Origin of the sequence: Mixta mediterraneensis, assembly GCF_014946725.1 — a bacterium.
In the GTDB taxonomy this organism is placed as follows: domain Bacteria; phylum Pseudomonadota; class Gammaproteobacteria; order Enterobacterales; family Enterobacteriaceae; genus Pantoea; species Pantoea mediterraneensis.
This window is the reverse complement of record NZ_JACFXY010000014.1, coordinates 57672-103580: the sequence shown is the minus strand read 5'-3', so window position 1 is coordinate 103580 and position 45909 is coordinate 57672. Positions and strand designations below refer to the sequence as shown.

Here is a 45909-nt window from a genome sequence, read left to right as displayed (position 1 = left end):
CGTACGCCAATGGCCACGTTACTTGATGGAAAACGGGTCTGGGCAGAAAAGAATCTGAACCAGATTTAATCTGACAGACACCTGTATAAATAACCGGTAACTGTCAGATCAGGTCTGAGCTAGTACAGCTAATATGCTGTCAGCCCTTTCTCTTTCATCATCGCCTTTGCTTTTTCTGACGATAAATAGCTGATAAATTCGCTCGCTGCTTTTTGCTGCTTCGTAGAACGCGTCACCACTGCGCCATACAGCGTGTCCTGCTGCGCTGCCTGCGGGATCAATCCCACAAGCGTTATTCCCTTCACCGCTTTCAACTCACTGTTTTGCTGAAAACCAATGCTTGCCTTACCCTGCGCAACCGCTTCACCAACAGGTGTTGCTGGCACGGTAAATATCTTATTCGCTGTTTTCTGGCCCAGACTGAGCTTTTTCAACATTGCGGTACGAATATAACGACCGCTGGCGCTGTCCGAGACCGCAATGGAAGGTGCTTCGGTCAATACCTGTTTAAACTTCGCCACAGTGCTAATATCAGGTGGCGTCACGCCTTGCTTAACTGCCATGGCAATCCATGAATGCGCCAGGATTTTATGCGTTTCAGTCTGAACCCACTTCTTTTGCTCAAGGGGTTTGATGGCGTAATCGACCATAACCAATACATCCGCATCATCATGCCGCGCCAGCCTGTTCGGGATCGCCTGCGCCGTGTCTCCCATTGAAGGGGCAGCTTCCAGCGCGATCTGATTACCGCTTTGCTGTTGATAGTCAGTCTTTAATGCCTGGATAACCGGAAACATACCGCCCGAACAAAACACTTTTAGCGTTGCCGCCCAGCCGGAATTAACCGTTAATAACGTCATAATCAATAACGTAAAGTACTTCATTTTTTATCCTCGCCTTTGTCATAAAACACCGGTTTAACTGGGATTGTAAATAACGACAATTGCTACCGGTTGTTAAGCTGAGGTGTCTCACGTTTTAGCTGTTTTTTATCTGTAACATTTCATGAAGTTGTCGATACGCCTCGACTATTTCTTCCAGTGAAGCACGATTTAATCCGCTCGGATTGGGCAACACCCAAACCTGCGTTTTACCCATAAAAATCGGTTGCGCTCCCCACTCCACTTTATTTTTTCGAAACGCGCGTTTAAAAGCATCTTTACCCAGAATAGCTAAGGCCGCAGGCTGATATTGCAGCACTTTTGCCATTAGGCGTTCGCCACCATCCTGTAATTCAATTAACGATAATTCGTTTGCCTGTATGGTTGGGCGCTCTACTAACATCGTGATACCACAGCCGGTTTCCAGTAAACGCTGCTCTTCTTCTGGTTTGAGTTGTAAATGAGTAAAACCCGCCAGATAAATGACTTTCCAGAATCGATTGCCGGGATGGGCAAAATGGAAGCCAGTATGCGCAGTCGACCGTCCAGGATTGATACCGCAAAACAACACGTTAAGATCAGGCGCAATAATATCGGTAATTGTATGTTCGCTCATTATTTCTCCAGTCTGGCATACCCTTTCAACGTATGATGGCTTAGGCCAGCATTACATTGGCTGTCGCGCACTATACATGCGGCTTCATGTCAATACCGATCGAATTCTGACCCACCCTGCCAAAGTAAAACTGACCCACCCCCTTTGAATCATTCGAGCGTTGTTGCTTTCGTTTTCTTCTGGAGTTGACCGCTTTTCAGCTTATCTTTCAGTCGATAGCTTTGGCCGCTGATTTGGGCGATATGCGCATGGTGAAGCAGCCGATCCAGCATCGCTGCCGTCAGTGTCTCGTCATCACCAAACGTTCCGGACCACTGCGTAAACGGCAGGTTGCTGGTCAGGATCACGCTGCCTGACTCATACCGTTTAGCGACTACCTGGAAGAACAGGTTCGCCTCCATTTTACCGAACGGCAGATATCCCACTTCGTCGATGATCAACAGCTTAGGTTTACCTACGACGCGGTTCAGGTAGCCCTTCAGGTCACCCTGACGATGTGCCGCCATCAGTTGCAGCATCATGTCGGCGGCGGTAATGACCCGAATGCTTAAACCCGCCATCGCGGCCTTATAGCCAATGGCGGTCGCCAGGTGCGTTTTGCCGACGCCAGAAGGCCCGAGCAGGACAACGTTCTCCTGACGTTCGATAAATGTCAGACCCGCCAACTCCTGGATCTGACTTCGTGGAACGCCACTGGCATAGGCGTAATCGAACTGCTCCAGTGTTTTTATCACCGGCAGGCCTGATAACCGCAAAATGGTCTGGCGACGCCGTTCGTTCTGGCCATCATGCTGGAGCTGCAAAACGGCTTCCAGGAAGTCGGCATGCGTGCCGCTGTTGTCGATGGTCGCCTGTGCCACACCCGGCCACTCTGCCGGCAGGCGGTCGAGCTTGAGTTGCTCGCAGAGCGCGGCAATACGATCATGTTGAAGGTTCATGCTGGCACCTCGAGCAAGGCCTGGTACGTTGCCAGAGGATGTTGCAGGCTCTCGGTCGGCACCGGACGCTGGCTGAGCGCTGGGACAGGTGCAGGCAATGCCAACGTGACCTTCGGTAACGGCAATAGCGCAGCACGCTCGCGCGGCATGCGCTGCTCAGGCGGTACGCCTGTGGTGCCATGCACTCGTGTGTTCGCGACGGTGACCAGCCACTCGCCGATGCGTGTGTTGGCAGCAGGTACATCCAGTACCAGCCCGGCCTGCCGGAAGGTCGCGGTAAGAGGCACGATAAAGCTGTTCTTGAGGTAATGGTTAAACCGCTCAACCTTACCCTTGGTCTTGGCGCGATAGGGTCGGCAGACCTTGGGAGTAAAGGCATACTTCTCGGCGACGTGCATCAACTGCGGGTTCCAGCGATGCTTACCGGGGCCGTAGACATCGCGCTCAATGATGATGGCCTTGGCGTTGTCGAACAGCAGCTGATGCGGCGTCCCGCCGAAGAACCTGAGCGCAGACTCAATGCCGTCACACCAGGCAGCGGAGTCCTGGTTGCTGTAAAACTTGACGAAAGTCGCGCGGCTCCAGCCCAGCGTGGCGACAAAGGCCAGCAATGGGTTATGACCGAGTCTGATGATGGTGAAATCAACTTGCATCTGAAAGCCAGGCTCGGTCTCGAAGCGTGTTACCTCTTCAGTGACGGGCTGCTTAATGGGGTGCAGGAAAGCGGTCAGCATGCTGTAACCACCCTCGTAACCACGCTGACGGATCTCGCGCAGCAGCACACTGGCGGGTATCCAGAGGGGCCTGGCAGCGGCCACGCGCTCAAGGATATAGGTCTTGAACGGGTCAAGCTTGCAGGGTCTGGGTGCGCGAGGCTTGTAGCGCATATCCGCTACGGGCAGCGGGCTACGAATATATCTGCGAACGGTCTCACGAGAGCATGAAAGCTGGCGCGCGATGGCGCGTATCGACATGCCCTGACGGTGTAAAACACTAATCTCCACTCTGGTCTCCAATGTCATCATTGGCAGTGCCTTAAAACTGCCATTTTTACCCTAGGTGGGTCAGATTTACATCGGCAGGTGGGCCAGTTTTACATCGGTAGCGACAGCTTCATCATGAATGTGTGGGCAGTATGCGCTTGATGTTTTTGTTTTTCATATCTTCTTCAGCTATCAGCGTATTAGTTACCCTTTCGGCGCTGGCTTGATGAAAAACAGGCTAACCGTCACATCCCACTCAATAATGCCTGTCACCTTGTCAACGATATCGCTTCAGGCTTTGCTTTTCTCATCGCTATAACAGTGCCTGAAGATATTAGCTGTAGCCGGGCATCAACAGCTTTAGCCGGAACACATAAGCTAAACCGGGTGTTAATCAGGGCAGAAGACGAGCAACTATTCAGGGGCAAACCGGGATAATGATTAAAGACTCACAGCAAAAACCGTATTCGGTTGCAACTTTTTCAATGGCCTCGCTGATTTACTTTGTAAATCAGCCACTCAGGAACTGATGCTAATTTCAGCAACCAGCCGCTGAATGCTGGATCGCCCCGAGCAGATACTTTATAATCCCCGCTCCGCTGGCCCCTTAGCTCAGTGGTTAGAGCAGGCGACTCATAATCGCTTGGTCGCTGGTTCAAACCCAGCAGGGGCCACCAAATTTTAGCTTTAAAATCAAGTGATTAAGCCACTATACTGAGTGGCTTTTTTGTTATCCCATCTATGAGTGTCGCAAAAATGTCGCACGAGAAGTCAAGCATGGGTCGATAACAGATGGATCAGACTTTGCCTTTGGTTGGAAGTTAAAGACCGAATGAACCCTACCATGCCCCGGCTATCTATTTTTTTCTCTAAGTAATGCGAAAAAGTAATATCAGATTTAAATTGCTGGTCAGGGCAATCCAGTCGATCACAGCGCGCGATAATTTCAACTCGATGACGCGTTAGATAGTTTGTGCCAATAACAACCGCTGGCTTTCGGCAACAGGGGCACAGCACTGCCACTCGCTCTTTAGCTGGTAGCCTACTTCTCACAACCTCCTGATCCAGAATGTCTAATACCCACCGGCGAAATTCTTTAGCAATCGGCGTTCTGGCAAACATGGCCAGTAGGTGAGCGCCGCGCAGTGAGAAAATACGCACCTTTTTTCGCAGATTCCCCGAGGTCACCGATTCGATGACCTCGGACATCATTGGTGAAAATTCATCGGCATATTCGTTGAAAAGATTCGTGATTGATTTTGCATTGGCGTATTGCAGCGCATTAGCCAGATCGGAAGCTGTAAACCATATCTGTTTACGACGGTTGACTGGAGTAAGACCTACATTTCGGAAAGTAAGTTGGCGTGGCATGGTTTTATGTCCTTTCGAATATTTTGATTTACCCCTTTTGATGGGGTGACCGGGCGCTCAAAACCGTCGAAAGTCGGCGGGCATATTCCCATTACTGGTATTGTATTAGCCGCACGCCCGGTCATAAACCAAGAAATCTGGACATAAAAAAACCACATGGCTGTCGGGTGTGGTAACCGCTTTCGAGGTGTTTTGAGCACCAGACAATAATATATGACGATTGACAACTCAGATCAACAGCAGGAAGGGTGCTCATGGATCCCGGCTCAAACAACCAACAGGCGGGGACATGCCCCGCCGTTGGGTTGCCTTACCTTACAGATTCGTAAGCCATGAAGGCCGCAACCTCTGTATCACCGTTCCTGATATGGATTTCACACAGTGATTTCCGCGTCAGCCAGGTAAACACCAGTAGTGTTACACAGATAACTATCAGGGCAGTTACTGCCAGTTTTTGCGGCATCATGGCCTCATCTCCTTGCCTTTCGGCGGGTAAGAGGCTAACCTGATGTTGTTCAAGCATACAGACGGGCCTCGGGTTGATTAATATCGATTCGGGGCCTTTCTCTTTTCTGTCCTTTGCTCAATGCTCCGGTCAGAAACGATCCAGAGCACCCGTCACGCAGTGTACACAAATTTCAGTTTTCCAAAAAGCAGTAAACGCGCTGTAACCTGTGCCATATCTGGCTTTGCGGTTATTTTTTACGGGCCGCACTCACAACCGTAGATCCTCCCCACATCACGTAAAATTAACTTCCTCCTTATTTTTCAAGTAGTTAAATTTTTTATCAGATCCTTTGCAGATCCTTAAAACTGAAAAAAACTGAAATTCTTTTCACTCTTTTCAGTTGGCGGACTCCGGCAGAACCCCAGCACTGGCGCGGTCTGACCATGCCCTTTGTAAAAAAATAAAACTGAAAAATTTTTAAGATCCAAAACCTGCAGGCGGGTGCGGTGTAGCGCCGATTTTGTCTGCGCAGCGATTATTTTGCCGGGGCTGACGCGCAGCCAGTGCCACGCTCTGCGGATGATCTGTCGGAGGTAATTGTGCGTGATGGTCGCGCCTGCGCGTGGCGCAGCGTGCGTCTGAGGCGTTCTGGTGACGGGCAATAAAAAACCCGCTGTGATAGCGGGTCCGTTTGCTGGCTTACTTGCCGATGACGGGGGAGTATTTCTTACTGAGTGCGGCGGCCTGCTGGCTACTCTGTGCGATGGCGCTGCTGTTCGTGGGCTGACCGGTTGACGGGTGCGTATGGCTGGCCAGCTGGTCAGCCAGCTGCTGCACCAGCGCCACGGTATCGAGCATCAGCTGGGCCACGTTAATCTTCTCTGAACCAATCCACACCACCGGCGCGATGATTTCCTGACGTGTACCGGCAATGCTCTGGCGCAGCTGGCCGATTTTCTCAGTCAGCGCCTGGCCGACTTTTATCGCCGCATTGCCGGTAACGTCCGTTTCGGCATTACCGCCCACTGTAATCAGCTGGCTCTGCTGTGCGGCCACGCTGTAACTGCCGGTAGTGACATGCTGAATGGCTCCGGCCATCAGTGACGCAGTGCCGATCACCGTGGTCCTGTCCGTGGCTTTCACTGTCGTTTCCCTGCTGACCAGCTCACGCTTTTCAGTATCGGCTTTAACTTCCCGGTTCATGGACGTTTCACGGATGACCTGATCGGTCTGGCGCTCCCAGTCTCCGGCCTGCGTTACGCGCTGTGAGACTTCCGCGCGCTGCTGCTGCAGCTGTTCGCCCGGCTTCACGTCCGGCAGGCTGGTCCCTTCCGGCATGGTCTGGCGCACAAACGGCTTGTCCGGGCGTCCGCCGGTAAAACCAACCTCTACCAGCGTACCCTCTGGCGGGAACTGAAACATTCCGGAATCATTACCGGCCATTGGCACGGGCAGCGGTACGGCAGGATAAACCGGCGTGGTGCCGTCAGGCTTGCCGTCGGCGTCCAGCAGTTGAAGATCAACGGCGTAGCGCGGCCTGAACGGGTCGGCAAAGTTACCACTTTTCACTGCTTCGCTGGGTGCCACTACGCGCGCAAACTTTGGCAGATGCAGCCCGCTGGCCAGCTCCGGGTACTGACTTTCAATCTGACGCTGAATGGGCGTCTTCTGCAGCGCCCGCCCGGTGACGCGGTTGCGCGGTGTCCAGGTGATCGTCATGGTCTCGTTATTCAGCTGCACTTTCGTCACGCGCTGGCCGTTCAGCTCAACGCCGGGCCTGACGCTCTGGATTAACGGCACAATCATCGAATTGCAGCCCGCCGCGCCCTGGCTGAACTCCGCCGGAACGTTTACCGGCTTGCCAGCAAACAGCGACTTTTCCGCCCCGCCGACGTATACGCCGCCGTCCGGCAGCTGATACCAGACGTAATCGTTAATACCGAAGGCTTTGCCCAGATTGCCAAGCAGCTGGAAGCCGGTGCCGCTGTGCGTAAAGTGTGGGATGGGCTTGTCGCTGTAAGCGGCATCCGGCACGCTGAAAGTGAGTCCGCTGTTTTCTTCCAGCCAGGCGGCAATCTGGCGCAGCGTTGGATGCTGAAAAGAGCACGGCCAGTTGCGATCAAACACGCCGCACACCTCACGCACAAACAGGCGCTGAAAGCCGCTTTCCGCTGGCTGCGAGCGCTCGACGTAGCCGGTAAACCAGCGCAGAACCAGCGACGGGTAGCCCACGTCGATGCGCACCATTTTTCCGGTGTAATCGGTCTGGGTCTGCGCAGTAATAAAGCCCCGGCCACAGCTGTTAAGCTCCAGTACCAGACTGGCATCGGCCAGATGTACCTCATCGGTTGAGAGATAGAGACGGGTTAAAGGTTTCATCGTTATTCCAGTGCATCGTTGACCGGCTTAAGCACCCTACGCTCAAACCACGTCATTTTCTCTTCGCTTTCGCCAGCTGCCTTCCCACCGCCAGCGCCCGCACCGCCGGTCTGCTTGGTGGCCGTTTTTCCGCTGACCCGCGCTTCCCGCTTTTCCTGCACACTAACGTGCTCGGTGAGCGTGAACGTCACCAGCCATGCCATTTTGCCTTCCTGCTGCGGCGCATCGACGTTGCCGGTAAACGTCGCTTCACGAAAGCTCACGGCGCGCGCGACCTCATGCGCAACGCGGTATTTCTGCCTTTGCCCTTTGGCATCCGTTGCCGACGCCAGCTCAAAAATACGCTTAAGCAATCCAGTATTACTGAAGCCGATTTCGCCCGAAATGCGCAGCTCCTTGCCCTTGACACCCTGCTCTGCCTTCGTCGTAGTACTGGTCTGCCCGGACTGGTCTTTGTCCTGAATCTGCATGGATACCGTTACCCGCATATTTTTAAGCGGGATGCCTTCGCCGTTAAGCGCCAGCGTCGGGTTTGAACTCATGGATCATGCTCCTTATTCCCTCAAGATCGTCCCCTGCCAGCATCATGGCCGCCGTATAAACGGCAGAAGGCTGCGGGATGTCCTGAACCAGCCGCAATAACGTGCTGGCCATGCTGCCCTGCGCGGTAAACACCCACGCGCGCGCGCTTTTTCCCTGGAGGTCGCCAAGTCCGGCGGCGATGTCAGCCAGCACGGCGTCACGCTTTTGCGCGAATGATTCCAGCTGCTGTTTAAGTTGCGCCATTCCCGCCGTGGCTCCGGCTTCCTCCTGCGCCTTGTGGATTGCAGCCGCTGCCAGTGCTGTGCGGCTGCTTTGCACCGAAAGCGGCACCGATGGCGGCAGTGCTCCGGCCATGCGCGCGGGGATCTGCATTTTTTCCTGTGCCAGCGCGGCGGAAGACTCAGCGAGCCGCTTCACCTGCGTAAATGCCGGTGCGGGAAAAACATCAGCCAGCTTGCCCAGTCCCGACATGAAATTTTTATGCGTGTCGCCGGTGACCATAAAAATGGCCACCTCCGCGCTACCCCCCGACCCCGCAAGCTTCTCTGCCAGCCAGGTGATGGCATTTACCGGACTCAGATAAGCGCCGTTTTCAGTTTGCTGACCCAGTCCGTATACCCACGGATGCGCGGCGACAACGGAACATGAAACTGCGGCCACGTCGTCAGTGAAGCGTATCGTTGCCTCACGCCACATCGAGCAGCACCGGCCAGGCAATCGCATCCGGATCGGAAATATCCAGCTCAATCAGGTCAAGGCGGTAATTCTTCAGAGCCAGCAGCCGCGCGGCCTGTTCTGTCGTTGCCCTGCCAAGCTCAACCGCATCAAGTAAGGGGGACATCTTTGCCACGGCATCGGTGATGAGCGATACGCGCTTTTTATCTGCCTGCTCAACCCGTTCCGCATCTGAATACGTGCGTGGCACAACCGCCGCACCATCAAAAACCCACTTTCCGTCGATCGCTATCGCACTGGGTACTGCCTTTTTCGCGACTTCTGCAACCGAAAGCCCCACCGGCCAGAGCTTATCTGCATCGCCGTTGAACGCCATGATTACGCCCTGTTTATCAAAGCAAACTTTCATGGTGTCTGGCTTAAATCGCTGCAATGCGTAATACCAGTCATTACCCATATCGTCCTGCAGGAAAATCACGTCGCTCATTTCGTCCAGCACGTAATCAGGTTTGTACTCTGTTAAATTATTAATACGCACCATAATTAATTCCCTCCAATGGTGTACCAGCCGCTGTTTACTAACTTCTGAACGGCTGAATATTCGCCGTAACCATTATTAGCGCCAAAGTCGCCAATAGCCGTGAAGACGCAGCCAGTAGGAGCCTGGATTAATCCGCCCCAGCCACCGATAGAAGTGCGCCCAGCCAGACGAATATCCTGCACTCGGTTAACCTGCGCATCCTGCGCTTTATTCCAGGCGTCATTTGCTCTGTTGTTAGCCGCATCCGCGTGACTGGTTATGGCGTGCAGTGCGCCATTGAGATCTGTAGTATTCCAGTAACCGTTAAAAATGGTTGTACCGCCGCGCTGCACAATATTTCCGTCTTCCTGATAACTAACGGTGCGGCCGCCTCCGGTTACCCTCAATCCGCATCCCAGTGAGACCAGTCCATTGGAATAGTTCACCATGATGGGGCGCAGGTCGTTATAGCTGCCAAGCGGGTCTTTATCTCTGGTAAGCATGAGATAATAATTATTGCCATCAAAACGCCAGAATACGCCCCTGTCCGACTGGGTCATTCGGTAGCTGTTGGCTGACTCTGACCTGATTTCACCCCGAGAACGGAACGTCAAATCGCTGTAGGCTTCAGCGCTGTTAGCGTCCCAGCGAAATATCCTTGCGTTGTTGGCGTAAACATCAAGCATGCCATCACCGGGACAGACAAAGCCGGTATCTGAATCCCCGATGTTAAACGTTGCCCGGCCATTCTCTGCAAAAATGCCAGACGGCTTAGCAGAGACAGACAGGGTATGCGTAATCAGGGTTGCCCCGTTTACCGTGCCGCCGTCCTTCGTGCTGAGAAACTGATCACCCGTTTCCTTTTTACTCAGCACATCGATATTTTTACGCGCTTCAGCCTGCGCCTCTGCGCCCTTTTTCGCGATTTCACCCAGAGCCGCGTCAATGCGCAGGTACGTTTTCGCGCCGTTCTGGTCTTCTAAAGAGCCTTTAGGACGTAAATCTGTCACGCTGCCGTCGGCGGCAATCTGGGCCACCGCAAACACATAGTGCTGCTGGCCATTATCGCTATAGTCCGCCAGCGCATCGGCGACGGTGATTTTCGTCTCTACGCCCCAGACTCTCAGCAGCGAACCTTTCCACGTCACGTCTACCCAGACCTTAACCGGCTTCGAAGATGCGCTGACGCGCTCAGATGCCAGCAACACCGCACGAAGACCGCCCACATATCCCGTCCCGGCGGTGATGCTGTAGGTGCTGCCGGTCCTGGTTACAAGAAAGCCCTCGCCAAAAAACGCCGCTGCGCCATAAATATCGGTATTTTCGATGCGCTGACGCTCGTCCATTCCCGCCATGCGCGCCGTGAAGTCAATCTGCCACGTCTCCGCCGGTGTACTGATGCCGGTTTCCTGCTGCGCGCCGCTGTATTCCATCAGGAAAGAGCGGGTCAGCACGTTCCCCTGCTGGCCATCTTTGGTCTTGAGTTTCTGCTGCTCTGGTGCGTGCACAATCATGGCCAGCGTACCGCTGGCTTTATTCATCAGGCCAATCCAGTTAAACGTGAAGTCGCCCACGTCAGCGCCCAGCACGGCGGAGTGCACCACCGCATTGCCATTCACCACGCCCTTACGCTCCACGGGCTGACGGTGCACGATCTGCGCCGCCGGTGGCAGACCTTCGCTACGGTCAATCGGTGCGTCGGGATCTAAACCCGGCACGCTGGCAAACACGAATTCATCCAGCAGAACCGGCTCACCGCTCTCTGCCTGACGTGCCTTCCACTGCTCAAATGCTGTTGTGATTACAGTCTGTGACATAACTATCCCTCAATACTCGCGCTAAACGTTGCGCTGCCGGTTTCCGTACTGGCCAGTCGCGCCGGATATACCACGTATTCGCCCTGGTCCCATCCGGCCCGGATGTAAAAACGCTCTGACGTAATGACCTCATACTGATAGCGTCGGCAGGTTCTGCCGTACTGCCGGATAATCTGGATCAGCAGCTGTGCGTTGTCTGCAAGCTGGCTGTCCGTCACGCGAACAACAATCACGTCCCAGTCAATGTCCGGCTGGCGCTCCAGCAGCTCGACATAACCAATGCCAAGCCGCTCAAAGATGCTGATGAATCCCTCCACTGAACCGGCATCACGCGCGTTGATAAACGCATACGCCACGCGCCTGCGATACAGTCCCAACGGCTCACCGTTAAACCGGGTAATGTCGCGGTCATAGGCCAGCAGGTTCAGCAGCGGCTCTGCACAGGCCAGCGGATCAAACTGGCTTACCGGCCACGTCACCCAGCCGTAAACCAGCGTCCAGAACCTGCGCGCCGCTTTCAGCAGCTTTTCCGGCTCGCCTTTTTTCATCCACGTTGGCAGGCTAAGCCCGGCAAGCTTTTTCATGAAATCAGTCATGTTCAATGCTCACATTAAGACTCTTCAGGCGCGGCACGCTTAAATCGCTCACGATGTCGGCCAGTGAAAACGCGATGGAATCCACCTCCGGGAAGGTTTTATGAATTTCCCGCCCGAGGTTTGAGAACGAAAAGCGCCCGTATGGCCACGTTTTCCTGACGCTGTAATCCGTGTTTTCCCTGAAGGCACAGCGGATCAGATTTCCGGCGCTTTTCTTCAGCAGCGCCTGATTCTCCTGCGTCATGTTGTCCGGGTCTTTCAGGTACAGCACCACATTCAGATCGTGCAGCGTTTCCGGCATGCCGAAGCACTGCATATCGTCACCGTGTCCGTGGTGGCCCTGCGTGTTGATGTAGTCATTTACCGCCGCGATAAACGGTTCAGACGCAACGCCCGAATCCAGTAGCAGATACGCATTCGCCGTTCCCGGCCCGCGCGGTGCGTCGTTCAGGAAGAAAATACGGTCAATGCTCAGCCCCACCACTCCGGCGATCATTGAGCGGTACACCGCGTCGGTGTGATAGTTGCCGACCAGGTTGAACTGATTGCGGCAGCGCTCGCGCAGCTCGTCGTCACTCTCCTCATCCGCGCCCGGCACCGTCAGCCAGTTTTCTTCGCTCACCACATGCGTAATGCCGGAGACCGCCACCGGCAGGATGCGAAAATAACCCGGCGCAAGGTTGTACGCGGCACTGGGCTGCGTAGCCCTGACCGGCACCAGCGCGCTGGCCACGTCAGCCGCAATGATGAAATCCGCGGTTGTCACCAGCTCGTAAACCACGCCGTTGATACGCTCGGTTAAAATTCGCGTGCCTGCCGTCACCACAACTTCAGCGCCCGCGTTTTCTTTCCAGAAGCGGATCACGCCCTGCGCGGCGCTTGCCGGTTTGGCGGTCACGTTCACCGCCCACGCCAGCAGGCGCAGCAGCTTGCCGCTGGCGGTGGCTACAAACATATTGGCCAGCACGGTGTTTACCAGCACATCGACCAGCCACAGCACCGGTGCGGTGATAATGGCCGTGACCAGCCGCCAGAATGGCGACATGCGGGAGGTGTTGGTGATAAGCCCCTCTTCCGCTGCAATCGCGGTGAACTTCGCGCGCAGCTCCGCATCCGTGACCGGCATCCCACTGGCCTTTACCACTTCCGTAAAATCAACCTGCGGCTTTTCCGTCATATATCCACTCCGTAAGAAATAGCGCCGAACTCATACGTGTTGGCCGTCACCCAGAGGCGGGAAAGCGTTTCTCCGGTCAGCTCAATGGTGCCGGGGATAATCCGCTCATCGTCCTCAATCAGCAGCTCAAGACGCGTCAGAATATCGGCGCGCATCGTCGGGCTTCTTTCTGCAATCATTTCGGTCAGCAGGCCGGATTCAAGAATGGCGTGCGCAATATCCTGCTGAATACTTTTGCGGTTATTACACGTCACGGGTTCACTACCCGTATTTAAAACAAAGTCGCCATTCTCAATAAGCAGGTCGATATAAAGTAATTCACTCATCCGGCAAGCTCCTGCCACTCGGTTAACTGCTGCGGCGTCATTCCGTTCGCCATATTCATTTCCACCTTATCAATCCGGCGGCTGTTATCCGTGACGGCGCGGCTGTTGCTGTTAATAGTTTTACTTACGCCACCGGAATCAACACCTTTAAGCTGTCCGCCGGTAGTAAGTTTATTTTCCATTACCGACGGCGTCGGCACGGATGCGCCCAGTTCGGCAATATCAATGCCGGGAATTTTATTCAGCTTTGAAATAACCCAGTTAAGTGAACTCAGCGCCGTTTTTTTAATGTTGTCCCACAGGTTCGCGAAGAGGTTCATTATCCCGCTGGCCATATTCCCCAGCGTTTGCGTTACGGAAAAACCGGACAGCAGCGCCACGAAACTCACCCAGCCCTCGCTGATAAACGCCCAGGCTTTACCAAATACACCGGCTACAGCGGCCACCGCGCCGGATACAGCCTGAAAGGCTTCGGTGTTCATCACGGCGGCTTTGATTGCATCCCAGTGCGCGATCAGCAGATAACAGCCTGCGGCCAGCAGCGCGACTGCGCCGATGATCAGCAGAATTGGCCAGCTCATGAAGTTAATGGCCGCGCCGGTCAACACTGCCTGCATTCGCAACGCCATCAGCACGCCGCGCAGGTTGCGCATTACTGCAGCCCAGGCCATCTTTGCCTTGGTGTTAAGCCACGTCCAGGCGGTGTCTATTTTGGTTAGCATAGTCAGTAGTTTCCATATGCCTGCCCATCCGTTGGCAACAAACATGCCCACGCCCATAACGATATTGGCCACCGCACCCGCACCGGCAAGGCTCAGTAAGGCCAGCGACGCATACCCGACCACGCGCGCGATGTTGGGAAACATCTGCATCCATCGTGCGAACGTTTGTCCCATATCCGCCAGACGGTTAAGCAGCGGATACAGCACCGGGATAAGCGTCATCCCGATCACGCGCCGGATGGCCGTCAGGATTTCCATGAACCTGTCCCACGGCTTCACCATCTTCGCGGCCATTTCCTGCGTGCGCTTCAGCCCGTCACTGCCGCCCAGCTCGGTGATGTTGCGCTGTAGCGTGCCGACGTTGCCCCACAGCTGTTTGACCACCGCCGAACTGTCGCCGAACGCGTCATCAAGCGCCTTCTGCGCCTCCACGTTTCCGGCGATGCTGTCGCCGTATTTGCCCTGTAATTTAGTCAGGATCTCTGGCATCGACAGCATCTGGCCAGCCGAGTTTGTAAAGCTCAGCCCCAGCTTTTTGGCACCGTCTTCGGCTCCGGTCAGAAAGCCTTCATACGCGCCGGACGCCTCTGAACCCAGCGTGCGCTGTAGTTCTCCCATGACGGCCAGCTGCTCATTAAGCCCGATGCCGTAGTTAGTACCGACACCGCGCGCGCCTTCCATCAGGTCTTTAACCAGCCCCATTTCCACGCCGAAGCGCTGGCGCATAAACGCCATTTTGTCGGCCAGCTGCCCGGCAAACTGCACCTTGCCCAGCCTCTCCGCTTCTTCCCTGAAGTTGCCAAACATCTGGCCCAGAAACTCCGCCGACTCCGCCGCCGAACTGCCCACCGCCGCCGCCATCAGATTGGCCACCTGCGTGACTTTAGGCAACTCGGTGCCGGTGAGTCCGCTAATGGCCGCGTTAATGCTGGACGTTGACTGAACGAACTCCACCGCGCTTTTGCCGTAGGTCATGGCAAAGTTGTTGGCGTCCTTCTCCACCTGCTTCAGCGCTGAACTGTCAATGCCTCGCGCTGACTGCTCCTGAAGGGCGTCGTACATTTCGATGGCCGGGCCAAGCGCCCCCTTAATTGCCTGCCCGACGCCCCACAGCGCCGCACCGCCCACGGCAACGCGCTGGAATGAGGCGCGGGATTTATCCGCAAACTCCGTCACGCCTGCCTGCGCCTGTCGCAGCGGCCGCGTCACTTTGTCGATCAGCGCTAACGTAAATTCCAGCTGCCTCATTCGCTTCCCTTAAGTGCCAGCGCGATGCCATTGGCGACGGCAATGCGCTGGTTTTCCCAGTAACGGTTATCAAGCCACAACGCGGCGGAAAGGCTGTCTAAACTATCTTCCTCACCGGGAAGCCAGCGACGGCGTAAAATTGAATATTGTTCGAGTCCGTTTGAATCGATATTACGAACCCGACCGGTTAGTTTTTTACGGTGATTTCCAGTTCCGGCGTATATTCATCCAGAACCTTACCCACAATCTGTAATGCCGCACCGGGGCGCTCCAGCAGCTCTGTTAGCGCCTCCTTTGTTTCCGGCGTTACGATGCGCACCAGAAAGTTATGCGCCGGGGAAACTTTATTTCCCATCGTGATTTCGTTGATATATTTGTTATACGCAGTGACGTTCGGTGAAAAAGAAACATCTTTACCCGCAATTTTCATTTCAATTAATTTTTTACTCATGGCTCTTTTTCTCTCTTAACATAATTTCATCAACAATCAGATTGTGGCGAGCTGCACAGGCTGAATAAAGCTCAACCCACGTCGTTAATAATTCCGCTGCTGCTCTGCCGTCATTTCCCTGTAATCGTGGAAGATTAACCGGGCATTTAGTTTTTAAATTTTCCTGAAAGGGTACGCTCTGCTTTTTCACTGGCTTCGTTGTACATGCGGACAAAGTCATCTGACACGCACACGTTAGTAAAAACAGGCTTAACCACTTCAGTGCGTAATCCGTCGGGGATCGCACCTTTTAACTCCTCCAGTTTTACCTCAAGCGCTCTGGCCGATTCGCTGGCCACGCCCTGCAACTCACTGCGCGCCTTATCGGCGGCCAGCCCGGCGGCACGTTCGGTCACCAGTTCCACGCTGTCACGCCTCCACTCAGCAGCCATCCACCCCGCGCACAAACCCAACCCCCAAATGGCAAATGCGAAAAGAACCTCTTTACCCATCAGCGCACCCCGTTATGCTCCAGGCTGAAGTGATTGCCGTCCGGGTTCTTTTTAAAGCGCCCGCCCCAGCTGCCGCCCAGCGATTCCCAGTGTTCGCCCAGCGCCAGATAATCCCCGGTGCGGGTTTTATACTGGCCGTTAATGAAGAGGTTAAAATCCACCGCCAGCCGCTGCGTGTGCAGGCTGTTGCTGATGCCGCTGCCGTTCTTTACATTAAGCGCCGCCTGCTCCGGCGTGCGGTAAGCCTCGCCAAACGTCAGGCGCATGCCGTTGTCCTGCGCAAAGGTGATCAGCTGCGCAATCAGCGCGGTAAAAAGCTGCTGTTTTTCCGATAGCGTCACTCTTTTGTCTCCCGTTTATCGCCACCTAACCGGCGGCGCAGCCATAATTCACAGAACTGATGCCCCAGAATCCCCAGTGCCGCGCCCAGCCCGTTGATGGCCACTGGCGAAATATCAGGGAACTGAATCAGCGCCGCACCTGCCGCCGTGGAAATGGCGGAACCGAGGATCACGCGCCCGATAACCAGACGCGGGGTGATTTTTTCATTGCTGGCCAGCACCCTCCCCAGTGCAATCAGCGCCCCCATCACAAGCAGGGTACAAAGGCTTTTTTCGTACTCCTGCATTACTGCTCCTTTAGCTGATAAGGCTTTCCGTTGCCGACGACTCAAGATACGGCACGCCGTTGATGTTGATGAATTTCGGGCTGGTGACGAAGTACTTCACCTTGTGCGTGGTCAGCGCGCCGCCCTTCGGATCAATGTCCAGGATGTTGCTGATAATCAGCTTGCAGCCGAACGCCTCAACTTTGACCTCTTCGCTGCCCACCTTCGCGTAAAACAGGAAATCGACCACATCAATGCCGCGCCATGAACCCGCCGCTCTGGCTTTCGCCGTCAGCTGCTGGAACACCTTGCTGCTGAGTTCAATCTCACCCTCTCCGGCCACGTCACCGGCGGTGAAACCATCCGGCACGCCGCGCGTTGATGCGGCGGCGGGGTTATCCGTGACATCGAGAGAGATTTTTTCAACGTGGAGCATTTCCCCGTCAATATTCACGTCAAAAGACTGGCCGCTGATACGCTGGCTCATGCTGCTACCTCGCTTTTGTTGATGCTGGTATCAAGCACCAGTCCCACGGTGATTTCTTTCGGTGATTCAACCGGGCGCATCACGATATAAATTTCCACCTTGCTGGCCGTCTTCCAGCTAACGGTGACGTCTCCATCCAGCGGCGTCTTCACCTCGCCGGGAAAACGGATGCCGTTTATCTGGACAGACTGCGACATTTCGCGCAGCGGCTTCGCAAAGTTCTGCTGCGTTGCGGCAATGCTGCCCGGCGTGGTATTCATCGAGCGATCGGCAATACGGGCAATGGCCAGCAGGCGCACGCGACGCGCCACCTTGTCGGCAATGCGCAGGTACTCAATCACCTGATAATCACCGCCCTCCACGTCCAGCGTGCGCCCGTCAGCCCAGTAGAATCCGTCGTAATCCGGGTACCACATCGGCACGCTGTAGCGCAGTTTTTCCAGCGCCTGAAGCGTGGCAAGCTCAAGGGGCTGGCCCTCACCGTCAAGCGGCAGATCATCACGCCCCATGTCCAGCAGCGCGCCGGTTTTCACCCGCGCCGGACTGTCGGCAATCGTGACGGCACGGTTACACAGACGCCCGGCCAGCACGCCCGGCTCATTGCCCCAGAGACGCGGCACCAGCTGCACCGCACTGGCAGAAATACCGTTTTGCAGCGTGGCGAGGCGGGTAACGTAATCCGCCCAGGCCTCATCCGCCTGCGGCCCTTCAACCGAAAGGACGAACCACACCCAGCGCCCGTATTTCGCCAGCAGCGTATTGCGAAGCGTGGCGGCGGCATTAATCTGCGCCTTGTCCATAGCATCGACGCACACCACGATACCCTCAACCGACGCGGCCATTTGTGACTTTTCGACGGCCTTCACCCATTCCAGCGGTTCCGCGTCCTCGGCCAGCACCCAGACGTATGCCGCCCAGTTCTGCCCGCCATTGTTCATCGCGGCGATCACCTGGCTTTTCAGCACTGGATCATCCGCACCCAGCAGCGCGTCAAAATTCGTCTGCGTATTGACCGGCAGCGTTTTGCCGGTGTTTGTCGCCCCCTTGCCGACAAAGAGCACCACGCGCTCAATGTCTGCCGTTTCACCCTGAAGCTGGTTTAACTGATTAATCGTGACGTTTGGCCACATACCCTTCCCCTGATTTATTAAGCGTTAACGTCCCAGCCGTAGCCGATGGCCTGTAGCTGGCGCGCCAGCGCCTTATTGAAGTCTTCAGCACTCATGCCGACAAATGGACGCGCTGGCAGGTCAATCGACCAGGCTGATTTAACCGGCCTGCCGCTTAGCTTGCGGATAAGCAGCCCAGCCTGAGCAAAACCCAGCGTTTCGGTAATTTCCTTAACCGGCGGCTTTCGCCAGCGCTTCCCCTTCTTCACCCTGTAGCCCAGCTTACGGAGCCGTTTGGCCTGCTTCAGCGTGGCCATTTTTCCCGCCGGTGCCGGTCTGCTGACGCTGCGCGCCCGGACGGTTGTTTTCATGCCTTCCTGCTGCGCGTAGCCGATAACGCCCGCTGGCACCGGGTTCTGCCCGTTACGGTAGCCACCGCCCTGAAGATAGAGGCGCACCGCCTCAATCTCCGGCATTTCACGAATGTGCAGCAGGTTAGGCAGGTTGCGCAGCATCTTGCCCCGGCGACGCGTTTTGCGCCCCTGCCAAGGCGTCCCGTCCGGTGACTGCTGGTTACGCACGTTGCGCTTAGCCGCCGGTATCACGCCGTACTTAGCGAGACGCCAGATAAGCCGCTGCCGTTTTTTCTTTGGTAGCTCCAGTTCGGCCAGCGCCTTGCGCAGTTCACGCAGCTGCGAGCGATCAAGCTCTGCCCCGATAATCACTCCGCCACTCCTGGCACATCACCGCCCGGCGCATAAACCAGTGCGCTCATTGCCGTCCAGATTTCTGCATCGGCCAGACGATAGCGCCCGCCCTGATAGGGAATATTGCCCGCCTCGTCCGGTACGATGATCAGCGCCTCCGCCATTGGCACCGTCACTGCAACGATGGCCGTTTCTTCGTCGATAAGCTCAATATCCCAGTCGGGATCGGCGTTGGTGATACCAACAAAGCCGAACAGCTCACGCTTTTCCTCACCTGCGGACAGCCATACTTCAAGGAGCGCCATTAACAGCCGGGGATCGCACTCGCGGTAGGCGAAACGCTCCCAGATAAGTTCAGCGTCATAGCGAATGACCGAAAGCCGCACCTGCCCCAGTCCCAGCTCCTTTGCCGCCGGTATCGTTTTCAGATTCGCCATTTCACTGGTGAATGACTGCATCGCGCGGGCTGGCATGAATTTATTCAAAAAGCCCGTCAGTGAATCCAGCTGGCTGTTGTCGCTCATATCACCTTCACCGTTGCGCGCTTCAGCCCCTTAATCTGGCGAATAACTATCGCCGCCTCTGCCAGCAATCCCTTGAGCGTTTCAGCGCTCTCCTGTCCCGGATGCGACTCGCGGCGGCCAACAGACGCAAACTCACCCATCAGGTCCGCTTTTGCCCTGGCATACACCGCTTTTTTATACTGCGCCGCCAGCTGACTGATGCCGTTCATGCTGACCCCCGGCACGTCAGCAGCAGTCTGGTATCCTGCCGCCCGGTGCTTTTCCTGCACACCGGCAAGCCCGCTGTTTACCTCCGCTGCCGCCGTAAGCAGCGCATTCGCCACGGTTTCCGCGTCCACGTCAGCCGGAATACTGCGGCTGCGCTGGAAGTCTGACAGGTTCATATCCGGCCAGAATCCGTCATTGGTCAGCGGGCTGTCCTGGTATTCAATCGGCTTGCCACTGAACATAAATTCCCCCGTAAAAAGGTGGGCTGACCGGAATCCACGGCGCATTACACTGCGTGTTCTGCCCTCATCCGCGCTCACCCGGCTTGCGGTAGTCGTTATTCAGCCGTAAGCGCCCGGATGCGCGCCGCAATCGTCTTACGCATCGTGCTTACGCCTGCTCTGTGATACTTCGCCTCGGCGGCCGCCAGCAGCCGGTCAGCCTCAGACAGCGTTTCGACGCTATCTGACGCCGCCGCCCGCGCCTGTCCTGATTCATCACGCAGCAGCAGAAGCCCCGCGAATTTGAACCATTTGGCGGTAATTTCTTCGTGCAGCCGCCAGCGCTGCGTCACGTTCTCAAACGTGCGCGAGAAATACGGCTCAAGGCCTTCACCCGCCTGACTAGCCTGCTCTGCCCATTCCAGCATCTGATCGGCGACGAAAGCCGGGAAGCGGGTACGGAAGTTGCCCGGCGTTTCCTGCTGCTGTTCAACAGCGATGTCAGCCCAGTCCAGCGCCTGATCGAACTGGCCTACGTCAAACAGCCAGATAACGCACCAGGCAAACACCGGATTGGCGTACACCTTCCCCAGCTCAAGATAACTTTCCACGGTCGGAAGCCACTTTGGCAGAAGGACATCGCGTTTCATTTCCACGCGGTCAGCCGTCATATCGAGGCTGCGCAGGCGTACCACATCCGCTTCAATTTCCTGTATCTGCATGTGCAGGCTGTCAGCGGTATTAATTGCTTCAAGCCGCGCCAGTTGCTGCTGCATGGCAATGCGCTGGCTGTGGCGCTGTGCGGGTGAAAGGCGCATTTATCAGCCCTCTGCCGGTTCAGCCACATTGCCGATAGTGACGGTGCTTTCATCAAACGCCGCGTACAGTTCAGGTTCCTCAACGGCATACCCTTCCATGCGCAGGTACTTGTTTTCGTACTGCTTGCGGTCTTCAACGAATTCAAACTTACGCTGACGTGTACCGCGCTGCGTGTAGATGTGCAGGTTCGAAAGCGGCGTCACGATCATGCGCTTGCCCGGCATGAACGGCGGTACGATGGCCTGACGCCCGGCAATGGTGGATGCCAGCATCTGGGCAGCAATTTTCTCCGTCGGACGGTCTGCTGCCTGATACAGGCGGTATTGCTCCGCCGCCACCAGGTCGGCTCCGACCAGCACCACCAGACGCGGATCGCTGCGGTACTGCTGTGGAATTTTGGTGTTAATCAGGTCTGACGCCATCGCATCCAGCGAACGGTAGTCACCACCCTCACCCAGCGTTACCGCATCGGTGATGATTTGCTTGCCGCTTTCAAAGCCTTTCATGCGCTCATGCCAGCCAATATTGACGTCTTCGCCGTTTGGATTTTTTTCAGCATCGGTAGTTGCTGCTACGGTTTTGCCGTTAAAGCCAATACGCAGCATATCCAGTGCAAACGTAGCGTTAGAAAACTCCTGAACCTTCTGGAAAAATTCCTCTTCCTGACCGGCGTTAGCCCAGACCGAAAGCAGCGACCACAGCAGCGCCGTGCAGGAATCCGTTTCGTGCAACTTGTAGTCGTTGCCACTGACGCCGATGCGGCGCGTAAAACGTCCGGTTTCGCTGCGGCCCGTATACAGCGCGGATGCACCAACAGACACCACTTGGCCGGACAGCTGATCGACATCCAGCGCGGTGATCAGGTTGAGAAACTCAACGGATTCCAGCATGGCGGAGCGCAGGACAATTTCCTGCGGATCGGACAGTGCGAAATAACGGCCCGCACTCTCCACGCCGTAATTTTTCGCCAGACCGGCAGCATAAGCAGCGGCAAACATACGCGCCGTTTTGTTTAATTGCATAAATAACCCTCTCGCAAATAATGCGACTTATAGAAACTTCCCTGACGAAGGCGAAATTAGATGAATTTAAATTTGTGGCTTTCCTGCTTATCGCCGGGCTTACGCTCAGGCAGCTGTGTAATCTTGTTATCCAGCTTTCCAAAGTTTTTAATGACTGCCCCGATATTTTCACGCAGCGTTGCAAATTCCTGTGTATCCACCACTTCGGCAATGGTATCCACATCTTCCTGCGTGGAAGCCAGCTGTGTTTCGATTGCAGACACTCGACCTTCCAGATTATTCAGGGCTTCAGCCAGCGCCTGTAATTTGTCGCCGTCTTCAGGCGCATCAGTATTCAAGTCATCTTCAGTGAATTTTTTCGATTTAATACCAAACAATTTTTGCCAGTCTTTCATTTCTGATTCCTGTTTAACTTTTCCATCCCGGCCAAACTTATAGCGGTAATAACCGGATTCAATTTTTTTACGCTTACTGAAGCGCATGCGTGTTGTGCCGACACTGGCGGGCGAATCAGTCGCCCCCAGCCCTTCAAGATAGGAACGCCCCGTTCCGCGAAAGTCGCCGCCCTCAGTCAGCTCTACCGAAAAATAAAGAAGCTGATCGCGGTTATTGGCTTCAATCAGCTGGCTGTTCGGACTGATTCGGGCATACAGCCTGACCAGCCCGTCATCACCTTCCTGCGCCATAACCTCTTTAACGCTGCCAAGATTTCCGTAATCGCGTTCATGCTCCGGCCAAATCAGTGCAGCGTATAAATCAGGGTTATAAGTTTCGGCAGCATCAATTAACCATTCTTGCTTTAACTCCCTGCGGTCTACCGTGTCCCCTTCGGTGGCAATACACAGCCAGTCAGTGCTTAACTGCGACATATATTTTTTCGCCCTCCGTAACAGCAGAGACATTATTAATAATTTAAATCGCCGCTGCACCCGTTTGAATTCCAATACATTCGGATAACGTTATTTAGTCGAACGGATAAGAATCGTGGCGGGATTTTTATTTTCATTCGGGCGGCATAATAGCCAGCAGACACACAAAGGAATGAAATTAACGAATGGCTAAATACAGCGAAGAATTACGCGGCGTTGCGCGCGCCCTGTATTTAAGGCGATATACGCCGAAGGAAATTGCCAGTGAATTAAATCTGCCGAATGCGCGGATTATTTATTACTGGGCTGAAAAGGAAGGCTGGGCAGCTATGCTGAGCCACGAAAGCTCTGAAGATGCGATAGAGCGCCGCATCCAGCTGCTGACCGGGCGCGATGGCAAAACAGAACTGGAACTGAAAGAACTGGATCAACTGATTGCCCATGCGGTCAAGCTGCGCACGCAGCACAACAAACACAAAGAGAAGCTGGCCGCCGCACGTCCGGCATCCGCAGGCAGCAGCAACGGCGGCAGCGAAGAGGAAGGAGACCATCCGCGTAGTAAGCGCAAATACAATAAAAACGACATCTCCGGGCTGACGGAAGACGACCTGAACTTATGGGCTGAAGAACACCTGTTTGGCTACCAGAAACACCTGCGCCTGAACATCAGCCAGCAGGTACGTAACATACTTAAAAGCCGCCAGATCGGTGCGACCTGGTATTTTGCTTTTGAGGCGTTTGAAAATGCCGTGCAGGCCGGCGACCCGCAGATTTTCCTTTCCGCTTCGCGCGCGCAGGCGGAGGTTTTCCGCTCATATATCGTCAACATTGCACAGGAATACTTCGGCATCACGCTCACCGGCAACCCTATCCGCCTGAGCAATGGTGCAGAGCTGCGCTTTCTGTCCACAAACAAGAATACGGCGCAGTCATACAGCGGCCACCTCTATTGTGACGAATATTTCTGGGTGCCAAACTTCGCCAGGCTTAATGAAGTCGCGTCTGCAATGGCCACGCACGACAAGTGGCGCACCACCTACTTTTCAACACCGTCGGCCAAGACGCACCAGGCTTACCCGTTCTGGACGGGTGAAGAGTGGAAGAAAGGCAGTAAAAAGCGCGCTGCCGTAGTATTTCCGGGATTCGATGCCCTGCGGGACGGTGGCCGACTCTGCCCGGATGGCCAATGGCGATACGTCATCACAATGGAAGATGCCATTGCCAATGGCTTCAATCTGGCCAGCATCGAGAAGCTGCGCAACCGCTACAGCAAAGACACTTTTAACATGCTGTATATGTGCGTGTTTGTGGACAGTAAAGACGCGGTGTTCAGCTTCAGCGACCTGGAGAAATGCGGCACTGATGTGACGTTCTGGCAGGACCATGACCCCAAAGCCCGTCGCCCGTATGGTGAGCGTCCCGTATGGGGCGGTTATGACCCGGCACGCTCCGGCGACCTGTCAACTTTTGTGATTATGGCCCCGCCGGTGCTGGCCGGTGAGAAGTTCCGTGTGCTGGCTATCATCAACTGGCGCGGCATGAACTTCCGCCATCAGGCCAGCGAGATCAAAAAACTCTTTGGCCGGTACAACTTCACCTATCTGGGCGTAGACGTGACCGGCATCGGCCAGGGCGTTTATGACAACATTCACCCCTTTGCCATGCGCGTGCTGAAACCTATCCGCTACGACCTGAGCACTAAAAATCGTCTGGTACTCAAAGCGGCAGACGTGATTGAAAGCGGGCGCATTGAATGGGATGCGGATCTGAAAGAGGTGGCCGCGTCCTTTATGTCCATCCGGCGCGCCGTCACAAAATCAGGGAGTGCAGTGACATTCGTTGCTGACCGCACGGCAGAAACCGGCCACGCAGAGGCAGCCTGGGCAATTATGCACGGTCTGGACAATGAGCCGCTCAACTACGAGCACAAACCTAAATCCAAATGGAAGTTTCAGAAGGCAGCATGAAAAAACGATATAAGCAACGCGCCAGCGGCGCACAGCAAAAGACGAGCAATCGCAAAATGTCGGTACTGCGCTTCGGCAAGCCTGAACCCGTGCTGACCACCGGCACCGATTACCGCGACGTATGGTATGACAACGACTATGACCATTACAGCCTGCCAATTGACCGGCTGGCACTGGCGCAGCTGATTAACCTGAACGGCCAGCACGGCGGCATTATTCACGCGCGCAAAAATATGGTGCTGTCAGATTATGTCGGCGGCGGGCTGTCACATGACGAACTGGAAGCCGGGACAATGGACTTCCTGACCTTTGGTGATTTAGGGATCGTCAAAATTCGCAACGGCTGGGGCGATGTTATCGCGCTGGAACCCATGCCGGGGCTGTACATGCGTCGTCGTCGTGACGGGGAATTTGTGGTTTTGCAGCATGGCGAACCGCTGGTTTACGACGAAGAGGATGTGATTTTTATCCGGATGTACGACCCGCAGCAGCAGATTTACGGCCTTCCGGATTATATCGGCGGCATTCACTCCGCGCTGCTTAACAGCGAAGCGGTGATTTTCCGCCGCCGGTATTATCACAACGGCGCGCATACCGGCGGCATTCTTTACACCACGGACCCGAACATGACGGATGAAGTGGAAGAAGAGATTGAGCAGCAGCTGGCCAACAGCAAGGGGATCGGCAACTTCAGCACCATTCTGGTGAATATCCCTGGCGGCGATAAGGAAGGCGTGCAGTTTATCCAGATGGGGGGTATTGGCGCGAAAGATGAATTTGCCAACGTGAAGAACATCAGCGCACAGGACGTGCTGAACGCGCACCGCTTCCCTGCCGGGCTGGCTGGCATTATCCCGCAGAACGCCGCTGGGCTTGGAGACCCGACCAAAGTGGAAGCCACCTATAAGAAAAACGAGGTATTACCCCTTCAGCGGAGGTTGATGAATGCGGTGAACGGTGATCCAGATGTGCCGGAACACCTTCACCTGAAATTTTCCCGGCAATCAAAGAACAGGGATGCGGTATGAGGCGTAATCGGATAAAATCCAAGCACATTTACAACGCCGGAGCCGCAAACATGCGCGTGTTAAAAATTTTATGCACTGAGTGCGGTTCTCAGGCAATTGTTCGTAAGACAAACCGTAAGCATCGGGACATTGCTGATATTTATTGCGCTTGTTCAGATGTTGAGTGTGGCCACACTTTTGTGATGAATCTGACATTTTCACACACTATCAGTCCCAGTGCGAAAACTGGCGATATTTTGCTGCAAAATGTAATTAAAAGCATGTCTCCTGTTCAGAAGCAGATAGCGCTGAACCTTCTGCAGCGCTCATCTGTATAAAACCGTCACAGCCGTTGATGTTGCTCAAATCTTGCAACTAAATCTGAAGATAATTCAGCGATCCAGTCTGTAACCAAGGCCAGATCGCATTTCTCAGCATTGTCTGATGCAATACGCGATATCAGACAAATTCTCTTAATCTCAACTAATTCCGTTAGTAAATCTGGCCTGATACATTTATTTGTAATTTTTGCGTCGTTTTTTTTGAGCGCACAATAAAATTTCAGCCAAGCACCATTTTGTTTTTTACCTTTCATCATGAATACTCTTTTCAAAATAAAGATAGGAAGTATTCCCCGGTGTTTAATGAAAAGACGACAATTGTTTAGAAAATGCCAGAATCTGCTTAGAATGTTCTTGTATGTTGCAGCATCACTTGCGGTTTAATTACTCGAACATATATTAGCGCACTCAAAAAAAATTGATAGAAACAAAATCACTTTTAACTGCATTTACACAGTCGATGTGTATTAACCTATTTTTTTACTCATTTTTGCGCAAATGAAAAGCTACGAATCAGTCACAATCAGAATCATCCGTAATAAAATGTCTGAAAAACACATCAGTTATAATGAATTGTCGGCAAAAACGTCTATTAGCGTGTCAAGACTTCGTCGCTGTTTGGAACAATGGTCTGATCAGTCAATGACGCTGTCAGATTTGGGTAAGATTTATCATGCTCTGGGGATAACGTCGGACCTTAATAAGCACCCGGAATTGTTGTTACTAAGTGACGAGGCAAAAACACAGCTCTGTGCGATGATTAAAATCATCAAGACGGCATAACGGCAAAAAAAAGGTGCCTGAACACTTTAGCCCGACAACATCGAAAAGGCGGGACCAGCCCGCCTCCAGTCGAGGATTCTTGACATCCTCCCCGCCCTGAAGGACGGGCTTTACGGCACACCGGGTAATATGTCTATTTCTTCACCACCCTAGTCTGCTTCCGGCACGCCCGCCGCGTATCCCGCAACAGCGACAAAAGCATATGTGCAGTGTCAAACGCACTGGCATAGCTGCGGTCCAGTTCCGGAAACAAATTGCGCAGATGTGGCCACATCGTATGTTCCAGATATTCCACTGTACCAAACAGTGCATTTAGCTGTGAAACGGCGCAACCACTGACAGTCAGCACCGGTTCAGAAGCTTCAAAATGCAGTGTGGTCGGATGTGGCACGGAATCAGGTGTGACGAGCAGTGAAGGCGTGCCGCCGCAGCCCCTGGCACTGCCCGAACGCTCGCAAAAATAACAGTCCTCCAGCCTTTCAAACACTTCCCATGCCTGGTCAGTTTCGAGCATTTTCGCATGGCGGGCAGCACCGCGTTCTGTCCAGAGAATGAGGGTGCGAGCTTTGGGGGAAATTTGCAACTGACTATTAGTCAGTCGCAAACTTTTCAGTTCTTCACGGATGGCTTTATAATAGTGCTTTCCTTCAATGAAGCGATCCACATTTCTCTTATGATTCTGCTGGATGTTATTCACATCAACGCGATAGAGCTGCGCAAGCAATTCAGTTGTGATAACAGGAATCTGATTGTGCGTGATCGGGGCAAGGCTTTCGACTGAGATTTCATTTTGCATGGGATTTACCTTTTCAGTTAGGTTAATCACCACCGTCAGGTGCAAATCATAGGGTGGTGAGACGTACAGGGTTTGCACTACCGGCTGAAAAGGACCCGGCCAGCCTTTCGGCTGCCCCGCACGCCCCACCATAATTTTGATGTGACTGTGCTTTGCGCATAAAAAAACCACGCCTGGCGTGGTATGCGCCTTTTCAGATAACCGGGGTGCAAATCCCGACAGCCGATTTTGCGGCTGCACGGGAACTATAGCCCCGGACAAATAAGGCTGTCAATTCTATCCCCATCGAAAAGGCGGGACCAGCCCGCCTCCAGTCGAGAATTCGCAATATGTCTATTTCTTCACCACCCTAGTCTGCTTCCGGCACGCCCGCCGCGTATCCCGCAACAGCGACAAAAGCATATGTGCAGTGTCAAACGCACTGGCATAGCTGCGGTCCAGTTCCGGAAACAAATTGCGCAGATGTGGCCACATCGTATGTTCCAGGTATTCCACTGTACCAAACAGTGCATTTAGCTGTGAAACGGCGCAACCACTGACAGTCAGCACCGGTTCAGAAGCTTCAAAATGCAGAGTGGTCGGATGTGGCACGGAATCAGGTGCGACGAGCAGTGAAGGCGTGCCGCCGCAGCCCCTGACACTGTCCGAACGCTCGCAAAAATAACAGTCCTCCAGCCTTTCAAACACTTCCCATGCCTGGTCAGTTTCGAGCATTTTGGCATGGCGGGCGGCACCGCGTTCTGTCCAGAGGATGAGGGCGCGAACATTTCGAGCGATTTTTACAGAGTAGCTTTGAGATACTTTGTGCTTAAACTCCCGTAATTCTTCGCTTTCCAGTAAAAAATAATGCTTACCTGCGATAAAACGATTTTCGTTACGGGTGTAATTTTGGCGTATACGCACCGGTTCGGTTTCGTATAGATTAGCAAGCAATTCGGTTGTGATAACAGGAATCTGATTGTGCGTGAGCGGGGCAAGGCTTTCGACTGTGATTTCATTTTGCATGGGATTTACCTTTTCAGTTAGGTTAATCACCACCGTCAGGTTCCAAGCTTAGGGTGGTGGGACGTACAGGGTTGGAACTACCGGCTGAAAAGGACCCGGCCAGCCTTTCGGCTGCCCCGCACGCCCCACCATAATTTTGATGTGACTGTGCTTTACGCATAAAAAACCACGCCTGGCGTGGTATGCGCCTTTTCAGATAACCGGGGTTCCAATCCCGACAGCCGATTTTGCGGCTGCACGGGAACTATAGCCCCGGACAAATAAGGCTGTCAATTCTATCCCCCCGGAGACCCTCAACTGCTTAGCCTTCGTCAACCGGGCCAAAGTTCATCCTCAGAATGAGGAATCTTCTCTGATAGCCTGCCGTTTTTGTAAATCAGCGCTGTTTCGGCGCAATAACTCAGACTGCTCCCTCGCAGTAATATGTCTATTTCTTCATCGCCTCCCTCAAAACCTCTGGATTTCAGTTCAAGTTTTAACCTGCGCCGCTCCGGCCCCGTACAGTTATTGACAGAACTCCAAGGGGCGGCGTTGCCGCCTGAAAAGCCAGCCTCCGCTGACGCTTCGGCCAGTTTGGCGACCTTTTCCCACTTAACCAGACGGGTAACAACCTCAGAATCAGGAAACTGCGGTGAATAGATACCCTGCACCCTCTGAATATCTTCACCGTATTCACTTGCTGCTTCAGTGATTTCGTAGCAAAGGCGAACGAGTAAATCTTTTCGCGCAACCAGTGGCCCACCCTGGCACATGGTGTACGAAGCCCAGCAACTCGCCACTGATGCCGACGCAAGCACATCGTCCATCTCTTTTGTGAGTAAGTGAGCATCACCAAGCCTGCGAAGTTCACGCCAGACAGAAACGGGTGCACCGCCCAGCTGCTGAAACTGACGGATACGCCAGCGTGATGCCCACGCGTTAACGCGCTTTGCCACTTCTTTCATGGGCTGCCCAGAGTCTTTATCTATTTCGCCATCAAGCGCAAAACCGTCGATATTTTTTGAAATGTACTTAGCGATATATCCGGTAGCAGAACCCTTACGCGGATCTATAGCCTTGTAACAGAAACGGGCCTTACGGGCTTTATAACCTCTGAGTTCATGGGCGTCTTCTTCACATGCATAGCGATGAATGATTCGGCGTATTGCTTTTTTATCTTCAGGCCGCATGAAAACCAGTAAATGCCAGTGCGGCGTCCCATCGTGATGCGGCTCCACAACGCGAAAACCAAAATAGCGCAAATTGTTTCGCCCCAACGCGGCGCGGACTTTCTCCCACACCTTACATAAGTATTTCTGAGTATCTTTAGGGCTGGCTCCATCCCACTGTGGAATCAGCCCTCCTTTGCTGTATGCGGAGTGAAAACGGGAAGGTGCAGTGATTGTGTAGAACTCTCCAATGTAGCCCTGCGCCTCTGCCAGCTCTTCAAATCCACGCATACGCACCATAAGTTCACAGCGCCGAATCGCCGGGTTAGCCACGCTTCTGTAGACCATGTCCGCCATAGACACGCGATCACCCGCGTCGTTAACAAGGTCGAATTTACTGAAGAATTCGGCATTTTTTTTCTTTTGCTCAGTCCACTCAGTAAGCGCACCGCGCGAAACATAGGGTGACGCGGATCGCTGCACCTGTCCGACAGCAATTGACATGTGCTCACGCTGAATGTCCCGCATGCGCTTAAGACGGGCGCGCCACCACTCAGGCGCTGTCATTCGCAAAAGGCCCGACTGCGCTTTACGTAACGCCAGCTCGCCTTTGCTGGCACCGTATTCCGCCCAGTAAGGCGGCTGCGTGCCTGTCAACGCAGCCAGCTCAGCCACATAGCGATAAGTAACGCGGGTTACAGTCAGCTCATCCGCTTCATGCGGCAGTGAAACCTTGCTAACAAAATCGGCCATGCTTAGCGAAAGGAAGGAGGCGACTTTATAGGACAGGTTGCGCAGCTCCTGCCGGTCCAGCCCTGGCAGGCGATCAAGCTGTTTGATGAAAGGCAGTTCATGCTGTGCCGCATCGTTAATGCGGTAGCGGCTGCGGACAAGCTGCAGGCGTGGTAATACATTCTGGCCTACTGTCTGGCGAAGAAATGCATTAGCTCGGCGACGGCCATTTTGTGCAGGAAATATTTTGGCGTAACGGTCAGCAAAATAACCGGCAAGGTAATCCGGCATTTCATGTAAGAAAGGGCTGCGCCAGTCGTGGTCTTCGGGATTAAGATTCCATAACCGACGCTCTGATAGAGACATGCCAGCAGGCGCAGACATGCCAAAAAACTCACGCCGCTGACGATCTACGGCGTGGTATTCACCCTGTAACAGATCAGGCTGCACTTCAGACATTAGCAACCTGCTCCGCTTTCAGCTTTTCAAATGCAACCTGGGTCTGCTCCGCAAGGCGTCGCGTTTCACTGACGAATGCGGCGAACGTATCCATATTGCCATGAAGCACAAGCCGCCCGGTGACGTCCGAAATGAGATCACGCAGCAGCAAAATCTTGCTGCTGTAAATGGCCATAGTCAGCGGCACATGCTCCCTGACACCCTCGACTTCCATCCAGCTCAGTCTTTCCAGCGCAACAAGCGCGTCTTCGCCTGGCTGTTTATTTCTGATTGCACGAAGGAAATAAACATCATCAATTTTGACTCTCATAGCGCTGCGCCCTCCGTTTTAACGGATGGAATTCCCACAGCGATAATCTCAGGCGCATTACTGCTTCCGCCGGTAGCGGCACCAACGGAACGGGCAACAGAAATCTTATGCAGATAAAAACGGCGGTGACCATACTGGGAATGCGTCATATCACTGTCGCTGTTTGAAGCTATTACCGGGTTACCTTTATCTGCAAGGCTCTCCAGCATGGCTGCTAACCGCTGCTGACAGGCCGCGTCAAAGTCAGCTGAATGATATTTGGTAAAACTGCTTTTCCCTGCTGCAGGGTTGTACGGCGGATCGCAGTAAATCACATCACCTACACCTATCAACCCCAGCGTTTCAGTGAAGTCAGCACAGACGAAAGATGCGCGCTTTGCCTTTGCAGCAAAAGCGCGGACCTCGCTTGCAGGAAAGTAAGGCGATTTATATTTTCCAAATGGGACGTTAAATTCGCCCCGCAGGTTATAACGGCACATCCCGTTATAGCCGTGGCGATTCAGATAAAGGAAGCTGGCAGCCAGTTCTACAGCCGATAAAGCACTGTGATTAAGACGGGCGCGTACACAGTAATAAAACTCGCCGCGCTGTGATTCACTTCCAACACTTCCAGCAGCAAACAGCGTTTCAAGCTCAGTCAGAAGCGCATCTGTGTGGTGCGCCATCATGACATACGCATTAACCAGCTGATGATTCGCATCGGCGATCAGATATGCGTCATAGTCCGTGTTCATCATGACAGCGCATGAACCGGCAAACGGCTCAACAAGTCGCTTACCGGCTGGCAGATGCTTGATAAGCTCGGGCATGACACGGGTTTTACTCCCGGCCCACTTAAGGGGCGGTTTCACTGCCATAACGCACCGCCTTTATTGTTGATGAGTTCTGATTCCTGACGGAGTAGCTCAACAATTTCAGCGGCCGAAAGACCATTGTTAACAGCATGTGTCGCCATTCGATCTAGGCGACCAGAAAATCTTGCGGCCACATCCCTGCCGCCCTCTTTGTATGCCTGCCGGTAAAGTTTCTGTACCTGCCCGGTGCTGTCTTTGATCTGTTTCTCTAAGTTCTGGCGGATCATTCTCATGGCGTTTTCTCCATTTAAGGACGCACGAATCCCCGGCTATCCGATGGAAAGCCGAAAATCGTGCGACAGGTTATTAGTGTTTAAACAGCGAACTGAGGATCAAGGAACGGAAAGGTTTCACTTGCATCTGCGACTGGTTTGGTGATGACAGCAGATGTAATTCATAAGATAGGCTCCACCATGAACGGATAAGCGCCACAACGGGCGATACTCCGAGGAAGCCAGCAGCAAAGTAAATCGCGCGGATTGCGCTCAGTGCTTCTGTCTGCTGCATGTGGGATTCTGCTTCGCGAAACGCACGGCACCAGAAAGCAGAACTTACCAGCAGCCACTGTATTTTGTCGTCCAGATGGATCGTGTCATTGAAGACGAATTGTTTTAACGCGACCGTGCTGCCTTCGGTGTCACACTTGCTCAGGAAGAACTCTGCATAATCCGGGTTAACTCCCCAGTCGCGGAAATCTTCAAGTAGCCCCTTTTTCTCAACAGTGATGATATTCATAACACTTCCTCAGTGGGCGCGATTGTCAGCGGGTTTGCGCAGCTGCTGCCGCGCCTTTATCAGTTCATGTACTGGTGTCCCCGGTACGGTAGGGACTGATCGCGCTGCGTGTAGCGCGCTAGGTGATGGTTTCTTTTCCTGTTGAAATGCCAGCGGCCCCAGCCCCTTGAACATTTCAACCATGCACTTCAGACGCTGCAGGCCACGCTTAATCTGATGTAACTCGTGGTCAGTGAACTGGCTCCACGAATAACGGCAGTGACGCGTTTTCAAACCTGCGGCGTGCAGAATGATTCCGCGCTGATGTTCGCTAAGCCGTTCCCAGACGCTGTATGCCTGTGTGCTGTGACCAGAAACCATCTGGCGCAGCACGCCCAGCCATTTTTTATCGCTTGCCTTCATGCTTTGCCTCATGATTCTTAAGGGTTAATGCTGGATTCCAGCGGCGACCGTCTGGTAACTGAATCCACCCGTGACCAAAACTTGGTAACTGCGGAGGTTTAGCCTGATTGGTCAGGTGACGAACAAAAACAATCATGATGACCTCGCAGTTTTATTCGTCTTTTCATATGAATATCTGACGTAAAACGTCAGCTCACATGCACCATCAGCCAGATTGATTGGCTTTACCGCCTTTACTCCATACTCAGAGTACCGACGACGAAAAGAAACAAAGACCCCCTGAGCTTTACCACTCCCTTTTTTCATAATGCACCTCACGCAGTGATGCCAGGCATGGAGGCGCTTACCACATCAACGGCAGCAGCCAGCACTGGCACGATTTGAAAACGACTTTCAACGGAATAGACGAGTAAAGACAGGCTGCGGATAGCATCACTGGCTCTGTTAAGAATCTGATTGCGGCGTGCAACAGTCATCTTTTCCGTTGAAACCGCTTCCCCGGCGATTACCCCGACGCTGGCCACAGCAGTTAATGCACAAAACTGCATGTTTTCAGGTCTGGCATTATTGACCGGTACAGAAGGCTGGCAATTAATCTGCCGCAGAAAACCATCTAGAATGGTTGGGTCTTCGGTGAGATCGATGATTGCCAGAAGTTCAGGTAATGTCAGTTGGTGCGACTGGTCTGGATTCAGCTTGTTGCGCAGTGTGGCCGGTTGCATTCCTGCTTTTTTAGCCAGCTCTGTGACGTTGTGTGCCAGTGAAAACTGGCGGCAGGCATCATCAAGATGGTTTCGTACTGAAACTTTATAATCGTACATGATTCGCACTCTACTAATTGATAACCTGGAATTACGCGTTAAACGAAACGTTGCATTCGCTTAATGCCATTACGGTTAGGGCAGCCATATTGACTTCAACCAAGCCCTTTTTCTGTGCACCTTTAGGCTTGATTGGCAGCTTTCCGTATGAAATTAGGTTTTCAGCAGTGCTTTTAGACATGCCAGTGCGGCGGCAGTACTCATCCAAAGGGATGTAGGGATCAGGAATCACGATTGTAATGTTCGGGCGCATAATGCAAACTCCATTCGTTTGTGGACACGCCAATGCCCACCAGTATCAGCCAATATTCGCTTTAATATACAACACGGAGTGACTCTAATTCGACTAAATCGAAATTTCAACATAAATTTCGACCTAGGCGAACGATCATAATCAAATGAGTAAATTCCCCTTTGAACAGATAGGGCACAGCAGCGCGGTTCTTGACCGCATTGTTGAGGCTTACGGATTCACCTCGAAGTTGCAGCTAGCTGATCACTTTCAAATGGCTGCTAGTAGCCTGTCAGCCAGGTTCAAGAGGGGTATTTTCCCTGCGGACATGGTGATCAGATGTGTCGCGGAGACAGGAGCAGGTCTTGAGTGGCTGTCTACAGGTAATGGAAAGAAGTTTAACGACGAAGAATTGGACGTTCTGAAGTTGCCACGCAGCAAAATCGTAGACGGCCAAATGTATGAAGCCGGATTTTATCTACTGGATAAAGTGTCATTTCTGCCCGGCAAACCGATTCCTCAAGATGCGATATGTGTAATTGATTCATTCACACAGTACATAGTCGACCGCCATTACTCTGAAATCTATGACGATGATTGGTTGGTTGAAATTGAAGGGAAAGTCAGCGTTAGAACATTAACCCGAATACCTGTTAAGAAGGTTCGAGTTAGTGGCGTGGGAATGGCTTTTGATTGCTCTATAGAAGACATAAACGTGTTGGGACGCGTTGCACTTACAATAAAATAATAACGAATATTAAAATGATAGACTACAAAACAGCATCCAAAGAAGATTTAAAGCAAGAAATGAAAAGGCTTGCTTCTGTTGTTTCAGATGCACCTTTTGGGACAAAAAAAGAGTTCTATCACCTACCTGAGATACTTGGATTTGGTGAAACCCCTTTAGCTATTGCCAGTGGAATGATGAATAACAACACTTGGTTAATTACTCTGACTAATAAACGTGTGATTTTTCTAGATAAAGGAATGCTTTACGGAGTAAAACAAGTAGACATCAACTTGAACAACATCGTGAGTGTTGGTGGTAAAACCGGCTTACTGCTGGGTGAAATCATGATTTCAACTAGCGGCCAGAATTACACCATCAAAAATGTTATGAAGGATTCAGTAATTCCTTTCACTAACTTAGTGAACGAGACTCGCAATAATCAGAACCAATCAAAAAAACCAGAACAGCAACAACCCAAAACATCACTATCGTTTGATGAACAAATGGCGAAGATCGAACGCCTTGCCGAAATGAAAGAAGATGGAATTCTTACAGATGAAGAATTCCAAGTTCAAAAACAACGAATTCTGAATGGTTAATTTATGCCAGTTCGCAAGCAATCCGATGGGCAGTGGATAGCCGATTTTTATACTGTCGATCGGAGCAACGGTAAAGAAGGCAAGCGCGTCCGTAAAAAGTTTGCAACTAAGGGGGAAGCGCTTGCTTTCGAAAATTATACCTTGCAAAAAATTGACGACAGCCCTTGGCTCGGTGAAACCAAGGAACGGCGTAAGTTAACTGACTTAGTGCATCTTTGGTTTGAACGACACGGCATAACCCTGCGAGATGGCGAGAAACGGAAAAGCTCAATGTTATGGGCAGCTGAATGTATGGGGCACCCATTAGCAACTGAGTTTACCGCGCAGTTGTTCACTGCTTATCGAGCTAAGAGGTTAGACGGCCAATTTGCTCGCACTAAGCGTATCAGCCAAGTTTCACCACGAACAATGAATCTTGAGCACGCCTATTTTTTAGCGGTCTTAAATGAATTAAAACGGCTCGGAGAATGGTCAGCCCCCAACCCATTGGAGAACGTCCGCCAATTTCGCACTGATGAAAGTGAAATGGCTTATTTAACTGAGGAACAAATTGACTTGCTTTTAGCTGAATGCCGAAACAGTAGCGCCAAGGATTTAGAAATAATCGCGAAAGTGTGTCTAGCTACTGGTGCACGTTGGGGTGAGGCTGAAAGCCTGAAACGCAGCCAAGTATCAGCAGGAAAGATCACCTTTATAAAAACCAAAGGTAAACGCAATCGCAGCATTCCTATTGATTCCGAATTGACTGACGAACTGCCGAAGAAAAACGGGAATTTGTTTTCACCTTGCTATTATGCATTTCGCTCCGCACTTGAACGTGCAGGCATAGACTTACCCGCAGGACAGTTAACTCATGTTTTGCGGCACACCTTTGCAAGCCATTTCATGATGAATGGTGGAAATATTTTAGTACTGCAAAAAATCCTCGGACACACCGATATTAAGATGACTATGAGGTATGCGCACTTTGCCCCTAACCACCTTGAAGAGGCATTGCGACTGAACCCATTAAAGTGTCGCAAAAGTGTCGCTACAACCTAAGAATATTGGGTTATATTGGTGGATATTGGTTTGCTAACTCACTGATTTTTAGCTAACCCATTGATTATCGCTTGAGGTCTATGGTTCTCATAATCGCTTGGTCGCTGGTTCAAACCCAGCAGGGGCCACCAAATTTTAGTAGTAAAATCATATAATTAGCCCGCTTATTTGAAGCGGCCTTTTTGTTTTCACTGATGCGCTGTCCCCTTTTTGTCCCCCCAGGAAAACCAATACGCTAGTTGGGTAGTGTCAATTTGGATTGCTGAAGTTGGTCGCATCAAACCTTACATGCCCTTATGAAGCATTTTTTGAAGGTGCTTTTTACCAGCATCTACCTGCATGTCCTTCCAGCTACTGTAAGTAGTGTTTTGCGTTATGAAATCCTCCCATGTCTGATCATGGTATGACAGCAAAATCTTCTTTTGTCTGAACATTGAATCCTGATTTTAGAAACATATCCTCAAGCGAAGTGAATGAAGAATATTCAGCTAAAAACTCACTATTAAAAAGCTCACTGAAAGAAATCTCTTTAGTCTCAGAAATTTCTTCTAAGTTTTTTTGAGTTTATCAATCTGGTCACTAAATTTTTTAACCATACAATCTCCCTCGCCAAAGCCAGTAATTTAATGAATTAATTTTTTAGCATGCTGTCAGATATGGTGTCTATTTATTGTTCGGTTAAATATTGAACATTTCCAGTTCTCTCAATTTATTAATAAAACTGCTCAGAAAATACTCATTACATTACCTGCACTCCTCTTGCGATAAACCATAATTTTTCAGTTATAGCCTATGGCCTGTAACGCTCGGAAGCAGCGCCCTTTCTGGCTTTTCACATCGCATGCTTTTGCCATTGGAGATCCACGCAAGATCCAATCAACTGACACAATTTACAAAATATTCATATATTTTAATCACTTATTCCTCCCATTAGATCCTCTGCCGATCCCTGAAACTGAAAAAGACTGAATTTCTTTTCACTTTTTTCAGTTGGCGAACTCCGGCAGAAAGCCAGCAGCGGCGCTGGCTGGCGTGGCGGTTTGTATAAAACCAGAACTGAAAAGTTTTTATGATGCAAAACTCGCAGGCGGTTGCGGTGTAGCGCCGTTTTGGTAAATGAATACATTATTTTGTCAGTGCTGTGAAGCCGTCAGCGTGGCGGTGAGGTCTTGATCCTGTTGCGGGTTGGTGCGGCGCAGCCTGCGCCTGTGCGTGTTGCTCAGTGCGTTCTGTGCGGTCTGGTGGCGGGCATAAAAAACCCGCTGCATGAGCGGGTCATTTGATGGGGTTTATTACCCGATGATGGGGAATACTTCTCTGTCAACCGCCCCCTTGTCAGTGGTAGGTCTGGGGTGTAGCCTGTGAAAGATTTTCTTTTGCCCTTTCAGCAGTACCGCAATCCTTAAACCCTCCCATCCGTGGACCTCCGCACCAAGAGCGATAAAAAGAGATTCAATATCACTTCATTTTATCGAACCGTTAACCAGCCGGGCGAACACATCTGACAGCGTTTTTTGGTATCGTTTGTTCATATAATTATAGAGTCAAAAAATGACACTAAAGCAACCATTTAATGGTGTCATTTTTTGTCGTCACCAATCCGGCCAAAAGTCCCCTCTCTCATGCAAGGTTGTAATCGATTCTGATGTAACTATCCCACATAATGGTGCCATTCACTTTTAGAGATCTTCCGGCATACTCATTCTGTCAACGAAGGAGATCGCCATGCGTAAAGCCTCTTTTACTGAGCATCAGATCATGGCCATGATTAAGTCGGTGGAGCTGAAATATAACTGTGAACATCTGCATGAATCTCTGAACAATCCGACCCCAGCGGAACACCGACTACAACATCCTTTGGCTGGGATCTCAAAAAAATGCATGGGACTAAAAAGGGACTATTTACAGCATCGTTTTTCTGCATCATGAATGATCTGAACGATCCGCAAGCACGAGCTCTGTTATCCTGAAACCCGCGCCTCTTTTCGGTAAATCCAGTTAAATTGTTCAATATAGACACGCTGCGTCTTACTTTAATAAATTTCAGTACTACCAAATGGGCCGCTGCCCATTTGGTAGTATCAGTAAGATAAATTCCAGGCCGTTATTCGCCAGGCTATTTCCATCGCGAAAACGCGTGGTATCTTATTTGTTTGCTTTAGTGAGTGGACACAGATCGATGACAAAACTGCGGGTAGGCATTGTGTTTGGCGGAAAGTCAGCCGAGCATGAAGTATCGTTACAGTCGGCAAAAAACATCCTCGACGCAATTGATAAAACGCGTTTTGAGGTGGTCCTGCTGGGGATTGATAAACATGGACAATGGCACCTCAGTGATACATCTAATTTCTTATTGAATGCAGAAAACCCCGCGCTCATTACGCTGAATCGATCGGCAGATAATATCGCATTGATTCCGGGCCAGACTCAGCAGCAACTGATCATCAGCCACAACTCGCAGCCGTTGTCTCAGGTTGATGTCATTTTTCCTATCGTGCACGGTACGCTGGGAGAAGATGGCTCGCTGCAGGGATTATTACGAATGGCATCGTTGCCCTTCGTCGGTTCAGATGTGCTGGGCTCAGCCGTGAGCATGGATAAAGATTTTACCAAGCGTCTGCTGCGTGATGCTGGATTGCAGGTTGCGCCATGGCTGAGTGTCAGCCATGCGCAACGCGCGCAGCTGGATAGCGAAGCTATTATTGCCCGCCTCGGATTGCCGCTGTTTATCAAACCAGCAAATCAAGGATCGTCTGTCGGCGTCAGTAAAGTAAACAGCGCGGAAGAGTTTGATGCAGCGTTAAATCTTGCCTTCACTTTTGATCGAAAAGTCCTGATTGAAAAAGGAATTAAAGGCCGGGAAATTGAATGTGCAGTATTAGGCAATGACCATCCGCAAGCCAGCCCTTGCGGTGAAGTAGTCGTACAGGATGCATTTTATTCCTACGACACCAAATATATCAGCGAGAGCGGCGCGCAAACCGTCGTGCCCGCCGCTATTTCGCCTGAAATAAGTGATGCAATCCGTAAGGTTGCGCTACAGGCCTTTAGCGCTTTAGCCTGTTGTGGCATGGCGCGCGTTGATGTGTTTTTGACGGAAAATAACGAAATCATTGTTAATGAAGTCAATACATTGCCTGGTTTTACTAACATCAGCTTGTACCCTAAGTTATGGCAAGCCGCGGGCATAAGTTATCAGGATTTAATCACACAACTGATTGAGCTGGCGCTGGAGCGTCATCAGCAAGCCAGCCAGTTAAAAAGTAGCGTGCATTAAATCAGGCAATGCGGCTGGTGAATTCGCGTTTAGCATACACCGGCCACGTTTGGTTACGGCCATTACGTTTTGCGAGATAAAGATTTTTATCTGCCGCCGAGATTAAACGATTGGCCACGCTATGCCATTCACGTTCTTCGGCGGCGCTATCCAGCGCCAGACCAAGGCTGGCGGTGATGGTTACTGTATTTCCCTGTAACCAGAACTTCTCTTTCACCATGCTTTGACGGATCTTCTCCGCCAGCTGATATAACTGCTGGTGACGTTGATCAAAGGTCACTACAACAAATTCCTCTCCACCAAAGCGACAAATGCGCCCTTCCTCACCCACGATGCGCTGCATACGGTCAGCAATTTCTTCCAACACCTTATCGCCCGCATCATGACCAAAATTGTCGTTAATGGTTTTAAAATAGTCGACATCTAACAGAATCACGCCCATTTTACGCTGGGTGCTAAAGGGTTCTTCTTTTAAACCTTCGAACAGACCCGAACGCGAGAGCAGCTGCGTCAGAAAGTCATAATTTGCCCGTAACGCCAGACGCTGATTTAACTGACGAATGGCATCCATGCTGGCGGCCACAATCAGTGGGCTGACAGCGACCGTTGCTACGCCTAAACGCGCCGAGGTAAGCGGGCTGAATGGCAGCAAATTACCATTGCCCTGGACATTCATCACGCCATGTGAGGCCAGCACAATTTCCGTGATGCCTGTGATCAAAATCACCAGACTGGTCATCGGAATGGGTAACACAATCGCACACTGTCGCTACCGATGTAAAACTGGCCCACCTGCCGATGTAAATCTGACCCACCTAGGGTAAAAATGGCAGTTTTAAGGCACTGCCAATGATGACATTGGAGACCAGAGTGGAGATTAGTGTTTTACACCGTCAGGGCATGTCGATACGCGCCATCGCGCGCCAGCTTTCATGCTCTCGTGAGACCGTTCGCAGATATATTCGTAGCCCGCTGCCCGTAGCGGATATGCGCTACAAGCCTCGCGCACCCAGACCCTGCAAGCTTGACCCGTTCAAGACCTATATCCTTGAGCGCGTGGCCGCTGCCAGGCCCCTCTGGATACCCGCCAGTGTGCTGCTGCGCGAGATCCGTCAGCGTGGTTACGAGGGTGGTTACAGCATGCTGACCGCTTTCCTGCACCCCATTAAGCAGCCCGTCACTGAAGAGGTAACACGCTTCGAGACCGAGCCTGGCTTTCAGATGCAAGTTGATTTCACCATCATCAGACTCGGTCATAACCCATTGCTGGCCTTTGTCGCCACGCTGGGCTGGAGCCGCGCGACTTTCGTCAAGTTTTACAGCAACCAGGACTCCGCTGCCTGGTGTGACGGCATTGAGTCTGCGCTCAGGTTCTTCGGCGGGACGCCGCATCAGCTGCTGTTCGACAACGCCAAGGCCATCATCATTGAGCGCGATGTCTACGGCCCCGGTAAGCATCGCTGGAACCCGCAGTTGATGCACGTCGCCGAGAAGTATGCCTTTACTCCCAAGGTCTGCCGACCCTATCGCGCCAAGACCAAGGGTAAGGTTGAGCGGTTTAACCATTACCTCAAGAACAGCTTTATCGTGCCTCTTACCGCGACCTTCCGGCAGGCCGGGCTGGTACTGGATGTACCTGCTGCCAACACACGCATCGGCGAGTGGCTGGTCACCGTCGCGAACACACGAGTGCATGGCACCACAGGCGTACCGCCTGAGCAGCGCATGCCGCGCGAGCGTGCTGCGCTATTGCCGTTACCGAAGGTCACGTTGGCATTGCCTGCACCTGTCCCAGCGCTCAGCCAGCGTCCGGTGCCGACCGAGAGCCTGCAACATCCTCTGGCAACGTACCAGGCCTTGCTCGAGGTGCCAGCATGAACCTTCAACATGATCGTATTGCCGCGCTCTGCGAGCAACTCAAGCTCGACCGCCTGCCGGCAGAGTGGCCGGGTGTGGCACAGGCGACCATCGACAACAGCGGCACGCATGCCGACTTCCTGGAAGCCGTTTTGCAGCTCCAGCATGATGGCCAGAACGAACGGCGTCGCCAGACCATTTTGCGGTTATCAGGCCTGCCGGTGATAAAAACACTGGAGCAGTTCGATTACGCCTATGCCAGTGGCGTTCCACGAAGTCAGATCCAGGAGTTGGCGGGTCTGACATTTATCGAACGTCAGGAGAACGTTGTCCTGCTCGGGCCTTCTGGCGTCGGCAAAACGCACCTGGCGACCGCCATTGGCTATAAGGCCGCGATGGCGGGTTTAAGCATTCGGTTCATTACCGCCGCCGACATGATGCTGCAACTGATGGCGTCACATCGTCAGGGTGACCTGAAGGGCTACCTGAACCGCGGCGTAGGTAAACCTAAGCTGTTGATCATCGACGAAGGGGGATATCTGCCGTTCGGTAAAATGGAGGCGAACCTGTTCTTCCAGGTAGTCGCTAAACGGTATGAGTCAGGCAGCGTGATCCTGACCAGCAACCTGCCGTTTACGCAGTGGTCCGGAACGTTTGGTGATGACGAGACACTGACGGCAGCGATGCTGGATCGGCTGCTTCACCATGCGCATATCGCCCAAATCAGCGGCCAAAGCTATCGACTGAAAGATAAGCTGAAAAGCGGTCAACTCCAGAAGAAAACGAAAGCAACAACGCTCGAATGATTCAAAGGGGGTGGGTCAGTTTTACTTTGGCAGGGTGGGTCAGAATTCGATCGGTATTGACAGCACACCATATCAGTGCCGGGATCGGGAAGATCAGGCTACCTGCTCCACCCATTATCGCCCCTGCCACCAACGACAGCGCCACTGTGATAACTGGTGAAATTTTACCCATACGCAGAAGCTGACGAAGACACATGGTTTGCCAGTTGCGTGTTAATAAAAAAGGCAACAGCATCAAGCCGGTTGAAAATTGTTCACTAAACCAATCGCCCCAGGCGGTAACGAGTTGCGTATTAAATTCCCCTTTCTGCGCCAGCGCGCCCCAGGTTGCACATGCGAATGCTGCCAGCAAACAGGCGGGGAAAATGCGTATCGCGTTAGCAATACGTTCGCTGCCGGATTCATGCTGAAAATGTTTTACCAGCATCGAAACGGCTGTCAGGATAAACAGAATATTGGCAAAGTTAAGGGTAAAAGCAGGCAGCGCCCAGCCAGAAAAAGCGGCGTCATTGAAAAACATAGCGGTGAAACAAGTGAGATAATACTGCGTTTGATGCAAAAAAGGGTTTCGTACCATCAGCCCGGCAATCAAGGCATTTACTGGCCAAAAAAGCGACAGTTCTTCAGGAATGCGTAAATGGCTACCAACAAAACAGCAGCGTAATAAGAAAGAGCGAAAAGGCATTTTTTTTAAAATTATGTTCTTTGAACAGCTTAACGCGCATATGTCTGGACCTTGTACCAGGAACACTTGCTGCCTACGTCAGTCAGGTGTGGCATAGCGACAGAATAATGTAACGCTATTCGCCACCAAAGCTCCCCCTCGAAAAGCACGCCTTCATGCATATAATTTAAAAGTCACGTTTTGATGCGGCTTAAGCCTGTCGGCAGTGATAAATTGCGCCAATTATGCCCTTTAACAAAAAATCGGATACCCGAGCTATCCGATTTTTTCTTTTACCCTACAGTTTTCCGCGCGAATGTAGGATTATTTCACTGCAACCAGCCACTGGCTGAGTCGAATCCCACGTTTATCGGCATTATCACCAAAATCTTTAAGCACGGCTTTAACGTCTGCATCAATATATTCGGCATTATCATTATCGACAATCACCATACTATTTTCAGGGATCGCATTCAGTAAACCTTGTAGTCTGGGATTATGCATAAAGGTCAGGTTTTGCTGAAAACGCAAAACGTAATGGTCGTCATAGCGTGTAAGCTGCAACGCATTGCGGTGGCTTTTAGAGAGGTTATACCGGATCTGCATGACGATGCCGATAGCAATACCCGTCAGCTTGCCAAATGTGATAATCCCAACGAGGGTGGCAAGGAAGGGAACATCCTGTTGCGCCCCCATACGAAACTGTTCGATAAAAGTCGCGGCGTAGCCAGTTTATAGTCGGTTTGAAGTAGCACGGCTGCCAGACTTGCCAGCGGAATAGTGTTCAGCATTTCGCTAAATCATAAGCCATAAATTAACAGTAATAAGCCGTGGATAAAGATCGGCAGTTTCGTCTGCGCTCCCGCATTAACATTTATTTACCGTTCCAGCTTTCCAGACGAGATCTACGCGTCGACAGCTGCTGCTGAGGGGTTAACTTCGTATAATTTTCTGTCATCCCACTTTCCCAGTCTCCATAGAGTGGGTTGGGTAATACAATAAATTGCGTACCAAAACGCTGATGGTTAAGGTTAACGAATTCACGCCGCTGCTGATTACCCTGATGCCAGGTCTCACCGCTAAAATCATTCAGGTTATCGCCGATATAAAGGACTACATTGTAGCCTTCACCTTTGATGGCATCGAAGCGCGTCTGCTTATTAGACGTTTCGGTATTCAAACGCACCGTTTTTTCATTCACGCCGGTAAAACCCAATTGCTGCATATTTGCAACGGTCGCGGCGTAATCTTTTTGTGTGCGGTTTGAGACATAAAACATTATGCCCCCGTGGCTGTTAACATAACGCGCGAATTCTACCGCGCCGGGAACCGCTTTAGCCTGTCGCGCCTGTGTCCACGCTGACCAGGTTTTGCTGCTAAAAGGCTGGCCCTCTTTCGCTTGCCAGGCACTGTATGCGCTGTTATTCAGCATCGTCTCATCCAGATCGACAATAACCGCTTTGGCTTTACTCGTTAGCGAAGGGGCCTGATCAAAAGCCAGCCGCGCACTATTAAAGGCCTGCCAAGCCAGTGCGTCATATTCAGCTGATTGCTGGAACCAGTTAACCGCTAAGACAGATTGCTGACTAAGTAGCTGCTGCGCCTGTTGCTGAGGCGGCTGCACACAGCCAGTCAGAAGTAGCGTCACCATGCCGCTAGCAACGAACATCACTGAGTTTTTCATCGTTCATCCTTAAGGTGAAGGTGGGTAAGGCTTCAAAAATGTAGCAGTTAACGTAAGCTGTGAGCAGCAGAACGCGCGCAGTTATGACAGGAGAAACGTATGCCCTTGCCCCCACGCTCACCATTACTCGATTCGCTCGGTTGGGTAGATTATGCTTTTCAGCCCGCTGGGCAATCCCCTCCTGCCAGTGCGGCTTATGGTCATCAGCGCCACAGCGCAAATGTGGTGCTGGACACACAAAATTTTCCGCCCAAAAGTTGCGAATCCGATGGCGTGATCGGCCTGGGTGATCGGCCAGTTGCGGTTTATACCGCAGATTGTTTACCTGTCTTAATCGCGGATACTCAACAAAAAATGTCGCCGCCGTTCACGCGGGTTTAAAAGGAACATTAAAAGGCGTGTTGTACCGCGCCGTTGAAAAACTCTGCGCGCTTGGCACCACGCCAGAAAGTTTGTATGTTGCTATCGGTCCCGCCATCGCGCCCTGCTGTTATGAACTGGGTGCAGGCATGCTGGCAGAGATTGAGCAAACGCCTGGCGTACCGCAGCATATAAAGTGGCATCAATCGCAGCCTGTTAATCCTCATTCCCGACGAGCGCAGGCACACCCGCAGCAGAATGGCATTTGGTTTGATTTACCCGACCTGGCCACACGAATGTTAATGCAGGCTGGCATTCCTGCCGGTCAAATCGATAACGTGGGTGTGTGCACTTACTGCATGGCAGAAGCGGGATCGAGCTACCGCTCTAATACCCATTTTAATAGCGGCTATCAATCGCGTTATTCATGGATTCGACGTAATTCATTCAATCACCCTATGCGGAGGGGCTGATACCAAAAAGCGATGTTTAATGTAATCGTGATGAACATCGCTGTGCTTCTTTAATCCACGCCTGGCGTCTGC

Annotated in this window: 52 protein-coding genes, 1 tRNA gene and 4 pseudogenes; 13 read left to right on the top strand and 44 right to left on the bottom strand. The window is 52.3% G+C overall.

Going from position 1 to position 45909, the window contains the following annotated elements:
- Positions 1–128: 128 nt before the first annotated feature.
- From H2P46_RS19750 to istA (H2P46_RS19735), 4 genes are all read right to left on the bottom strand, one after another.
- The gene (locus H2P46_RS19750; protein ID WP_193406540.1) at positions 129–884 is read right to left on the bottom strand and encodes a substrate-binding domain-containing protein; all 756 of its coding nucleotides are present in this window, start codon (positions 882–884) and stop codon (positions 129–131) included.
- A gap of 94 nt (positions 885–978) precedes the next feature.
- Entirely contained in the window at positions 979–1497 is a 519-nt protein-coding gene (mug, locus tag H2P46_RS19745) for a G/U mismatch-specific DNA glycosylase (protein ID WP_193406539.1), read from the bottom strand.
- A gap of 149 nt (positions 1498–1646) precedes the next feature.
- Positions 1647–2435 (bottom strand): IS21-like element helper ATPase IstB, encoded by a 789-nt coding sequence (gene istB / locus H2P46_RS19740; RefSeq protein WP_193406538.1) that lies wholly within the window; start codon positions 2433–2435, stop codon positions 1647–1649.
- A complete protein-coding gene (gene istA, locus H2P46_RS19735) occupies positions 2432–3460 on the bottom strand; it encodes an IS21 family transposase (protein WP_193403243.1) in 1029 nt (342 codons plus the stop codon). Before istA (H2P46_RS19735) ends, istB (H2P46_RS19740) begins: the two co-directional genes overlap by 4 nt.
- Before the next feature lie 559 nt (positions 3461–4019).
- On the opposite strand from istA (H2P46_RS19735), the gene H2P46_RS19730 reads away from it, so the two are divergent.
- Positions 4020–4095: transfer RNA gene (locus tag H2P46_RS19730), tRNA-Ile, on the top strand.
- 94 nt (positions 4096–4189) lie between these two features.
- On the opposite strand, the gene H2P46_RS19725 is transcribed toward H2P46_RS19730, so the two are convergent.
- The 24 genes from H2P46_RS19725 to H2P46_RS19615 all read right to left on the bottom strand — a co-directional run bounded on the left by H2P46_RS19725 (position 4190) and on the right by H2P46_RS19615 (position 22754).
- Positions 4190–4789 (bottom strand): BRO-N domain-containing protein, encoded by a 600-nt coding sequence (locus tag H2P46_RS19725; RefSeq protein WP_193406537.1) that lies wholly within the window; start codon positions 4787–4789, stop codon positions 4190–4192.
- A 310-nt stretch (positions 4790–5099) separates the two neighbouring features.
- Positions 5100–5252 (bottom strand): type I toxin-antitoxin system Hok family toxin, encoded by a 153-nt coding sequence (locus tag H2P46_RS19720; RefSeq protein ID WP_275092439.1) that lies wholly within the window; start codon positions 5250–5252, stop codon positions 5100–5102.
- A gap of 684 nt (positions 5253–5936) precedes the next feature.
- Positions 5937–7616: a hypothetical protein gene (locus H2P46_RS19715; RefSeq protein WP_193406536.1), complete on the bottom strand. Its 1680-nt coding sequence runs from the start codon at positions 7614–7616 to the stop codon at positions 5937–5939.
- Between the two features lie 2 nt (positions 7617–7618).
- A complete protein-coding gene (locus H2P46_RS19710) occupies positions 7619–8158 on the bottom strand; it encodes a baseplate complex protein (RefSeq protein WP_193406535.1) in 540 nt (179 codons plus the stop codon).
- Positions 8130–8855: a hypothetical protein gene (locus H2P46_RS19705; RefSeq protein ID WP_193406534.1), complete on the bottom strand. Its 726-nt coding sequence runs from the start codon at positions 8853–8855 to the stop codon at positions 8130–8132. The genes H2P46_RS19710 and H2P46_RS19705 overlap by 29 nt, the downstream gene beginning before the upstream one ends.
- On the bottom strand, positions 8845–9375 hold the full coding sequence (locus tag H2P46_RS19700) for a tail fiber assembly protein (RefSeq protein ID WP_193406533.1): 531 nt from the start codon (positions 9373–9375) through the stop codon (positions 8845–8847). Before H2P46_RS19700 ends, H2P46_RS19705 begins: the two co-directional genes overlap by 11 nt.
- A gap of 2 nt (positions 9376–9377) precedes the next feature.
- Positions 9378–11171, bottom strand: a complete 1794-nt coding sequence (locus H2P46_RS19695) for a phage tail protein (protein WP_193406532.1) — start codon at positions 11169–11171, stop codon at positions 9378–9380.
- Positions 11172–11173: 2 nt separating this feature from the next.
- A complete protein-coding gene (locus H2P46_RS19690) occupies positions 11174–11767 on the bottom strand; it encodes a hypothetical protein (protein ID WP_193406531.1) in 594 nt (197 codons plus the stop codon).
- Complete coding sequence (locus H2P46_RS19685; protein ID WP_193406530.1) at positions 11760–12944, bottom strand: baseplate J/gp47 family protein; 1185 nt, start codon at positions 12942–12944, stop codon at positions 11760–11762. The genes H2P46_RS19690 and H2P46_RS19685 overlap by 8 nt, the downstream gene beginning before the upstream one ends.
- Positions 12941–13270 carry a DUF2590 family protein gene (locus H2P46_RS19680; protein ID WP_193406529.1) on the bottom strand — a complete coding sequence of 110 codons (330 nt, stop codon included), beginning with the start codon at positions 13268–13270 and terminating at the stop codon, positions 12941–12943. The genes H2P46_RS19685 and H2P46_RS19680 overlap by 4 nt, the downstream gene beginning before the upstream one ends.
- Entirely contained in the window at positions 13267–15240 is a 1974-nt protein-coding gene (locus H2P46_RS19675) for a phage tail tape measure protein (RefSeq protein WP_193406528.1), read from the bottom strand. The genes H2P46_RS19680 and H2P46_RS19675 overlap by 4 nt, the downstream gene beginning before the upstream one ends.
- Entirely contained in the window at positions 15237–15380 is a 144-nt protein-coding gene (locus H2P46_RS23475; protein ID WP_420846550.1) for a DUF6890 family protein, read from the bottom strand. Before H2P46_RS23475 ends, H2P46_RS19675 begins: the two co-directional genes overlap by 4 nt.
- A gap of 47 nt (positions 15381–15427) precedes the next feature.
- On the bottom strand, positions 15428–15691 hold the full coding sequence (locus H2P46_RS19670; RefSeq protein WP_193406527.1) for a putative phage tail assembly chaperone: 264 nt from the start codon (positions 15689–15691) through the stop codon (positions 15428–15430).
- A gap of 146 nt (positions 15692–15837) precedes the next feature.
- Positions 15838–16182: a hypothetical protein gene (locus H2P46_RS19665; RefSeq protein WP_193406526.1), complete on the bottom strand. Its 345-nt coding sequence runs from the start codon at positions 16180–16182 to the stop codon at positions 15838–15840.
- Entirely contained in the window at positions 16182–16523 is a 342-nt protein-coding gene (locus H2P46_RS19660; protein WP_193406525.1) for a M15 family metallopeptidase, read from the bottom strand. Before H2P46_RS19660 ends, H2P46_RS19665 begins: the two co-directional genes overlap by 1 nt.
- A complete protein-coding gene (locus tag H2P46_RS19655; RefSeq protein ID WP_193406524.1) occupies positions 16520–16810 on the bottom strand; it encodes a phage holin family protein in 291 nt (96 codons plus the stop codon). Before H2P46_RS19655 ends, H2P46_RS19660 begins: the two co-directional genes overlap by 4 nt.
- Positions 16811–16820: 10 nt before the next feature.
- Positions 16821–17276 carry a phage protein gene (locus H2P46_RS19650; protein WP_193406523.1) on the bottom strand — a complete coding sequence of 152 codons (456 nt, stop codon included), beginning with the start codon at positions 17274–17276 and terminating at the stop codon, positions 16821–16823.
- Positions 17273–18406, bottom strand: a complete 1134-nt coding sequence (locus H2P46_RS19645; RefSeq protein ID WP_193406522.1) for a DUF2586 domain-containing protein — start codon at positions 18404–18406, stop codon at positions 17273–17275. Before H2P46_RS19645 ends, H2P46_RS19650 begins: the two co-directional genes overlap by 4 nt.
- Before the next feature lie 17 nt (positions 18407–18423).
- The gene (locus H2P46_RS19640; protein ID WP_193406521.1) at positions 18424–19110 is read right to left on the bottom strand and encodes a phage virion morphogenesis protein; all 687 of its coding nucleotides are present in this window, start codon (positions 19108–19110) and stop codon (positions 18424–18426) included.
- On the bottom strand, positions 19107–19616 hold the full coding sequence (locus H2P46_RS19635) for a phage tail protein (RefSeq protein ID WP_193406520.1): 510 nt from the start codon (positions 19614–19616) through the stop codon (positions 19107–19109). Before H2P46_RS19635 ends, H2P46_RS19640 begins: the two co-directional genes overlap by 4 nt.
- Positions 19613–20065: a head completion/stabilization protein gene (locus H2P46_RS19630; protein WP_193406519.1), complete on the bottom strand. Its 453-nt coding sequence runs from the start codon at positions 20063–20065 to the stop codon at positions 19613–19615. Before H2P46_RS19630 ends, H2P46_RS19635 begins: the two co-directional genes overlap by 4 nt.
- Positions 20066–20160: 95 nt before the next feature.
- On the bottom strand, positions 20161–20862 hold the full coding sequence (gene gpM / locus H2P46_RS19625) for a phage terminase small subunit (RefSeq protein WP_193406518.1): 702 nt from the start codon (positions 20860–20862) through the stop codon (positions 20161–20163).
- A gap of 3 nt (positions 20863–20865) precedes the next feature.
- Positions 20866–21885 (bottom strand): phage major capsid protein, P2 family, encoded by a 1020-nt coding sequence (locus H2P46_RS19620; protein WP_193406517.1) that lies wholly within the window; start codon positions 21883–21885, stop codon positions 20866–20868.
- 56 nt (positions 21886–21941) lie between these two features.
- Positions 21942–22754 carry a GPO family capsid scaffolding protein gene (locus tag H2P46_RS19615; RefSeq protein ID WP_193406516.1) on the bottom strand — a complete coding sequence of 271 codons (813 nt, stop codon included), beginning with the start codon at positions 22752–22754 and terminating at the stop codon, positions 21942–21944.
- A 185-nt stretch (positions 22755–22939) separates the two neighbouring features.
- Between H2P46_RS19615 and H2P46_RS19610 the strand changes: the two genes are divergently transcribed.
- Genes H2P46_RS19610 through H2P46_RS19600 form a run of 3 tightly spaced genes read left to right on the top strand, consistent with a single transcriptional unit; the run spans position 22940 to position 26066 of the window.
- Entirely contained in the window at positions 22940–24721 is a 1782-nt protein-coding gene (locus H2P46_RS19610; protein WP_193406515.1) for a terminase large subunit domain-containing protein, read from the top strand.
- On the top strand, positions 24718–25749 hold the full coding sequence (locus H2P46_RS19605) for a phage portal protein (protein WP_238939041.1): 1032 nt from the start codon (positions 24718–24720) through the stop codon (positions 25747–25749). Before H2P46_RS19610 ends, H2P46_RS19605 begins: the two co-directional genes overlap by 4 nt.
- Positions 25746–26066 carry an Ogr/Delta-like zinc finger protein gene (locus H2P46_RS19600; RefSeq protein ID WP_193406514.1) on the top strand — a complete coding sequence of 107 codons (321 nt, stop codon included), beginning with the start codon at positions 25746–25748 and terminating at the stop codon, positions 26064–26066. The genes H2P46_RS19605 and H2P46_RS19600 overlap by 4 nt, the downstream gene beginning before the upstream one ends.
- A gap of 5 nt (positions 26067–26071) precedes the next feature.
- Here the strand turns inward: H2P46_RS19600 and H2P46_RS19595 are convergent, their stop codons facing one another.
- Entirely contained in the window at positions 26072–26326 is a 255-nt protein-coding gene (locus tag H2P46_RS19595; RefSeq protein ID WP_193406513.1) for a hypothetical protein, read from the bottom strand.
- 241 nt (positions 26327–26567) lie between these two features.
- Here H2P46_RS19595 and H2P46_RS19590 point away from each other — a divergent pair, with 241 nt between their 5' ends.
- Complete coding sequence (locus H2P46_RS19590) at positions 26568–26852, top strand: helix-turn-helix domain-containing protein (RefSeq protein ID WP_193406512.1); 285 nt, start codon at positions 26568–26570, stop codon at positions 26850–26852.
- Between the two features lie 133 nt (positions 26853–26985).
- Here the strand turns inward: H2P46_RS19590 and H2P46_RS19585 are convergent, their stop codons facing one another.
- The 11 genes from H2P46_RS19585 to H2P46_RS19535 all read right to left on the bottom strand — a co-directional run bounded on the left by H2P46_RS19585 (position 26986) and on the right by H2P46_RS19535 (position 34367).
- Entirely contained in the window at positions 26986–27648 is a 663-nt protein-coding gene (locus H2P46_RS19585) for an ORF6N domain-containing protein (RefSeq protein WP_193406548.1), read from the bottom strand.
- A 333-nt stretch (positions 27649–27981) separates the two neighbouring features.
- The gene (locus H2P46_RS19580) at positions 27982–28653 is read right to left on the bottom strand and encodes an ORF6N domain-containing protein (protein WP_193406511.1); all 672 of its coding nucleotides are present in this window, start codon (positions 28651–28653) and stop codon (positions 27982–27984) included.
- A 311-nt stretch (positions 28654–28964) separates the two neighbouring features.
- On the bottom strand, positions 28965–30992 hold the full coding sequence (locus H2P46_RS19575) for a replication endonuclease (RefSeq protein WP_193406510.1): 2028 nt from the start codon (positions 30990–30992) through the stop codon (positions 28965–28967).
- Entirely contained in the window at positions 30985–31302 is a 318-nt protein-coding gene (locus H2P46_RS19570; protein WP_193406509.1) for a DUF5405 family protein, read from the bottom strand. Before H2P46_RS19570 ends, H2P46_RS19575 begins: the two co-directional genes overlap by 8 nt.
- Positions 31299–32159, bottom strand: coding sequence for a DNA adenine methylase (locus H2P46_RS19565; RefSeq protein ID WP_193406508.1), 861 nt, complete (start codon positions 32157–32159; stop codon positions 31299–31301). The genes H2P46_RS19570 and H2P46_RS19565 overlap by 4 nt, the downstream gene beginning before the upstream one ends.
- Entirely contained in the window at positions 32150–32389 is a 240-nt protein-coding gene (locus H2P46_RS19560) for a DUF2732 family protein (protein ID WP_238939040.1), read from the bottom strand. Before H2P46_RS19560 ends, H2P46_RS19565 begins: the two co-directional genes overlap by 10 nt.
- A 73-nt stretch (positions 32390–32462) precedes the next feature.
- Positions 32463–32891 carry a hypothetical protein gene (locus tag H2P46_RS19555; protein WP_193406507.1) on the bottom strand — a complete coding sequence of 143 codons (429 nt, stop codon included), beginning with the start codon at positions 32889–32891 and terminating at the stop codon, positions 32463–32465.
- Positions 32892–32900: 9 nt separating this feature from the next.
- Positions 32901–33293 carry a hypothetical protein gene (locus H2P46_RS19550; RefSeq protein WP_193406506.1) on the bottom strand — a complete coding sequence of 131 codons (393 nt, stop codon included), beginning with the start codon at positions 33291–33293 and terminating at the stop codon, positions 32901–32903.
- Positions 33277–33429: a phage filamentation protein Fil family protein gene (locus tag H2P46_RS19545; protein ID WP_193406505.1), complete on the bottom strand. Its 153-nt coding sequence runs from the start codon at positions 33427–33429 to the stop codon at positions 33277–33279. The genes H2P46_RS19550 and H2P46_RS19545 overlap by 17 nt, the downstream gene beginning before the upstream one ends.
- Before the next feature lie 178 nt (positions 33430–33607).
- On the bottom strand, positions 33608–34114 hold the full coding sequence (locus H2P46_RS19540) for a phage regulatory CII family protein (protein WP_193406504.1): 507 nt from the start codon (positions 34112–34114) through the stop codon (positions 33608–33610).
- A 31-nt stretch (positions 34115–34145) separates the two neighbouring features.
- Positions 34146–34367, bottom strand: coding sequence for a helix-turn-helix transcriptional regulator (locus H2P46_RS19535; RefSeq protein ID WP_182687415.1), 222 nt, complete (start codon positions 34365–34367; stop codon positions 34146–34148).
- 145 nt (positions 34368–34512) lie between these two features.
- Here H2P46_RS19535 and H2P46_RS19530 point away from each other — a divergent pair, with 145 nt between their 5' ends.
- From H2P46_RS19530 to ddlA, 5 genes are all read left to right on the top strand, one after another.
- Positions 34513–35094, top strand: a complete 582-nt coding sequence (locus tag H2P46_RS19530) for a phage repressor protein CI (protein ID WP_193406503.1) — start codon at positions 34513–34515, stop codon at positions 35092–35094.
- Positions 35095–35108: 14 nt separating this feature from the next.
- Positions 35109–35675 carry a PH domain-containing protein gene (locus H2P46_RS19525; RefSeq protein WP_193406502.1) on the top strand — a complete coding sequence of 189 codons (567 nt, stop codon included), beginning with the start codon at positions 35109–35111 and terminating at the stop codon, positions 35673–35675.
- A 3-nt stretch (positions 35676–35678) separates the two neighbouring features.
- Positions 35679–36716, top strand: coding sequence for a phage integrase (locus H2P46_RS19520; protein ID WP_193406501.1), 1038 nt, complete (start codon positions 35679–35681; stop codon positions 36714–36716).
- A 1725-nt stretch (positions 36717–38441) separates the two neighbouring features.
- Positions 38442–38645, top strand: coding sequence for a hypothetical protein (locus H2P46_RS19515; RefSeq protein WP_193406551.1), 204 nt, complete (start codon positions 38442–38444; stop codon positions 38643–38645).
- 250 nt (positions 38646–38895) lie between these two features.
- Positions 38896–39993: a D-alanine--D-alanine ligase gene (gene ddlA / locus H2P46_RS19510; RefSeq protein ID WP_193406500.1), complete on the top strand. Its 1098-nt coding sequence runs from the start codon at positions 38896–38898 to the stop codon at positions 39991–39993.
- A 1-nt stretch (position 39994) separates the two neighbouring features.
- Here ddlA and H2P46_RS19505 read toward each other — a convergent pair.
- Positions 39995–40756, bottom strand: a pseudogene (locus H2P46_RS19505) (GGDEF domain-containing protein); the annotation flags it as partial.
- Between the two features lie 86 nt (positions 40757–40842).
- On the opposite strand from H2P46_RS19505, the gene istA (H2P46_RS19500) reads away from it, so the two are divergent.
- Both istA (H2P46_RS19500) and istB (H2P46_RS19495) read left to right on the top strand, forming a co-directional pair.
- Entirely contained in the window at positions 40843–41871 is a 1029-nt protein-coding gene (gene istA, locus H2P46_RS19500) for an IS21 family transposase (protein WP_193403243.1), read from the top strand.
- Complete coding sequence (gene istB, locus H2P46_RS19495) at positions 41868–42656, top strand: IS21-like element helper ATPase IstB (RefSeq protein ID WP_193406499.1); 789 nt, start codon at positions 41868–41870, stop codon at positions 42654–42656. Before istA (H2P46_RS19500) ends, istB (H2P46_RS19495) begins: the two co-directional genes overlap by 4 nt.
- A gap of 58 nt (positions 42657–42714) precedes the next feature.
- On the opposite strand, the pseudogene H2P46_RS19490 reads toward istB (H2P46_RS19495), so the two are convergent.
- The 3 genes and pseudogenes from H2P46_RS19490 to H2P46_RS19480 all read right to left on the bottom strand — a co-directional run.
- Positions 42715–43381 (bottom strand): annotated as a pseudogene (locus H2P46_RS19490) (GGDEF domain-containing protein); the annotation flags it as partial.
- Positions 43382–43644: 263 nt separating this feature from the next.
- Positions 43645–44198, bottom strand: a pseudogene (locus tag H2P46_RS19485) (SulP family inorganic anion transporter); the annotation flags it as partial.
- Complete coding sequence (locus H2P46_RS19480; RefSeq protein ID WP_193406498.1) at positions 44195–45004, bottom strand: 5'-nucleotidase, lipoprotein e(P4) family; 810 nt, start codon at positions 45002–45004, stop codon at positions 44195–44197. The pseudogene H2P46_RS19485 and the gene H2P46_RS19480, both read right to left, overlap by 4 nt.
- Positions 45005–45103: 99 nt before the next feature.
- On the opposite strand from H2P46_RS19480, the pseudogene H2P46_RS19475 reads away from it, so the two are divergent.
- Positions 45104–45837, top strand: a pseudogene (locus H2P46_RS19475) (purine nucleoside phosphorylase YfiH/LACC1 family protein).
- The last annotated feature ends 72 nt before the right edge of the window (positions 45838–45909 follow it).

Coding starts and splice junctions, on each gene's coding strand:
- H2P46_RS19750 (WP_193406540.1), bottom strand. CDS start 884: ATGAAGTACTTTACGTTATTGATTATGACGTTATTAACGGTTAATTCC.
- mug (WP_193406539.1), bottom strand. CDS start 1,497: ATGAGCGAACATACAATTACCGATATTATTGCGCCTGATCTTAACGTG.
- istB (WP_193406538.1), bottom strand. CDS start 2,435: ATGAACCTTCAACATGATCGTATTGCCGCGCTCTGCGAGCAACTCAAG.
- istA (WP_193403243.1), bottom strand. CDS start 3,460: ATGATGACATTGGAGACCAGAGTGGAGATTAGTGTTTTACACCGTCAG.
- H2P46_RS19725 (WP_193406537.1), bottom strand. CDS start 4,789: ATGCCACGCCAACTTACTTTCCGAAATGTAGGTCTTACTCCAGTCAAC.
- H2P46_RS19720 (WP_275092439.1), bottom strand. CDS start 5,252: ATGCCGCAAAAACTGGCAGTAACTGCCCTGATAGTTATCTGTGTAACA.
- H2P46_RS19715 (WP_193406536.1), bottom strand. CDS start 7,616: ATGAAACCTTTAACCCGTCTCTATCTCTCAACCGATGAGGTACATCTG.
- H2P46_RS19710 (WP_193406535.1), bottom strand. CDS start 8,158: ATGAGTTCAAACCCGACGCTGGCGCTTAACGGCGAAGGCATCCCGCTT.
- H2P46_RS19705 (WP_193406534.1), bottom strand. CDS start 8,855: ATGTGGCGTGAGGCAACGATACGCTTCACTGACGACGTGGCCGCAGTT.
- H2P46_RS19700 (WP_193406533.1), bottom strand. CDS start 9,375: ATGGTGCGTATTAATAATTTAACAGAGTACAAACCTGATTACGTGCTG.
- H2P46_RS19695 (WP_193406532.1), bottom strand. CDS start 11,171: ATGTCACAGACTGTAATCACAACAGCATTTGAGCAGTGGAAGGCACGT.
- H2P46_RS19690 (WP_193406531.1), bottom strand. CDS start 11,767: ATGACTGATTTCATGAAAAAGCTTGCCGGGCTTAGCCTGCCAACGTGG.
- H2P46_RS19685 (WP_193406530.1), bottom strand. CDS start 12,944: ATGACGGAAAAGCCGCAGGTTGATTTTACGGAAGTGGTAAAGGCCAGT.
- H2P46_RS19680 (WP_193406529.1), bottom strand. CDS start 13,270: ATGAGTGAATTACTTTATATCGACCTGCTTATTGAGAATGGCGACTTT.
- H2P46_RS19675 (WP_193406528.1), bottom strand. CDS start 15,240: ATGAGGCAGCTGGAATTTACGTTAGCGCTGATCGACAAAGTGACGCGG.
- H2P46_RS19670 (WP_193406527.1), bottom strand. CDS start 15,691: ATGAGTAAAAAATTAATTGAAATGAAAATTGCGGGTAAAGATGTTTCT.
- H2P46_RS19665 (WP_193406526.1), bottom strand. CDS start 16,182: ATGGGTAAAGAGGTTCTTTTCGCATTTGCCATTTGGGGGTTGGGTTTG.
- H2P46_RS19655 (WP_193406524.1), bottom strand. CDS start 16,810: ATGCAGGAGTACGAAAAAAGCCTTTGTACCCTGCTTGTGATGGGGGCG.
- H2P46_RS19650 (WP_193406523.1), bottom strand. CDS start 17,276: ATGAGCCAGCGTATCAGCGGCCAGTCTTTTGACGTGAATATTGACGGG.
- H2P46_RS19645 (WP_193406522.1), bottom strand. CDS start 18,406: ATGTGGCCAAACGTCACGATTAATCAGTTAAACCAGCTTCAGGGTGAA.
- H2P46_RS19635 (WP_193406520.1), bottom strand. CDS start 19,616: ATGAGCGACAACAGCCAGCTGGATTCACTGACGGGCTTTTTGAATAAA.
- H2P46_RS19630 (WP_193406519.1), bottom strand. CDS start 20,065: ATGTTCAGTGGCAAGCCGATTGAATACCAGGACAGCCCGCTGACCAAT.
- gpM (WP_193406518.1), bottom strand. CDS start 20,862: ATGCGCCTTTCACCCGCACAGCGCCACAGCCAGCGCATTGCCATGCAG.
- H2P46_RS19620 (WP_193406517.1), bottom strand. CDS start 21,885: ATGCAATTAAACAAAACGGCGCGTATGTTTGCCGCTGCTTATGCTGCC.
- H2P46_RS19615 (WP_193406516.1), bottom strand. CDS start 22,754: ATGTCGCAGTTAAGCACTGACTGGCTGTGTATTGCCACCGAAGGGGAC.
- H2P46_RS19610 (WP_193406515.1), top strand. CDS start 22,940: ATGGCTAAATACAGCGAAGAATTACGCGGCGTTGCGCGCGCCCTGTAT.
- H2P46_RS19605 (WP_238939041.1), top strand. CDS start 24,718: ATGAAAAAACGATATAAGCAACGCGCCAGCGGCGCACAGCAAAAGACG.
- H2P46_RS19600 (WP_193406514.1), top strand. CDS start 25,746: ATGAGGCGTAATCGGATAAAATCCAAGCACATTTACAACGCCGGAGCC.
- H2P46_RS19595 (WP_193406513.1), bottom strand. CDS start 26,326: ATGATGAAAGGTAAAAAACAAAATGGTGCTTGGCTGAAATTTTATTGT.
- H2P46_RS19590 (WP_193406512.1), top strand. CDS start 26,568: ATGAAAAGCTACGAATCAGTCACAATCAGAATCATCCGTAATAAAATG.
- H2P46_RS19585 (WP_193406548.1), bottom strand. CDS start 27,648: ATGCAAAATGAAATCTCAGTCGAAAGCCTTGCCCCGATCACGCACAAT.
- H2P46_RS19580 (WP_193406511.1), bottom strand. CDS start 28,653: ATGCAAAATGAAATCACAGTCGAAAGCCTTGCCCCGCTCACGCACAAT.
- H2P46_RS19575 (WP_193406510.1), bottom strand. CDS start 30,992: ATGTCTGAAGTGCAGCCTGATCTGTTACAGGGTGAATACCACGCCGTA.
- H2P46_RS19570 (WP_193406509.1), bottom strand. CDS start 31,302: ATGAGAGTCAAAATTGATGATGTTTATTTCCTTCGTGCAATCAGAAAT.
- H2P46_RS19565 (WP_193406508.1), bottom strand. CDS start 32,159: ATGGCAGTGAAACCGCCCCTTAAGTGGGCCGGGAGTAAAACCCGTGTC.
- H2P46_RS19560 (WP_238939040.1), bottom strand. CDS start 32,389: ATGAGAATGATCCGCCAGAACTTAGAGAAACAGATCAAAGACAGCACC.
- H2P46_RS19555 (WP_193406507.1), bottom strand. CDS start 32,891: ATGAATATCATCACTGTTGAGAAAAAGGGGCTACTTGAAGATTTCCGC.
- H2P46_RS19550 (WP_193406506.1), bottom strand. CDS start 33,293: ATGAAGGCAAGCGATAAAAAATGGCTGGGCGTGCTGCGCCAGATGGTT.
- H2P46_RS19545 (WP_193406505.1), bottom strand. CDS start 33,429: ATGATTGTTTTTGTTCGTCACCTGACCAATCAGGCTAAACCTCCGCAG.
- H2P46_RS19540 (WP_193406504.1), bottom strand. CDS start 34,114: ATGTACGATTATAAAGTTTCAGTACGAAACCATCTTGATGATGCCTGC.
- H2P46_RS19535 (WP_182687415.1), bottom strand. CDS start 34,367: ATGCGCCCGAACATTACAATCGTGATTCCTGATCCCTACATCCCTTTG.
- H2P46_RS19530 (WP_193406503.1), top strand. CDS start 34,513: ATGAGTAAATTCCCCTTTGAACAGATAGGGCACAGCAGCGCGGTTCTT.
- H2P46_RS19525 (WP_193406502.1), top strand. CDS start 35,109: ATGATAGACTACAAAACAGCATCCAAAGAAGATTTAAAGCAAGAAATG.
- H2P46_RS19520 (WP_193406501.1), top strand. CDS start 35,679: ATGCCAGTTCGCAAGCAATCCGATGGGCAGTGGATAGCCGATTTTTAT.
- H2P46_RS19515 (WP_193406551.1), top strand. CDS start 38,442: ATGCGTAAAGCCTCTTTTACTGAGCATCAGATCATGGCCATGATTAAG.
- ddlA (WP_193406500.1), top strand. CDS start 38,896: ATGACAAAACTGCGGGTAGGCATTGTGTTTGGCGGAAAGTCAGCCGAG.
- istA (WP_193403243.1), top strand. CDS start 40,843: ATGATGACATTGGAGACCAGAGTGGAGATTAGTGTTTTACACCGTCAG.
- istB (WP_193406499.1), top strand. CDS start 41,868: ATGAACCTTCAACATGATCGTATTGCCGCGCTCTGCGAGCAACTCAAG.
- H2P46_RS19480 (WP_193406498.1), bottom strand. CDS start 45,004: ATGAAAAACTCAGTGATGTTCGTTGCTAGCGGCATGGTGACGCTACTT.